The following is a 54,883-nucleotide window of genomic DNA, read 5'->3' as shown; positions in this document are numbered from 1 at the left end:
GTCTCTTGGCGGAAACACATGATCAAGCAGAGGCCGTCCAGCTGTCAGGCGAACAACAAACCCCACCAAGAAATGATCTTGGTGGGGTTTAAAGCCAAGCTTAGACCGACCGGCAAATGGGGGGCGGGAGAAGGAGCGGGACCGGGTGCGTGCAGCTGCAAGGCGGAGGAGGGAGGCAACGCGAAGGGGGTCCCCCATGCCTTCAGGGCCATGGGGGAGTTGTTGACTGACGACAACGCCGGAGGGGGTCCCCCTGGCCCTCAAGGCCTTGGGGGAGTGCGTGCCCGGTCCCGCGACGCCGCCCTCCATTTGCCGGTCGGTCTCAGCCGGCCGTAGGGCGGTACGTACTCACTGGGCGGTCGGCAGAGCGACGATGAGGTCGAAGTACATGCCGATGGAGATCACCAAGCCGAGAACACCGAGCGCGATGCCGGCGGTCGCGACGGCACGCACCCAGCCGGGCTGCGGGTGCGGGGAGGGTGCGCCGAAGGCAGGGCGGACCAGGGCGAAGACGCCGACCAGCAGGGCGAGCAGTGCGAAGAGGCCGTTGACCAGCGCGGTGGAGTGCCAGGCGTCGCCGTAGATCTCCGAGATCTGCTGGGCCGCGGTGCCACCGCTCGAGGTCTTGATCTGCCCGATCAGGGTCTCGCGCTCGGCGGCGATCTTGCCGGTCCAGGACCCGCTCAGTGCGACGACACCGAGACCGGCGGCGGCCACGGCCGCAGCGGCCGATGCGAGGCCGGACGACTCCTTGCCGGAGGCTTCGAAGTCGGGATCCGTGAAGTCGGAGTCGTCATCGGATCCCTTGAGGGCGGCATCCGGATCGAGGTCCTGGGCGGGGCCCGGGGCGGAGCCCGCCTCGGCGTCGTCGGCCACCGCGTGCTCTCCCTCGGCTTCGGCCGCCCCCTTGTCGAGGCTGTACGCCGCGTCCTCGGCCGCGGTCTCCTCGGCGTCGAGAACAGCGGGAGCGGCGGGGCCAGTGGGAGTGGTGGGGTTCTTGGGAGTTCCGGGGTTCATGTCCCGCACGCTAGGCGGCCCGTATGAGAACCCTCTTAACGCGCACCGCCGGCCGGCCCCCCCGCCCCGGCCTCAGACCTTCTGTGCGCGCCACTCCCGGGCCAGTACGGACCAGATCTCCGAGTCGTGCCGCTCACCGCGGTACAGGTAGTTCTCGCGCAGCACCCCGTCGCGTGTCATACCGAGCCGCTTGGCCACGGCGATGCTTCGGGTGTTCGCGGCGGACGCGTCCCACTCCACGCGGTGCATGCCGCGCTCGTACACCGCCCAGTCGATCAGCTTCCGTGCCGCCCGGGTGACCAGGCCACGCCCCTCCCCTGCCGACTCCAGCCAGCAGCCGACCTCGCAGTTCCCGGATTCCGTGTCGAAGATCCGGAACAGGACACCGCCGACGAGCGTGCCGTCCAGCCAGATGCCGTAGAGGCGCCCCGTGTCGGCCGCCTGCTTCTCCGCGTACCGCCGGAGCAGGGCGCGCGCCGAGTCCAGGTCGGTGACGAACGAGGCGAAGGGGATCCAGGGGTCGACGGTCTCGCGGGCCCGGTCGATATGGGCGAGGAACTCCGCCGCCTGCCAGATCTCCAGCGGACGCAGTTCCGCTCCGTCGTCACCCAGGGATATCGCGAACATCATGCTCCTTCTCGAACCGCTTCCACCGCTTGCGCTGCCTGCGCAGTTTCCACCGGTTCCACCGGTTGCGCTGCCTTCGGGATTTTCCCATGCGGCGCGCGGCACTCGGGAGGCTCGATGCTGATCCGCGGCAGCCGCCGGTCCAGCCAGCGCGGCAGCCACCAGTTCGCTCCGCCCAGCAGATGCATCAGGGCGGGGACCAGCAGCGTACGGAGAACGAAGGCATCGAGGGCGACCGCCGCGGCGAGCGCGATTCCGAACATGGCGATGACCCGGTCCCCGCTGAGAACGAAGGCGAGGAAGACCGCAATCATGATCACGGCCGCGGAGTTGATCACGCGGCTGGTCTCGGCGAGGCCGACCCGCACCGCCCGCCGGTTGTCACCGGTCTTCAGCCACTCCTCGTGCATCCGCCCGACCAGGAACACCTGGTAGTCCATGGAGAGCCCGAAAAGTACGGACACCATGATGACCGGCAGGAACGGTTCGATGGGCCCCGAGCTGCCCAGCCCCAGCAGCTCGCTCCCCCACCCCCACTGGAAGATCGCGACGACGACGCCGAACGAGGAGGCGACGGCCGCCACATTCATCGCGGCGGCCTTCAGCGGAATGCCGATCGACCGGAAGGCCAGCAGCAGGAGCAGACAGCCGAGCCCTATGACGACGCCGATGAAGAGCGGGAGCTTGCCGATGATGATCCGGGCGAAGTCGTCGTAGCCGGCCGTCACCCCGCCCACATGGGCCCGGAGCGAGGTGTTCGCCTCGGCCTGCGGGAGGACGTCCGTACGCAGCCGGCCGACGAGCGCGCTGGTCTCCTGCGACTGCGGTGACGACTTCGGCACAACGGTGATGAAGGCCGCACTGCCGCTGTTGTTGTACGTGACCGGGCCGACCGAGGCCACGCCGTCGGTGGCTCGCAGGGCGTCCGGCAGGCCGTCCATCGCCAGCCGGTCGTCCGCGCCGTCGAGCTGTGCGGCGATCGTCAGCGGGCCGTTGACGCCCGGTCCGAATCCGTCGGCCAGCAGGTCGTACGCCTGCCGAGTGGTCGACGAGGAGGGGTTGTTGCCCTGGTCGGAGGTGCCCAGATGCAGGGAGAACGTGGGCAGCGCGAGGACCAGCATCACCACGGCGGCGCACGCCCCGAGCAACTTGGGGTGGCGTTCGACGAACGCGGACCAGCGGGCGGCGAAGCCGGTGGGCAGTTCGGGCTGCGGCCCGCGCTCGGCGAGCCTTCTGCGCTCGCGCCGGCTCAGCGCCCGCATGCCGATGAAGGACAGCAGGGCGGGCAGCAGGGTAACGGAGGCGGCTACGGTCAGGACGACGGTGAGCGAGGCGGCGATCGCCACACCGTTGAGGAACCCGAGCCGCAGGATCAGCATGCCGAGCAACGCTGTACAGACGGTGGCTCCGGCGAAGACGACGGCCCGCCCGGTCGTCGCGACGGCGTTCTGCGCCGCCTCGGCGACGGTCATGCCGCTGCGCAGTCCTGTGCGGTGCCGGGTGACGATGAACAGCGCGTAGTCGATGCCGACGCCGAGCCCTATCAGCATGCCCAGCATGGGGGCGAAGTCGGCGACGGTCATCACATGGCCCAGCAGCACGATGCCCGCGTACGCCGTGCCGACGGAGACGAGAGCAGTGGCGATGGGCAGCAGGCTGGCGGCGAGCGAGCCGAAGGCGAGGAACAGGACGACCGCTGCGACGACGACCCCGATGGCCTCGCTGAAGTGGACGGACGGGGCCTCGGTGAGGGCGACGGCCGAGCCGCCCAGTTCCACCTGGAGGTGGTCGCCGGCGGCGGCCTTCGCTGTGTCGACGACCGCCCGGGCCTGCTGCACCGGGATGTCGTCGGACTGCCGGTCGAAGGTGATCGTGGCGTAGGCGGTGTGTCCGTCCTCGCTGATCCGACCGGCGCCGGACGCCCCGTACGGTCCGGTGACGGCTCCGACACCGGGCAGTTCCTCGACCGCGTGCAGGGTCCGGGTCATCGTCTGCCGGACATCGGCGGCCCGCACGGTGGAGTCGGTGGTGTGCCAGACGATGGTGTCCGTGTCACCGCCGAGGTCCGTGAAACCGCTCTTGAGGAGCTCGGCGGCCCGGCCGGACTCCGTACCGGGCACCTCGTAGTCGTTGGAGTAGGCAGAACCCGCGAAGCCCGCCGCGGTGGCTGCGCCGCCGAGGGCGAAGAGCCAGATGAGGACGGCGATGAGGCGGTGCCTGATGCACCAGCGGGCAATGGCGGCCAACTGACGTGCTCCCTGAGGGTTCGTGGATCTTTACCGGGAAAAAACATGAATTACCCGCAAAGAACACATGACCTGAGAACCGCCACTCTGGCAGCCACTGGTGATCCTTTGTCCCTTTCGTGGCCTTACTCACAATGGCCACAGGAATTACTGTGGCGCCCGAGTCACGACGACCGCCGGCCACCTCACTCGGCCAGTTGTTCTTCAGCCTCCAGTTCTTCCTCGAACTGCTCCTCGATCTCCGCGATGCCCCTCGCCACGGCCTCCGCCAGATGGACGGGGCAGATCAGCACCTCGCTCCCGAAGCCCTGGCCGGAGTCCGCGCCGGGGGTGGGGCATGCGTCGGGGGCGTAGAGGTGCGCGATGCGGGCCACGCGATCGGAGGTGCGCTCGTGGCCGGGCGCATGGCCGTCCGCGTGGGCGCATGCACCACCGGGCGAAGTGGCGGCAGCGGTACGGAGGATGCCGAGGATCTCGCGGGCGATTCCGTACGACAGCTCCAGGCGCGTCCACCACGGCCCGCTCGACGGGGGCGCCGCGTCGCCCGAGGACGTACCGCGCCATGTTCACCGGACCGAAGGTCAGCAGGACCGCCTGCTCGCCGTCCGGTTCGGCGGCGAGCAGGCGGGCGCACTCCAGGACGACGGGGTCCGCCTCCTCGGGGTCGGCGCCCGCCGTGACTCCGGCCCATTTCTCGATCAGTCCATTCGTGATCAAGGAAACGCCGGCCGCGCCGCGGCGGTTCCGGTGGGCGCCGAACTCCCGTACGCGATGCCGGGCCTGCCGGGCGGTCCGTCAGCCGGAGACGCTCGCCCGGCCGTTCTCGATGTGCCCCATCAGCCGTCGCCGGAAGACATCGTCCCCGTCGACGGTGACGGACAGGTCGTACCAGCCGTGCGCGTCGGCCGCCGAGTGCACGACCGTACGGCTGCGTCCCGGCTTGACCTTGACGGTCCTGGTCCAGTCCCGCAGGTCCGCCTCGTCGACGTAGCCCAGCGGCCGTACGGTGAAGGTGAGCGCCGTCCGTCCCGTGTTGCGCAGGGTGAGATGCAGATCCCGCTCATGCGCATCGACCCGCGAGGCGACCTCGGCCCCGGCCGAAACGCCGTCCTTCGCGGGCCCGGCGAACTCGCGCCGGAAGCCGTTCGGCCCCGTCACCGTGAACCGGTACGCCGCACCGGTAAGGGGCACCGTCCATTGCGCCGTGCCCCTTACATCCCTGTGCTGCGGTACGGGGAACTCCCCCGCGTACGGATACAGCGCGAAGTGCGCCGACGAGCGCCCCGTGTTGCTGAGGGCCACCTGCACCGCCCCGTCCACCACCTTCGCCTGGGCGTCCGGCTGGTACGGCAGCGCGCGGGCCGGGCGGGCCCCGGGCTCCTGCACGGGCATGTGCTGCACGAGCGGCGGCTTCGGCGCCCAGCGTCCGCTGAACGGCGGGATGGTGCCGGGCTGCTCCACCTCGGGCCGGCGCCGCGCATGCTTGAAGTCGAAGGCCGAGGTCAGATCGCCGGTGACGGTGCGCCGCCAGTCGCTGATGTTCGGTTCCTTCACGCCGGTCCAGCGCTCGAGGAAGCGGATCACGGAGGTGTGGTCGAAGACCTCGGAGCAGACGTAGCCGCCCACGGTCCACGGCGACACGACGAGCAGCGGCACCCGGATCCCGAGGCCGGTGGGCTTGCCCTCCCACTGCTCCTCGGCCACCTCGGGCGGCGCGACCGGCGGCGGCACGTGGTCGAAGAAGCCGTCGTTCTCGTCGTAGTTGATGAGAACGGCGGTGTGCCGCCACACATCGGGGTGCTTGCCCAGCGCGTCCAGGACCTTGTAGACGATCGTCGCGCTGTGGATCGGCGAGGAGACGCTCGGGTGCTCGGAGTCGACGGCCGACGGCACCAGATAGGAGACCTCGGGCAGCGTGCCCGCCGCCACGTCCTTGGCGAACTCATCGGCCAGCGTTCCGGTCTCCACCCGGCGCAGCGCACGCTCGAAGAGGCTGCGTTCGGCCTTGTCCAGGGTGGCGACACCCTCTTCGAGCAGACCGAACAGCCGCTCCCGCTCCGTGGCGTCCGCGTCCCGTACCGCCGAGTAGAACGACTCCATGTACGTATGGCCGCCGGTCTTCGCCAGCGCCTTGCGGGCGATCGCCTTGAAGGTGGCGAAGAACTCGATCTGGTTGTCGGTGAAGTTCTCCCACTCGGTGTACGTACGCCAGCTGCGCCCGGCCTTCTCCAGCCGCTCCGCGTACGTGCCCCAGTCGTACCCGGGATGCGTGCCCTCGTTGTACGCGTCGTTCCCGACGGCCCGCTTGCCGTTCGCCTCGTTGCCCGTCTTCCCGCTCCACAGGTGGTTGCGGTTGGGGCTGGTCGAGGTGTGGATGGAGGAGTGGTAGGCGTCGCAGACCGTGAAGGTGTCGGCCAGTTCGTAGTGCAGCGGGATGTCACGGCGGTCGTAGTACGCCATGGTGGCGGCCGTCTTCGCGGTCACCCAGCCGTTCATCCACCCCCCGGCCCATGCCTTGCCGCCACCGTTCCAGGAGTGGTCGAGCGCGCCGATGTACTGGAGGTCCTTCTTCTGCGTCTCGGCGGCGTCCCGCACCGGGAACGGCAGCACAGAGGTGCCCAGCGGAGCGGGCTGCTCGAAGACCGGCTTGCCGGAGGGCAGTTCGACGGCGTTGCGGTCGCCGAAGCCGCGCACTCCCCGGAGCGTCCCGAAGTAATGGTCGAAGGAACGGTTCTCCTGCATCAGGATCACCACATGCTTGATGGCTCCGAGCCCGCCACCGGACCCCGCCGAATGTGCCGGCTGCGCGGCAATCGCGGCCTGCAGCGACGGCGGAAGCAGCGACCCCGCAGCCGCGACGCCGAGTGCACCGCCGCCGAGCGCGAAGAGCCGGCGCCGTGAAATGTCCGTGGTCAAGTGAGCCTCCCGAGTCCTGTCGTTCAGCCCGGAAACTAATCAAGCCAGGTGGCGCCGGGAAGGATTTCGTACGGCTCGGTGGTGAACGTCCAACAGGTCGGCCGGGAAAGTCCAACCGCGCCCCGCGTCCGGTCACACCCCGATCAGCTGCAACGCACCCCACAGCGCGACCGTCGACACGGCCAGCGTCGCCGGTACGGTCAGCAGCCCGAGCCGGGTGAAGTGGCCGAGGTCGGGCGCGGCGCCGTGGGTGTGCAGGATGCGGCGCCAGAGCAGGGTGGCGAGCGAGCCGACGTACGTGAGGTTCGGGCCGAGGTTCACGCCGATCAGGGCGGCGAGCAGCGGGCCGGGACCCGCCGCCGCGACGACCGGGAGCAGAGCGAGGATCGCGGGCAGGTTGTTGATCAGGTTGGCGAGCACGGCCGCCACCGCGGCCACTGCCAGCAGCGCGGGAAGTGACGAGCCGTCCGGCAGGAACGCGTCGATCCCCGCACCGAGGCCGTTGTCGACCACGGCCTTGACCACGACGCCCAGCGCCAGCACGAACAGGCAGAACAGCGGGTTGGCGGAGCGGACGAGGCCCCTGACGGTGGTCTCGCGCTTCGCCAGCGCACGGACGGCCAGCACCCCGGCACCCGCCAGCGCCGCCCACAGCGGTTCCGCACCCGCGAACGAGGTGACGACGAATCCGCCCAGAGTCAGGGCAAGGACGACGAGCGTGAAAGCGGGGATGCCCGGAGGGTCCTCCCGCGACCTCGGCGGATACGCGCCCGCTGCCAGATCGGCGGCGAAGACCCGGCGGAATACGGCGTACTCGACGGCGATGGCGGCCAGCCACGGCAGGGTCATCAGCGCGGCGAAGCGGGTGAAGGAGAGGCCGCTCGCGGTGAACGCCAGGAGGTTGGTGAGGTTGGAGACGGGCAGGAGCAGGGACGCCGAGTTGGCCAGGTGCGCACAGGCGTAGACGTACGGGCGGGGGCGGGCGCCGACGCGGGCGGCCGTGGCGAGGACGACGGGGGTCAGCAGGACCACGGTCGCGTCCAGGCTGAGCACAGCGGTGATCACGGAGGCGACGACGAAGACCCCGCCGAGCAGGGGACCGGTCCGCCCGCCGCAGGCCCGGGCGACCAGATCACCGGCGGCCGTGAACAGCCCCTCGTCCGCACAGAGCTGGGCCAGGACCAGAATCGCCGCGAGGAATCCGACGACCGGCAGCAGGCTGCCCACCTGAGCACGGGCTTCCGGCCACGGGACCGCACCGGTCACGGTCACCAGCACGGCAACGGGCACGGCAAGGGTCGCCTCCGGCAGCCCCCGGGGGCGTACGACTGCGAAGGCCAGCACGCCGAGCAGGAGGACGACGGAGACGATCTCGGCAGTGACGGTGTTCAACGGACTTGAGACTCTCCGGATGGGTGAAGGGGCGGTGCACCCGGCTCACGGGTGCACCGCCCCTTCAGGGACGTACCGAAACCGCCCGCGCAGGGGGACGGGATCAGCCCTCGACGCCGAGCTTCTCCAGGATCAGCTCGCGCACGCGGGCCGCGTCCGCCTGGCCGCGGGTGGCCTTCATGACCGCGCCGACGAGCGCGCCCGCCGCCGCGACCTTGCCGCCGCGGATCTTGTCCGCGATGGCCGCGTTGGCGGCGATCGCCTCGTCCACGGCCGTGCCCAGCGCGCCCTCGTCGGAGACGACCTTCAGGCCGCGCTTCTCGACGACGGTGTCCGGGTCGCCCTCGCCCGCGAGGACGCCCTCGATGACCTGGCGAGCCAGCTTGTCGTTGAGGTCGCCCGCGGTGACGAGCTCGGCCACCCTGGCGACCTGCACCGGGGTGATCGGCAGCTCGTCGAGGCCGCGGCCGGTCTCGTTGGCGTTACGGGCCAGCTCGCCCATCCACCACTTGCGGGCCTGGTCCGAGGGGGCGCCCGCGTCGGTCGTCGCGACGATCAGGTCGACCGCACCGGCGTTGAGGATGGACTGCATGTCGTGCTCGGAGACACCCCACTCCTCCTTCAGCCGGTTGCGGCGCAGCCTCGGCAGCTCGGGGAGGCCGCCCCGGAGCTCCTCGACCCACTCGCGGGCCGGGGCGACCGGCACCAGGTCGGGCTCGGGGAAGTAGCGGTAGTCCTCGGCGTTGTCCTTGATGCGGCCGGCCGTGGTCGAGCCGTCCTCCTCGTGGAAGTGCCGGGTCTCCTGCACGATCGTGCCGCCCGAGCTCAGCACCGCGGCGTGGCGCTGGATCTCGAAGCGGGCCGCGCGCTCGACGGAACGCAGCGAGTTCACGTTCTTCGTCTCGGAGCGCGTACCGAACGTCTCGGTGCCGTTGGGGCGCAGCGACAGGTTGACGTCGCAGCGCATCTGGCCCATCTCCATCCGGGCCTCCGACACACCGAGCGCCTTGATGAGCTCGCGGAGCTCGGCGACGTACGCCTTGGCGACCTCGGGTGCGCGTGCGCCCGCGCCCTCGATCGGCTTGGTGACGATCTCGATGAGCGGGATGCCCGCACGGTTGTAGTCGAGCAGGGAGTGGGACGCGCCCTGGATACGGCCGGTGGCACCGCCGACGTGGGTCGACTTGCCGGTGTCCTCCTCCATGTGGGCACGCTCGATCTGCACCCGGAAGATCTCCCCGTCCTCCAGCTGGACGTCCAGATAGCCGTTGTAGGCGATCGGCTCGTCGTACTGGGAAGTCTGGAAGTTCTTCGGCATGTCCGGATAGAAGTAGTTCTTCCGGGCGAAACGGCACCACTCGGCGATCTCGCAGTTCAGCGCGAGGCCGATCTTGATGGCAGACTCGACGCCGATCTCGTTGACGACCGGCAGTGCGCCGGGCAGGCCGAGGCAGACCGGGCACGTCTGGGAGTTGGCGTCCTGCTTGAGCTCGGTCGAGCATCCGCAGAACATCTTGGTCTTGGTGCCGAGCTCGACATGGACCTCCAGGCCCATGACGGGGTCGTAGGACGCGAGCGCGTCCTCGTACGACACCAGGTCAGTGACAGTCACGGTGAAACTTCCCTCTCAGCCCAGCAGTACGTCGTCATCGCCGATGCGCTTGAGTTCGCGCAGCAGCAGGGCGACACCAGTGGCGATGGCGGCGGCGGAGACAACGGCGTCGATCAGTCGGAGCGTGTCGTGTTCGAAGCGGGCCTTCCTGGCCTGCTTGATGACGCCGAACGCCCCGAAAGCGGTGCTGCCGATGGACAGGTACGTGCCGGTCTTGGACTTCTTGAAGCCCTTGGCCTTGGTCAGTGCGCTCACAGCGACGGAGCCTCCTCCAGCAGCGGGTGGCCCCACTTTTCCACGAAGGCGGCCTCGACAGCGGCTCCGACCTTGTACAGCCGGTCGTCCTTCATGGCGGGGGCGATGATCTGCAGTCCGACCGGCAGGCCGTCCTCCGGGGCCAGGCCGCAGGGCAGCGACATGGCGGAGTTGCCGGCGAGGTTGGTCGGAATGGTGCACAGGTCCGCGAGGTACATCGCCATCGGGTCGTCGGCGCGCTCGCCGATCGGGAAGGCGGTGGTGGGCGTCGTCGGGGAGACGATGACGTCCACCTGCTCGAAGGCCTTCTCGAAGTCCTGGGTGATGAGGGTGCGGACCTTCTGCGCCGAGCCGTAGTACGCGTCGTAGTAGCCGGAGCTGAGGGCGTACGTACCGAGGATGACGCGGCGCTTGACCTCGTCGCCGAAGCCGGCCTCGCGAGTGAGCGCGGTGACGTCCTCGGCGGACCGCGTGCCGTCGTCGCCGACCCGCAGGCCGTAACGCATGGCGTCGAAGCGGGCCAGGTTGGAGGAGCACTCGGACGGCGCGATCAGGTAGTACGCCGACAGCGCCAGGTCGAACGACGGGCAGTCCAGCTCGACGATCGTGGCACCGAGCGACTTCAGCAGTTCGACCGACTCGTTGAAGCGCTGGACGACACCGGCCTGGTAGCCCTCACCGGCGAACTGCTTGACGACACCGATGCGCATGCCGTCGACGCTGCCGTTGCGCGCGGCCTCGACGACCGGCGGGACCGGGGCGTCGATGGACGTCGAGTCCATCGGGTCGTGCCCGGCGATCACCTCGTGCAGCAGGGCCGCGTCCAGGACGGTACGGGCGCAGGGCCCGCCCTGGTCCAGGGAGCTGGAGAACGCCACCATGCCGTAGCGGGAGACGCCGCCGTAGGTGGGCTTGACGCCGACGGTGCCGGTGACGGCTGCGGGCTGGCGGATGGAACCGCCGGTGTCCGTGCCGATGGCGAGCGCGGCCTCGTACGACGCGAGCGCGGCCGAGGAGCCACCGCCGGAGCCGCCCGGGATACGGGTGAGGTCCCACGGGTTGCCGGTCGGGCCGTAGGCGCTGTTCTCGGTGGAGGACCCCATGGCGAACTCGTCCATGTTGGTCTTGCCGAGGATGACGACGTCGGCGGCCTTCAGCTTCTTGGTGAGGGTCGCGTCGTACGGCGGGATCCAGCCTTCGAGGATCTTGGAGCCGACGGTGGTCGGCATGCCCTCGGTGGTGAAGATGTCCTTCAGCGCGAGCGGGACACCGGCCAGCGGACCGAGCTTCTCACCGGCCGCCTTCTTCGCGTCGACGGCACGGGCCTGCGCGAGCGCGCCCTCGCGGTCGATGTGCAGGAAGGCGTGGACCTTCTCGTCGACCGCGTCGATCCGGGCCAGGTGGGCCTCGGTGACCTCGACGGCGGTGAGCTCGCCGGACGCGATCTTCGCGGCGATCTCGGCGGCGGTGAGCTTGATGATGGTGCTGTTGTCCGTCATGGCTTTTAGTCCTCCCCCAGGATCTGCGGCACCTTGAAACGCTGCTGCTCCTGGGCCGGGGCGCCGGAGAGCGCCTGCTCGGGGGTGAGCGACGGACGGACCTCGTCCGCGCGCATGACGTTGGTCAGCGGCAGCGGGTGGGAGGTCGGCGGTACGTCTTGGTCGGCGACCTCGGAGACGCGGGCGACCGCGCCGATGATGTCGTCGAGCTGACCGGCGAAGTGATCGAGCTCTTCGCCCTTCAGCTCCAGACGCGCCAGCCGGGCGAGGTGGGCGACCTCCTCGCGCGTGATGCCAGGCATGCAGCGATCCTCAGGGGTTGGTGTGTGGTTTTGGCCCAATCCTATGGTGTCGCCCGCAGCCACTCCCGCCACCCGGGCGAACACCCTGGTCGGGCGACAGATTCGAGTCCGTCCGGCGAGCCCGGTTCAGGCCCGTCCGGCAATGGGGGACGGAGCGGCCACCGGACTGCGCCGGTGCCCACACACCGCTCCCCCGAACTCATGTCGTCGCGGGCCTCGACTCGACCGCCCGCCCGCCCGGCCGCTGCTCCAGCTCGGGCGTCGCACCGGCGGCGGCTGCGGCGGCCGCCGCGGCCGCCAGCTCCGCCGGCCGCCGCCAGCCGTGCTCGCCCCGCGCCCGCAGCCAGGCCGTCGTCTCCAGCGGCGGCATCGCAGCGGCGACCAGCCACCCCTGCACCGCATCGCAGCGCAGATCCCGCAGCCGCTCCCAGGTTTCGTCGTCCTCGACCCCTTCCGCGACCACCAGCAGACCGAGCGAGTGGGCCAGGTCGATGGTGCAGCGGACGATCTCCGCGTCCTCGTTGTCGACGGCCAGACGGGCCACGAAGGACCGGTCGATCTTCAGCTCGCTGACCGGCAGCCGGCGCAGATGGACCAGCGAGGAGTACCCCGTACCGAAGTCGTCGAGCGACATCTTCACGCCGTGCCCGGTGAGTCCGGCGAGGGTGTCGGCGGCGCGCTGCGGGTCCTCCAGCAGCACGTGTTCCGTTATTTCCAGCTGCAGCGCCCCGGCCGGGACGCCGTGCCGGGCGAGCCGTGCCGCGACGCTGCCCGCGAATCCGGGGGTGTGGACGTCGCGCGGGGAGACGTTGACCGCGACCGGGACGAAGAGCCCTTGCGCCCGCCACCGGGCGACCTGGGCCAGCGCCGTCTCCAGGACGTACTCCGTGAGGTGCGGCATCAGGCCGGACGACTCGGCGATGGCGATGAACTCGTCCGGAGGGACCCGGCCGCGCTCCGGATGCACCCAGCGCACCAGAGCTTCGAGGCCGGCCACCTGGCCGTCGAAGCGGACCTTCGGCTGGTAGTGGAGCTCCACCTCTCCGGCGTCCAGCGCACGCCGGAGATCGCCGAGGAGCCCGAGCCGGTCCGGGGTGTTGCTGTCCCGCTTCGACTCGTACACCTCGACGCCCGTACGGTCGCGCTTGGCCTGGTACATCGCCACGTCCGCACGCCGGAGCAGCCCTTCGGCGTCCAGCGCGTGGTCCGGGTAGACGGCGACTCCGGCACTCGCCTCCAGCACCAGGGTCAGACCGTCCAGGTCCAGCGGGGAGGACAGCTCAGCGACCAGATGGCGGGCGACCCGCTGGGCGCTGGTGGTGGAGTCCGCGGTCGGCAGGAGCACGGCGAATTCGTCACCGCCCAGCCGCGCGGCCTCCGCTCCTCGCGGGAGCGCCAGTCTGAGACGTTCCGCTATCTGCAGCAGCAGCCGGTCCCCCGCCAGATGACCGAGGGTGTCGTTGACCGCACGGAAACGGTCGAGGTCGATCAGGACGAGAGCGGATCTGGCGCCGGTGGACTCGGCGTCCTCCAGGGCCGCCCAGGTGCGTTCCAGCAGCCACTGCCGGTTGGGCAGCCCGGTCAGCGGGTCGCGCAGCTGCTCCTCGGCCCGGGCGCGGGCGATCCAGAGGGTGGAGTCCAGGGCGATCAGCGGGACCGCGAAGAGCGGCAGGAGTACGGGCATGGCCATCGAGACGACGCAGATCAGCGGTGCGATGCCGAGCAGGGCCACCGCGACGAGGCCCTGGCGCAACAGGGCGGTACGGGCGATGGTCGGCAGCCCGCCGCCCTGGGGTGCCTGCACATACCACAGCAGGACCCGGGTCACCAGAAGGTAGGTGGAGGCGGCCAGGAGGACTTCCGGGACGGCGGCGATGCCCCAGTCGAGTGGCTGCCAGGGCGATTCGACGGTCTGCACCTCACCGAACGCGGCGAGCACCAGGGCTGCCGCGCCTATCCCCAGAATGTCCACCGCGCCGTGCAGCAGCCCTTGCCACCAACGGTGTCTGCGGGCCACGCAGACGAGGACGACGACGACCAGGCTGACCAGACCGGCGGGCACCCAGCCGTAGAGGAGCAGCACGGCAAGGGTGAGGGCGGCTCCGGAACCGGTGCCGCCCCACCATCGGTCTCGTCCGAGCGCGACCAGATGTCCGACGACGATTCCGGTGAGGACGGCGAGGGACCAGCCGGCCCTGCCGTCGGGGAAGAGTGCGTGTCCTTCACTCACGGTCCGGTAGAAACCGGTCGCGAGCTGAACAACGGCGATCGCCACGACGACGGCACCCACTTTGGGCGTGAGGCCGACGAAACCTTGCAGCCGCGACACCGGTGCGGCGCTCTCGGTCGGTTTCATTCCGTCCCTCTCACAGCCGGCGGTGCCGATGTCGCCCGATGGTTCGGCTCCATGCCACCACGACCCGATTTCCCACACCGTGGCCGGGCACGGCAGGTGCGCATCTCAACAGTAGGCCGCAGAAGGCTTCTACGGGCAGCGCTCTACAGCTCTTGCCCGAATGCGAACCGACCGTCCGTCAGCATCTGCTATGCGCCGATCGGGTGAACCCGGCCCCCCGACGACAACCCTTGTCCCTGCCCGTCCGTCTACACCCCTTCTGCCCACCCGTTCACCACTCATCCACCGGTCGACCCCATTTCGGGGCCGACCAACGGAGTTCTGTCCCATTGCGCCGGTTATGCGAAGGAAATCTGCCCTACTCCGCCGGTTCCTCGACGGGTACGGCCGCCTCGCGCGCGGCATCCGGCCCCTGTTCGAGCAGTACGGCGAAGCCGTCCTCGTCCAGCACGGGCACCTTCAGCTGCATCGCCTTGTCGTACTTCGAACCGGGGTTGTCACCCACGACCACGAAGGAGGTCTTCTTCGAGACGGAACCCGTGACCTTCGCCCCCCGGCTCTGGAGCGCCTCTTTCGCGCCATCCCTGGTGTGTCCGGCCAGCGTGCCGGTGACGACGACGGTGAGTCCTTCGAGCGGGCGCGGCCCGACCTCCTCCCCCGCTCCCTCGTCCTCCATCCGGACCCCGGCCTCCCGCCACTTGCGCAGGATCTCCCGGTGCCAGTCCTCGGCGAACCACTGCTTCACCGATGCGGCGATGATGGAGCCGACCCCGTCGGCGTCGGCCAGCTCCTTCTCGGTCGCCTCGTCGATCCGGTCGATGGAACGGAACTGACGGGCCAGCTCCGCGGCGGCGACCGGGCCCACATGACGGATCGAGAGCCCGGTGAGGATCCGGGCGAGCGGTGCCTCCTTGGCGGCGGCGATGGCGTCGAGCATGGCGAGGGCGTTCTTCTTCGGCTCGCCCTGCTGGTTGGCGAAGACCCAGGCGGTCTTCTCCTCGCCGGTCTTCGGGTCGCGCTTGGGCAGCCCGCTGTCCTGGTCCCGGACATAGGCCCGGATCGGCAGGAGCTGCTCGACGGTCAGCCCGAAGAGATCGCCCTCGTCGTGCAGCGGCGGCTCGGCCGGCTCCAGAGGCCTGGTCAGGGCCGCGGCCGCGACATAGCCGAAGTGGTCGATGTCGAGGCACTTGCGGCCCGCCAGATAGGCGAGGCGCTCCCGCAACTGCGCGGGACAGGACCGCGCGTTGGGGCAGCGGACGTCGATGTCGGCCTCCTTCATGGGCCGCAGCTCCGTACCGCACTCGGGGCAGTGCGTCGGCATCACGAACGCCTGCTCGGTGCCGTCACGCAGATCGACGACCGGGCCGAGGATCTCCGGGATCACATCGCCCGCCTTGCGGAGCACCACCGTGTCCCCGATGAGGACGCCCTTCTCCTTCACCACGTTCTGGTTGTGGAGGGTGGCGAACTCGACCTCGGAGCCCGCCACCTCGACCGGTTCGACCTGTGCGTACGGGGTGACCCGGCCGGTGCGTCCGACACCGACCCGGATGTTCACCAGCTTGGTGTTGACCTCCTCCGGCGGGTACTTCCAGGCGATCGCCCAACGCGGGGCGCGCGAGGTGGAACCCAGCCGGCCCTGGAGCGGGATCTCGTCGAGCTTGACGACGACGCCGTCGATCTCGTGCTCCACGGAGTGCCGGTTCTCGCCGAAGTACGCGATGAACTCCCGTACCTCGTCGAGGGAGTCCACCACCTTGTTGTGCCTGGCGGTGGGCAGACCCCATTCGTGCAGCAGCTCATAGGCGTGCGAGAGGCAGTCGATGTCGAAGCCCTCGCGGGCGCCGATGCCGTGCACCACCATGTGCAGCGGGCGGGTGGCGGTGACCTTCGGGTCCTTCTGGCGCAGTGAACCCGCCGCCGCGTTGCGCGGGTTGGAGAAGGGTTTGTCGTCGGCCTCGACGAGCCGGGCGTTGAGCTCCTCGAAGGCCTCCATCGGGAAGAAGACCTCGCCGCGGATCTCGACCAGCGCCGGAATCCGGTCGCCCTTCAGCCGGTGCGGGATCTCGGCGATCGTACGGACATTGGGGGTGATGTCCTCGCCGGTGCGGCCGTCGCCGCGGGTCGCGGCCCGGGTCAGCCGCCCGTGCTCATAGGTGAGGTTGACCGCGAGTCCGTCGACCTTCAGCTCGCACAGGAAGTGGTAGCCGGTGGTGCCGACGTCCTTGGCGATCCGCTCACCCCAGGCCGCCAACTCCAGATCGTCGAAGGCGTTGTCCAGCGAGAGCATCCGCTCGCGGTGCTCGACGGAGGTGAATTCCGTCCGGTACGGCCCCGCGACCTTCTGTGTCGGCGAATCCGGCGTGCGCAGCTGCGGATACGTCTCCTCCAGGGCCTCCAGCGCGCGCATCAGCCGGTCGAACTCGGCATCGCTCACGACCGGCTGGTCGTTCACGTAATACCGGAAGCGGTGCTCCTCGATCTGTTCGGCAAGCAGTGCGTGCTGCTCCTGATCCTGTGCGGGCACTGACATCTGCTGTTCGCCGGCCATCGTCTCGTCCTCCCGTTACCCGTTGCCCCGTTACTCAGGGTTGTCTGCGAGCGATCTCGCGGCCCGGGCGCAGTGGGCGAGCGCGGCGCGCGCATACGCGGGCGAGGCACCCGCGAGCCCGCACGACGGGGTGATCACCACGGACTCCGTCAGAGTCCCCGGATTCAGCCCCAGCCTGCGCCACAGCGTCCTGACACCCATGACGCTACCGCCCGGGTCTGACAAATCACCCGAGGCCGGGTCGGTGCCCGGCACCACCCCGAGGAAGAGCTGGGTGCCGCCCTCGACCGCTTCCCCGATCGCATCCTCCTCACGCTCCGTGAGCAGCGAGAAATCGAACGAGATGCCGTCGGCCCCGGCCCTGCGCAGCAGCGCGAACGGCACATCGGGTGCACAGGTGTGAACGACCGTCGCCCCGTCCCCGGCCGCCGCCAGGACATCGCGCAGGGTGCCCTCCACGACCTGACGGTCCACGGCCCGGTAGGTGCGGTAGCCGCTCGCCGTCCTGATCCGCCCGCTCAGCACGCCGGTCAGCGACGGTTCGTCGAGCTGGAGGATCACTTCGGCGCCCGGCACCCTGCGCCGTACCTCCGCCAGGTGGGCGCGCAGTCCCTCCGCCAGTGAGCCCGCCAGGTCGCGACAGGCCCCCGGGTCGCCGAGCGCGGCCTCGCCGCCCCGCCGTTCCAGTGCGGCGGCCAGCGTCCAAGGGCCGACCGCCTGGACCTTGAGCGGGCCCTCGTACCCCTGGGTGAACTCCTCCAGCGCGTCGAGGTCCTCGCCGAGCCAGGACCTGGCCCGGCGGGTGTCCCGTCCGGGCCGGTCGCTGATCCGCCAGCCACTGGGCTCGACATGCCCGTACAGGTCGACGAGCAGCCCGATGGTCCGCCCGATCATGTCCGCACCGGGCCCGCGGGCCGGCAGTTCGGCCAGATACGGCAGGCCCTCGCCGTCCCCGAAGGACCCGGTGACGGTCTTCGCCGCCTCCCGTGCGTCTTCCCCGGGCATGGAACCGATTCCGGTGGCCGGGCAACCCCTGAACTTGCTCTTCTCGCTCACACGGGAAGCCTAAGGCCGTGCCCGGCCCGTGCGGTCGGCGGTCACCGGACGGGCGGCGGGCCCCGGCCGATGACGGCCGACCGGCGGCGGTCAGCGCCCGGGGCGCACCGTGAGGTCGTTGACCTCGGCGTCGCGCGGCAGGTCGACGGCCATCAGGATCGTGGTGGCCACCGACTCCGGGTCGATCCAGCGGGAGGGGTCGTACTCCTTGCCTTCCTGCTGGTGGACCTTGGCCTGCATGGGGCTGGCGGTGCGCCCCGGATAGACGGAAGTCACCCGGACGCCGTTCGCGTGCTCCTCCTGGCGCAGCGAGTCGGCGAGCGCCTTCAGGCCGTGCTTGCTCGCGGCGTACGCGCTCCACTCGGCGTGCGCCGCGAGACCGGCGCCCGAGTTCACGAAGAGCACATGGCCCTGGGCAACCCGCAGTTGCGGCAGGAAGAGCCGGGTCAGCTCGGCGGGCGCGACCAGGTTGGCGTTGAGCTGGAAGTGCCATGCCTTGGGCGTGAGGTCACCGACCTTGCCGAGCTCGACGACGCCCGCGACGTGCAGCAGCGAGTCGACCTGCTCCGGCATCGCCTGCTGGGCGAACGCCCAGGAGAGCCGGTCCGGGTTGGAGAGGTCACCGACGAGCGTACGGGCGCCGGGGTGGAGCTCGGCCAGCTCCTTCGCGCGGCCCGCGTCACGGGCCAGCAGCACGGTCTCGTCACCACGCTCCAGAAGACGACGGGTGACAGCTGCGCCGATGCCGGAGCCTGCGCCGGTGATGACATGAGTGGACATGCCCCCCATGATCGCACCCCGCCGCCGTGTCACCGGAGGCCGGACCACTCCTCCAGGTAGGCCAGGGCCCCCACGCCGTCCTTCGCGAAGAACACCAGGTCGGTCAGCGGGAGAGGCAGGAAGCCCTCGTCCTCCATGCGCTGGAACTGCTGGCGCAGCCCGTCGTAGAAACCCGCCGTGTTGAGCAGGACCACCGGCTTGTCGTGCTTGCCGTGCTTCTTCAGCTCCAGGATCTCGGTCGCCTCGTCGAGCGTCCCGGTACCCCCCACCATGATCACGACCGCGTCGGCCTTCTCCAGGAGCAGCGCCTTGCGCTCGGCGAGATCGCGCGCGATCACCATCTCGTCCGCATTGGTACGCGCCTTCGCGGCCAGGAAGTCGACCGACACCCCGACCAGCCGTCCGCCCGATTCCTGCACCCCGTCGGCGACGACCTTCATCAGCCCGCTCTCCGACCCGCCCCAGACGAGTGTGTGTCCGCCCCGGCCGAGCCTTTCGGCGAATTCCCGGGCTGGCCGGGTGTAGCGGTCGTCGAGGTCGGCGGCGGAGAGGAAAACACAGATGTTCATGCAGCAACCGTAAAGGCCACCACTGACACGCCCGGCCGGCCGGGTGGAGATCCGGCCGGCACCGGAGAAGAGAAGGGAGGAAAGGGGAAGAAATCGGCCCGCGAGACGGCTGAACCAGACATGACTTCCACACAAGGCCATGTCATCACCGTCGAACCGGGCACCGAGCATGTGCGTGTGGTGCGCGACGGGCAGGTGCTCGCCGAGAGCCGGCGCCCGCTCGTGCTGCGCGAGACGGGCTGTCCGGTCCGCTACTACCTGCCACCCGAGGACGTCCGTACGGAACTCCTGACGGCTTCGGACACTCACACCCACTGCCCGTTCAAGGGCGACGCCTCCTACTGGTCGCTGCCGGACGCGGCAGATCTCGTCTGGGCGTATCCGGAACCCAAGCCCGAAGTCGCAGCGATCAAGGACCACTTCTGCTTCTACGACACCGAGACGGTTCCCGACTGATCGCCAAGCGCGGCCCTGACCGGGGGAATTGAGGAATATCAAAAAATTCTCGGCCGAAGCGATGACTTTTCCGCGCCATCGCGGTCAACCGTCACATGGACAAGGCTCTCTCCCGCGACGGCACTTCGGTCGCGTATCGGCGCCGGGGTGAAGGGCCGCCGGTGATCCTGGTGGGCGGGGCACTGAGCACGGCGGCGACCGAGGCTCCCCTCGCGCGCCTCCTCGCGCCGCACTTCGAGGTGGTCACGTGCGACAGGCGCGGCCGCGGCTCCAGCGGCGACAGCGGGCCGTACTCGGTGGAACGCGAGACCGGGGACCTGGCCGCGCTCGTCGCCGTGGTGGGCGGCCGGACCTCGGTGTTCGGCGTCGGGGCCGGCGGGGCACTGGCCCTGGAGGCCCGGGCCGCGGGGCTCCCCGTCAACCTGCTGGTGGTCTACCAACCGCCCTACGCCCCCGGGGCCTCGGGGGTGCGGTTCAAGGCCTGCTGCACGGCCCGGCTGCACCGGCTGCTGTCCGCCGGGGACCGCGGCGGGGCCGTGGAGCTGTTCCTGTCCGTGACGGGCGTCCCGGCCGACATGATCGCCCGGATGCGACGTGCGCCGCTGTGGCCCGGCCTGGTGTCGTTGGCGCACACACTCGCATACGACGATGCGCTGCTCGGCGACGGCGCGATCCCGGTGGAGCGGTTCGCGTCCGTCACGTCACGCACGCTGGTGGTCTGCGGAGGCTTCAGCCCCACCCCGGCCCGGCTCGCGACCCGCGCCCTCGCGGACGCACTCCCGCGCGCCCGCCACCGCACCCTGACGGGCCAGACTCGCGATCTGGCTCCCCAGGCGGTGGCCCCGGTCCTGGCGGAGTTCTTCGGCAGGGACGTGTATGCGCGCCAGGCGTCCTGAGCCCACAATCCACCCCGCTCGGCCACGCCCGTACAGGGGTCGGACGTGGCCGGGCGGGGCCTCGCCTCGCCGAGCTCAGGCTCCGAGCCCGAGCTCGAACCAGACGGTCTTGCCGCCCGGCCCGTACGCCCCCTCCCCTATGGCACACCCGCCCCAGCGGTCGGCGACGAGTTCAAGGATGGCCATGCCTCGCCCGGCTTCGGCGTGGGGGTCGACGGGCGGGGCATACGGCTTGGGCAGGTCCGGGCTCATGTCCCAGACGCTGATCCGGAGCACCGGGTGCCGCCACTGGAGCCGCAGGGCAGCAGGCCCCTTGGTGTGCCGTACGGAGTTGGTGGTCAGCTCGGAAGTCAACAGCTCGGCCCGGTAGCTGAGTTCGGTCAGTTCGTGGGCGCCGAGGATGGCACGGAGGGTGGTGCGGGCGATCCGGGGGCTGCGCGGGTCACAGGGGAAGGCTAGTTCGTAGCTCCACGGTTCGGTGAACGCGATGGGAACCGGGTGGGGGCGGATGCCGGGGATGGGTTCAGTCCTCACGGGCACCTCCTGGGTGCGTGCGATCAGTGGCAAGTGCGAGTGCGCCACGAGCGGTTGCTGTCGAGCGGTGGCAATGCCGGCCCGGGGACCGCCTTCCCGGGTTGTGCGGAGCGGACCGGTGCGCTTCCGTTGCGACGGCAGCGTGAGCAGCACAGGACATAGAGTAACCACATGCTTCCAACCCGTGATACCACTTTCACTTCAACGAGTTGAAATTCCGAGATGGATGGACGAGCACATCCGACGTCGACACAATGAGCGCGATCGAGGAGAGAACACATGGCACCACGGCAGGCACCAACAGTTCGTCAACGCCGTTTCGGTACAGAGCTTCGGCGGCTACGCGAAGCAACAGGCATGTCGGCCCCGAAGGCTGCAGAGCTGTTGGGTACCGATCGCACGACCATTTCGAACATGGAGGCCGGTCGCTTCGGCATCAGCGAGGAGCGTCTTCGCCGACTGGCCAGCATCTACGAATGCGTAGATCCCACACTGGTCGACGCTCTTGCCACGATGACGGGTGGCCGGAAGGCAGGATGGTGGGACGAGTACCGGGGCAAGATCCCGCCGGACTTCCTCGAAGTGTCCGAACTCGAACACCACGCATCGAGTCTCCGGACACTCCAGACCGCGCATCTTCCTGGCATGTTCCAAACCGAAGACCACGCGCGGGCTCTCTTCGATCTCTTCATCCCGGCGCTTCCCCGCTTGGAGATCGAGCTGCGTATCGCCCAGCGTCTGGCCCGCCACCAGGTACTCACGAACACGCCCGTCATTCCGTACAAGGGACTCATCCACGAATCAGCGCTACGGATGCAAGTGGGTGGCCGCCACGTGGCCAAGGCGCAGCTCAAACACTTGCTGAAAGAGAGTGAGCGCGACAACGTGACACTTCTCGTGATCCCGTTCTCGATCGGCGGATTCCCCATGGCGGGAGACTCGGTGTTGTACGCAGCAGCCCACAGCCACCACCTGGACACAGTGCAGGTGGACTCCCCCATCGGCGCTGTCTACTTCGACTCACCGACACAACTGACCAACTTCCGTAGGCGGCTGGACGCGGTCGAACAGGTGGCGTTGAATCCGACGCAGTCGCAGGACGTCATCCTGACCATCGCAAATGACCTGTAAGAGGTGTCGGCCTTGCCCGAACTCAACTGGCTCAAGTCCTCGTTCTCCGAGGCCTCCGGCAACAACTGCGTTGAGATTGCCGCCGGTAACGCGGACCGCATCGCCCTCCGCGAGAGCGAGAGCCCGGCCGCTGTCATATCGACGAACCGGGCAGCGCTACGCGCCCTTGTGCTCGGAGTGAAGGCTGGCAAGTCCGCGCTTGCCTGAGGTAGGGCACCGTCTCCTGTCAGTCCCGTCGCTGGGGCGGGTACCGCCCGTCGCCCAGGGCATTCCGTCCCCCTACAACTCGGGTACTACCTAAGGCTGTTGTTTCATCCCCAGGGTGGAGGGGAGGTGCGGCCCCGCGGGGGATCCGCATCCGTGACGGGTTCCTGAAAGATCTCTCCTGTCCGAACATGCGACCGGAAGGATCGATATCGTGCGCAGAGGACGCCTCGCGCCCCTGTTGGCCGTGAGTGTCACGGCCATGCTGGCTCCCACGCTCGCCACCTCGACGGCCACCGCCGCCCCGGCCACCACCCCGTCGAACGTCTCGTCCGCCGCCAAGGGCGCGCTGGACCCATATGTGAAGCAGAAGCCGCAGTGGAAGCGGTGCGAAGCCGACTCTCCGGCGGAGTTTGAGTGCGCCACGATCAAGGTCCCGCTGGACTACCGGGTTCCCGGGGGCAAGCGGATCGACTTAGCCATATCCCGGATCAAGAGCACCGCGCCCAAAAAGCGGCACGGTGTCCTGTTCTCCAACCCCGGCGGCCCGGGGGGACAGGGGCTCTACATGCCGCTGGGGATGCAGGAGACGCTCCCCAAGGCCGCACAGCAGAAGTACGACCTCATCGGCTTCGACCCGCGCGGTGTGGGACAGAGCAGCCCGGTTTCCTGCGATCTGGAGCCGGAGGAGGAGAACTGGCTGCGGCCGTACAAGGAGGCGACGTTCGACAAGGACGTCACCTGGGCACGCGAAGTCGCGAACAAGTGCAAGGAGAAAGCGGGCGACACGCTCCCGCACATCACCACGCGCAACACCGCGCGCGACATGGATCTGCTCCGGGCGATCCTCGGTGAGAAGAAGATCTCGTACGTGGGTTACTCGTACGGCACCTACCTGGGCGCCGTCTACACCCAGCTCTTCCCGGGCCGGGCCGACCGGTTCGTGCTGGACAGCGCGGTCGATCCGGCGCGCGCCTGGCGAGGGATGATCCAGTGGTGGGCGGAGGGCGCCGAGCCCGCGTTCGACCGGTGGACCGAGTGGGCCTCCGAGCGTTCGGAGAAGTACGGCCTAGGTGACACCCCGAAGCAGGTCGACCGGACCTTCTGGGACCTGGTCGCGCAGGCCGACGAGAAGCCCATCGAGCTGGACGGGCAGCTGATCAACGGTGATGACATCCGAAGCGGTATGCGCGGGGCCGTCTTCAGCCCGGAGTACGCCACCGAGGGGTTCGTGGAACTGAAGAAGGCCGCGGTCGGCGAGCCCGCCTCCGCGAAGAAGCTCGCGGCGTTCACCGGATCCCACGGGACCAGGACTTCAGGCGCCGCCAATACCTCCGAGGCGCCGTCCGACAACATGACGGCGAGCTTCTGGGCCGTGGTGTGCGGCGACAACTCGGGCGCGTGGTCCCGCGATCCTGAGAGCTACCGGCACGACGCCATCAAGGACATGGGCCGCTACCCGCTCTACGGTGACTTCGCGTCCAGCATCAAGCCCTGTGCCTTCTGGGACAAGTCCGTGGAACCGGCGACCAAGGTGAACAACAGGGCCGGCTCCCTGGTCGTCCAGAACGAGTGGGACTCGCAGACCCCGCTGCCCAGCGGTCAGGCCCTGCACGCCGACCTGAAGGGCTCGAAAATGCTCACCGTCCTCGGCGGCGAGGGCCATGGCGTCTACCCGAACGGCAACGCGTGCACGGACGGTACGGTCGCCGGCTACCTGCTCACCGGCAAGCTCCCGGCGAAGGACGTGACCTGCAAGGCGACGGCCGACTCGAACGCGGAGGCACGGAAGAACCAGAAGCGGGACGTGCTCCCCGGGTCTCCGTTTCCGGAGCGCGCCCCGGACCGTTTCTGAGCCCGGCCGCATCGCCCACTGACGCATGACCCATTGACGAGGGGGGCGGGACCTCCTGGCGGGGTCCCGCCCCCTCGTGCGTCGGCTCGACGGCCGCGAGGCCGGTGCCGGCCCGGTCAGCCGGCCGCTGCCCCGGCCTCGGAGCGCCGTACCGTCGTCGCGATCGTCGCCGAGCCGACCACCCGGGTGCCGTCGTACAGCACGACCGCCTGGCCGGGGGCCACGCCCCGTACCGGCTCGGTGAACGAGACGTTCAGCGTCCCGTCGACCAGTTCCGCCGTCACCTCGGTCTCGCCGCCGTGGGCGCGGAGCTGGGCGGTGTACGTGCCGGGGCCGGCCGGGGCGTTGCCGCACCAGCGGGGCCTGATGGCGGTGAGGGCGGTGACGTCGAGGGACTCGACCGGGCCGACCGTCACCGTGTTGTTGACCGGGGAGATGTCCAGGACGTAGCGCGGCTTGCCGTCGGGGGCGGGGTGGCCGATGCGCAGGCCCTTGCGCTGGCCGATGGTGAAGCCGAAGGCGCCCTCGTGGGTGCCGACCTTCGTACCCGACTCGTCGACGATGTCGCCCTCGGCCGTGCCGAGCCGGCTCGCCAGGAAGCCCTGGGTGTCGCCGTCGGCGATGAAGCAGATGTCGTGGCTGTCGGGCTTCTTGGCGACGGCGAGGCCCCGGCGCTCGGCCTCGGCACGGATCTCGTCCTTGGTGGTGAGGGTGTCACCGAGCGGGAACATCGCGTGGGCGAGCTGCTTCTCGTCCAGGACGCCGAGGACGTACGACTGGTCCTTGGCCATGTCGGAGGCGCGGTGCAGCTCGCGGCTGCCGTCCTCGTTCAGTACGACGGTGGCGTAGTGGCCGGTGCACACGGCGTCGAAGCCGAGGGCGAGGGCCTTGTCGAGCAGCGCGGCGAACTTGATCTTCTCGTTGCAGCGCAGACACGGGTTGGGGGTGCGCCCGGCCTCGTACTCGGCGATGAAGTCGTCCACGACGTCCTCACGGAAGCGTTCCGCCAGGTCCCAGACGTAGAACGGGATGCCGATGACATCCGCGGCGCGGCGCGCGTCGCGGGAGTCCTCGATCGTGCAACAGCCGCGCGCTCCGGTACGGAAGGACTGCGGGTTCGCGGAGAGGGCGAGGTGCACACCGGTCACGTCGTGGCCCGCCTCGGCGGCACGGGCCGCGGCGACGGCGGAGTCGACACCGCCGGACATGGCGGCGAGCACACGGAGGGGGCGCTGGGAAGTCTCAGTCATAGCTCCACCAGAGTACGGGGCGCCGGGAACCGAACGCTCACGGATATGCGTTGTGGATCACATGGGGACCAAGGGGACGCCGGGCGCCAAGAGCTCCGGGGGCGCGAAGTCCGGGCACCGCATCAGCCGGCGCGGGCTGCTGATCGGCGCTGCCGTCACGGCCGCGGGTACGGCCGCGCTGGCGCGGGAGCAGCTGGAGCATGCCTGGTGGCGGCTGCCCGGGGTGGACAAGCCCCGCAAGCCCGGCGCGGTGGATTACGCGCGGGCCCAGTGGATATCGGCCTCGTCGGCGAACTGGCGGAAGGCCGACCGCCCCGACGACTACACCATCGACCGGGTCGTCATCCATGTCACCCAGGGCAGCTACCAAAGCGCGGTGAAGGTCTTCCAGGACCCGGGACACGGGGCGGCGGCGCACTACGTGGTGCGCAAGGACGGCCATGTGACGCAGATGATCCGCGAGCTGGATGTGGCGTTCCACGCGGGGAACAGGTCGTACAACGAGCGCAGTGTCGGCATAGAGCACGAGGGGTTCGTGGACCGTCCGCAGGACTTCACGGCGGCGATGTACGGGGCGTCGGCGCGGCTGACGGCGGCGATCTGCGGGCGGTACGGGATGCCGGTGGACCGCGAGCACATCATCGGGCATGTGGAGGTGCCGGGCACCGACCACACCGATCCGGGGAAGCACTGGGACTGGGACCGGTATCTGAAGCTGGTCAGGGCGGCGGGGACGCGGTGACCACGAGGCCCGCCCGATCGCCGGACGGGCCCGATTTCAGCTGAGGCCCGCCGTCCGTGCCCGTTCCACCGCCGGGCCGATGGCGCGGGCCACCTCGTCGATGTCCTGCTTGGTGGACGTGTGGCCGAGCGAGAAGCGCAGGGTGCCGCGGGCCAGGTCCGGGTCGGTGCCGGTGGCCAGCAGGACGTGGCTCGGCTGGGCGATCCCCGCGGTGCACGCGGAGCCGGTGGAGCATTCGATGCCCTGGGCGTCCAGCAGCAGGAGCAGGGAGTCGCCCTCGCAGCCGGGGAAGGTGAAGTGGGCGTTGGCGGGGAGCCGGCCGCCCGGCGCCGGGTCGCCGCCGAGGACGGCGTCGGGGACGGCTGCCAGCACGGCCGCGACCAGGTCGTCGCGGAGTCCGCCGATCTCGTGGGCGAACTCCTCGCGCCCGTCGGCGGCCAGCCGCCCCGCGACGGCGAAGGCGGCGATGGCGGGCACATCGAGGGTGCCCGAGCGGACGTGCCGCTCCTGGCCGCCGCCGTGGAGCACGGGTACGGGGGTGTACTCGCGGCCGAGCAGCAGCGCGCCGATGCCGAACGGGCCGCCGATCTTGTGCGCGCTGACCGTCATCGCGGCAAGACCGGACCGGGCGAAGTCGACTCCCAGCTGCCCGAACGCCTGCACCGCGTCGGCGTGCATCGGCACGTCGAACTCACGGGCCACGTCGGCCAGTTCACGTACCGGCATGATCGTGCCGATCTCGTTGTTGGCCCACATCACGGTGACCAGCGCGACATCGTCGGGGTTACGGAGGATCGCCTCGCGCAGTGCATCCGGGTGGACGCGTCCGTACGGATCGACGGGTAGGTATTCGACGTTCGCGCCCTCGTGCTCGGCGAGCCAGTCGACGGCGTCCAGCACCGCGTGGTGCTCGACGGGGCTGGCCAGCACCCGGGTGCGGCGGGGATCGGCGGCGCGGCGGGCCCAGTACAGACCCTTCACCGCGAGGTTGTCGGCCTCGGTACCTCCGGAGGTGAAGACCACCTCGCTGGGGCGTGCGCCGAGGGCATCGGCGAGGGTCTCCCTCGACTCCTCGACGGTACGGCGGGCCAGCCGCCCGGCGGCGTGCAGTGAGGACGCGTTACCGGTGACGGCGAGCTGGGCGGTCATCGCCGCGATCGCCTCCGGAAGCATCGGGGTGGTCGCGGCGTGGTCGAGGTAAGCCATGGTGGGCTCGATTGTACGAGCGTGCGGCGGGGCGTATGCCGGGCGCATCGCAGCCAGGTCCCCGCGCACCCGCTGCGGCACTCGGTCGCGCGCCCGATCCGGAGCCCGATCCGGTCAGGGACGGCGTCGGCGGAGACCGCCGGTGCGGGCCGTTCGTGCGGGACGCTCGTGCGAGCCGCTCCTTCCACTCCCGCACGGCGAAGATCGGCAGCCAGCAGCCGATCACGGCCGCGAGCGCGAAGGGCAGCGGAAGCGGACCTTGGGCCGCGCGGAACGGCTCGCGGGATCGCACCGGGCTGCCGCCGCCGTGGTGATCACGGATGCGCGCAGCGACGCGATCACAGGGCTTTGAAGGCTTCTTCCACGGCCTGACAGGTGGCCGTGAGATCGTCGTCCGTCACGGTGGCGGGCACGAACCAGCACGCCATTGCGTACGCGTTGGTGTGTACACCGCGTTTGAGCAGCTCGTGCCGGAAGGTGTCGTACCGGGCGCGATCGGTCCGCAGCAGGTCCCGGTACTGCCGGGTGCGCGTACCGTCCGGGGAGAACACGACTTGAAACATTGCTCCGACGCCTTGGACCGCGCAGGGCACGCCACTGTCATGGGCCGCGCGTCGCACTGCTTCCATCACGCGGCGACCGGTCTCGTCGATGCGTTTGGTGACGGCGGGGTCGTGGAGCGCACGGAGTGTCACGAGGGCCGCAGTGGCACACAATGGTGAGGCGTTGTAGGTGCCCCCGTGTTTGACCTCTCCCCGTGCCAGCGGTTCCATCACCTCGTGTCGGCCGGCGAACGCGGCGATCGGCAGACCGCCCCCCAGCGCTTTGGAGAACACCGCGAGGTCCGGTACCACCCCGAAAAGTGCCTGAGCGCCGCCGGGGCCCGTTCGGAACCCGGTGCACACCTCGTCGAAGATCAGTACGATGCCCCGCGCGGTGCACTCCTCGCGCAGCAGGTCCAGGAAGCCCGCGTCGGGCATGGTGCAGGCGTTGTTGGCCACGATGGGTTCACATATGACGGCCGCCACGTCGCGGTGGGCGTCGAGGACGGCTCGCAGGGCGGCGGGATCGTTCCACGGGCAGACCACCACGTCCTGCACGACACCCTGCGGGATGCCGGGCGAGTGAGGTACGGACTGCGGTGTGTCGTACGGTCCGGCTTCGGCGGCGGTCGGCCGGTTGGAAATGGCCAGGGTGTCGGACCAGCCGTGGTAATGCCCCTCGAACTTCAGAATCTTTGACCGCCCGGTGTACCCGCGCGCCGCGCGCACCGCTCCCTGCACTGCTTCGCTGCCCGAATTGGCGAACCGGACGAGATCGGCACACGGCACCATCCGGCAGATCAGCTCGGCCAGCTCGACCTCCGGCACGTTGCAGGTGCCGAACATCGTGCCGGTGCGCAGGACCTCGGTCAGGGCGTTGGTGAGCAGAGGGGAGGCGTGCCCCAGGACGGCACTGCCGTAGGAGATGAGGTAGTCGATGTACTCATTGCCGTCGACGTCGCGGATACGGGCGCCCGACCCGCTGCTCATGTAGAGCGGGTACGGGTCCGGTCCGGTCGAGGTCAGCCGGGAGGAAGAGCTGATGCCGCCGGCGAGGGATCGCTGCGCACGCTCGAACCAGGATCGGCTGCTGTCCGTACCGCCCAGCGCCGGGAAAACGCCATTCATTGCTGCTCCTGTTTGGATGAGGACACCGTGGGACACGCTCCGAGAATCATTCGCCGGGAAGCGGGCTCACAGGGAGAGGGTGTGTACAACGTGGCTGTGAAGACGGCTGTCGTCACGGGGGCGGGGAGCGGTATCGGACGGGCCTGCGCACTGGGGTTGCTGGCCGACGGCTGGACGGTCGTACTCACCGGCCGGCGCAAGGACCCGCTGGAGGAGACGGCCCGGCTCGCGCCCGATGTGGACCGAGGCCACGCCGTGGCGGTCTCCGCCGACATCACCGACCCGGCAGCCGTCGATGACTTGTTCGCCGGCGTGGCGGACCGGTTCGGCCGGCTCGACCTGTTGTTCAACAACGCCGCCGACACCATGCCCTACACCCCCACCGAGGACGTGAGCACCGAGGACTGGCATCGGGTCATGGACTCCATCGCCACCGGCACCTTTCTGTGCTCTCGGGCCGCGTTTCGGTTGATGAAGCAGCAGTCGCCGCGAGGTGGCCGGATCATCAACAACGGTGCTCCCTCCGCCCAGGCGCCACGGCCTGACTCGATCGCCTTCACCGCGGCCAAACACGCCGTGGCCGGCCTGACCCGTTCCCTCTCCCTCGACGGCCGCCGCTACGACATCTCCTGCGGCCAGATCGACATCGGCAATGTGACCCCGCAGGATCGACCGCAGCCCTCGGTGCGCCAGGCCGACGACTCACTGCGGGTGGAGCCGACCATGGACATGCAGCACGTCGTCGACATGGTCCGCACCATGGCGGCGCTGCCGGTCGGGGTGAACATCCAGTCCGTCCTGATCATGCCGAGCTCCATGCCCTACATCGGCCGGGGGTAGCCCCGCGACGTACGCCTCGATCCAGCGGCCGGGTACCAGCCGCCCGGCCAGCTCCCAGGCCAGCATCCGGTGCAGCCCGTCGAGGTGGATCAGCCCCGCGCGGACCGTCAGCGCCTCGTAGTCCCGCCCGGGCACCGCCCGGGTGCTGAGGAACAGAGGTCTGGGCCGGGCATGGGTCTGGCGTGCCAGCTTGAGCGCGCACAGGGGGTTGGTCCTGGCGTACGACGCCCCGGCTGCGGCCAACCGCGATGCGGCCGCGGCCACGGTGAGACCCGTCTTCGGAATCAGCTCCACCTCGCCGTCCTCCCCCAAATGCCAGGGCAGCACCACATCGAGCACCTCGGTGCCCTCCAGAAGCACCCGGTGCCAGAGGCCCCGCAGAGTCAGCTGCGCGTTACGGATGTGGGTCTCGGCTTCGTCGTTCGAGTTGGACTCATCCTCTTCGTCATACAGATGCTCCCGGCCGAAATGGCTCATGACGGCTTCGAACGTGACGGCTTCAAGCACTCTCATGACGGCATCCCCGTGCTCGTGCGCCCGTACTCGTCGAAGTGCCGGTCGGCAAAAAGCTCCGGCCAATGCCCCTTGCCCAGCCGACGCTCGCGGCCCACGGCCAGCACCATGCGCCAGTACGGCTTGACCGGCGGCCACAGTGTGCCCGTCCGGCAGTAGGACGCATCGATCATGTACCGAGGACCCCCGCCCCGCAGTGGAGCGGGCGCAGCGCGCCGGGTATGGAAGAGCGCGGAGTGCAGGACCACGGTGGAGCCCTGCGGAAGCTCGTCTATAAGCACCTCACCCGGCAGCTCGGTCGTCCCGAGGTGGTTCCACGCGTCCTTCTCGGCAACGTGCTGGTGCGACCCGGGCAGCACGGCCAGAGCGCCCATCGCGGGTTGGAGCCCGTGGATGTAGTGCAGGGCATGAATCATGGGGTACTCACGGTCCCGCTGTGGGTGCTGCTCGTAGTCGTGGTGCCAGCTCTTGCCGCCGCCTCCGGGTGGACGGCGGTCACTGTGCAGGTGGTGGAAGACGAAGGACGACCCGAGCAGACTGGCATCACTGAGCAGTTCCAGCAGCGGGGCATAGGCAGCGAGTTCCCCGTGCGCGTCCATCTGTAACTCCACCCTGGCCGGCGGATCGTACTCCTGCGGACATAAGCAGGCGTCGATGGACAACTGCCGCAGACCGGTGGAGACCCATTCATCGACTTCGGGCGCCAGGCGCCCGACAAGACCGGCGGGAAGGAAACCGGGCAGCACCAGGTAACCGTACTCGTGGAAGTTCTTCACCTGTACTTCGAGATCCGCGAAGCCACTCACGCGATGAAACCCCCTGTATTCACCGAGACGCCAGCAAAAGTTCCGTCAGGTGCCGGGGCCTTTCTATCCCGCGCCTCCATGACGCATGCCTGGTCGGCCGACAATGGCCAGGGACGAATGTTTTGGCCGAAACCCCCAAGAATTGCTGACGGGTTGCGCCGGCTCTGACCGCACCGCGGCGGCGCGGCCTTGCACGGTCGTCCCCGAGGTAGTTGCGGCTGAGCGCGCTACGTGGCGCGGGGCCCGCGCGATGCGCCGTACGGCAGCCGGCACCGTCCCGGCCCGCCTCGGCTGTCCTTCCCCTCCACTCCCTGCTCCGCACCCGCCTCCCCGTACAGCGCCACGACCGCCGCCGCGTGACGGGCGAGAACGGTCCGCGCCTGCGGCGGCGAGAGCACTTCGAGGTTCGGGCCGAAGGAGAGCAGGGAGCGGGCCCACTCCACCGAGTCCACGGCCAGCTCGGCCCGCACCCAATCCCCTTGCCCCTCGGCCGACGCCCGCTCCTCTTGCCCCTCGGGCCACGGTTCCCCGGTCAGCGCCCCGGCGTGGAGGCGTACGAACAGATCGAGCCGGGAACGGTGCACGCGCACTCGTAGCCGTACATCTCCGGGCCGTTCCTCGACCTGCCTGCGCAGTGCGTCCCACAGATCGGCCAGTTCCACTCCCGGCCGGCGCACAACGGGATCGTCGGTGAGAGCGGCTCTCCGCACCCGGTCCGCCCGGAACAGCCGGGGCACACCGTCACGGTCCGCGACCAGGTACCAGACGCCCGCCTTCACGACGAGGCCGTACGGATCGACGATGTAGGTGCGTGGGGTCTGCGTGCCGCTGTGCCGGTAGCTCAGCCGCAACCGCCGGTCGGCGAACACGGCGTCGTGCAGTTCGGCGACATCGACGACCGGTTGCGGGCCGCTCATCCAGCGCGCCGGGTCGACCAGGATCCTTCTGCTGGTCAGCTCGGCGGCGGGCCGGTGCGGTGCGGGCAGGGCCGCCATCACCTTGCGCAGTGCGGACCCGAGCGCCGCGTCGAGGCCGAGCGCGGCATGGGCGCCCTGAGCGGCGAGGACGAAGAGGGCGCGCGCCTCGTCGGCGGTGAGCCCGGTGACATCCGTACGGAATCCCGGCAGCAGCGCGATACCGCCGCGCCGTCCCCGCTCGGCGTAGACGGGGACGCCGGAGGCGGAGAGCGCCTCGACGTCGCGGTAGATGGTGCGTACGGAGACTTCGAGGCGTTCGGCGAGCTCGGTGGCGGGCACGAGGCCGCGGGTCTGGAGCAGCAGGAGGATCGAGAGCAGCCGGTCGGATTTCACTCCACCAGCTTCCCCCCTGACTCTCCGCGCCCCGCCCGCCGCTCCCGTGCGGCTATGCGCGCGGTGCCCGCGCCAGTTGGCGGGACTGGGCCACCAGCCGGTCCGCACTGTCCCAGACGTCCGCGTCCTCCTCCAGGAAGCCGCCCGCGAGGTTGCGGGTGGTGATGGAGACGCGCAGCGGGCCGGGGGCGGGGCGGCAACGGCCGCCGGCACGGCCGCGACCAGGTCGTCGCGGAGTCCGCCGATCTCGTGGGCGAACTCCTCGCGCCCGTCGGCGGCCAGCCGCCCCGCGACGGCGTTCATGCACGCTCCCGCCCCCTCCACCTGCATCGCTGTCAGGGCGCAGGACTTTAGGCCCGCCCGGTTCGGGACCCTTGACTCGATCATGAAGCAGGAAGCCCCCATATCTTTACAAGTTCTTGACTTCTTTTTTACGGGAGGGGATTCTTCTTGTTCAGCACAGCCATGTCCGGATCCAGGTGGTTCGCGACCACCGGTCTGGTGCTCGCCGGCCTTCTGGCCGTCGATGTGGCGGCTCCAGCCGTCGCGCTCGCAGCGGCCACCGCCCCACGTCCGACAGGCACACCGCGGCCTCAGGACGATGTCACCTCGGCGCTGCTTCGCGCACGCCTGGAGGGCAAGCGCGTCGAGGTCGTAGGGGAACGCACCGAGACCCGAACCCTGTGGGCCGACCCGAGCGGCACCCTGACCGAGGACCAGGCCGCCGGCCCAGTCCGCTTCCGGAACGCCGACGGCTCGTGGACCACGGTCGACATCAATCTTGCCAAGGCAGCCGACGGCACGGTCGAGGCGAAGGCGCACCCGCTGGGCCTCACTCTCGGTGGGGCCACCCCCGCACGGGCCGACGAACCGGCCACCCGTCGACTGCGGGCCGCGGAGCCGGTCGCCGCCTCGACGCCGCTGGTGACGCTGACCTCGCCAGAGGGCAGTCGCGTCGAGCTGGGCTGGCGAGGTGCGCTGACCGCGCCCCGCATCGCCGGCACCCGGGCCACCTACCCCGATGCGCTGCCGTACGCCGACCTCGTGGTCTCGGCCACCCGTACCGGCTTCGAGCAGTTCCTCGTCCTCAAGTCCCGCCAGGCCGTTGACGGCGCGGACGCTCTGCGGATGACGCTCACGGCCAAGGGCCTGACTGCCAAGGCCGACAGCGACGGCGGGGTGGCTTTCACCGACAGCAAGACCGGCAAGCCCGCGGGTATCCTGCCCGCTCCCGTGATGTGGGACGCGCGCGCCGACGTACGCTCCGGGGAACATCCGCACCGCGCGCCCGTCGCCATGGAGGTGACGCAGGAGGGCGACCGGGTCGACCTCACGCTCACCCCCGACGCCGCGTTCCTCGCTGATCCGGCCACGCAGTTCCCCGTCACCGTCGACCCGGCGGTCAACCTGCTCACCACGTTCACCACCTTCGTCCAGGAGGGCTACGGAACCGACCAGTCCACCGCCACCGAACTCAAGCTCGGCAATAACGGCTCGGGACAGGTCGCGCGGTCCTTTCTCCGCTTCGACACCAAGCCGGTGAAGGGCAAGGACGTCACGTCGGCGACGCTGAAGCTGTGGAACCACCACTCGTGGTCCTGCCAGGCCCGCGACTGGGAGGTCTGGGACACCAGCGCGCCCACCACCGCCACCCGCTGGACCAACCAGCCCAACTGGAACCGCAAGTGGGCCACGTCCAGCCAGACCAAGGGCTTCGGCGCGGGCTGTGACGACGGCTGGGTCGCCGCCGATGTGACCACCCTGGCCCGGGCCTGGGCGTCCAACGCGAACGCCGAGAACACGCTCGGCATCCGGGCGACGGACGAGAAGGACTCCTTCGCCTGGAAGCGCTTCAACTCCCGCAACGCGGCCAAGAACGTGCCCGTCCTGTCGGTGACGTACAACAACCCGCCGGGAGCGCCGACCGCCGTCGCGCTCTCCCCGTCCTCGTACAACACCTTCAACAAGCGCACGTACGCCACCTCGTTGACGCCGACCTTCGCCGCGAAGGTCGCCGACCCCGACGGCGGCACGGTGCGGGCCCAGTTCGAGGTCACCGCGGATCCGGCGTTCAACGACGCCGGCGCCTACAGCTGGACCGGTACCAGCGGCGCCGTCGCCTCCGGCGGCACCGCCAAGCTGGCCCTGCCCGCCGACAAGAAGCTCGGCGCGTTCGGCTACCGCGTGCGCACCCGCGCGTACGACGGCTCCGCGTACGGCCCCTGGAGCGCCTACCTCCCGTTCCGGGTGAACACCGCCAATCCCGCCGCGCCACAGATCAGCTGCGAGGGCTTCCCGCGCGACCAGTGGACCGACAGGACCGGCGAGATCAGCTGCACCCTCACCACCACGTCGACCGACGGCCGCGGCTACCTGTGGGGCCTCGACGACCCCAACACCCCGCAGCAGGTCAACGACCCCGCCGGCACCGGCGGCAAGCCGCAGACCGTCAAGATCAAGCCCGCCAAAGGCTGGCACACCCTGAACGCCCGCACCGTGGACTCCGCCGGCCTGCTGTCCGGCGTGACCGCCCACCAGTTCGGCGTCGGTCCCAAGCCGACCGTCCTGCCCGTCCCGGACGTGCCGACCGCGCTCCAGGAAGGCGCTGAGCACACGACCACACCCCTGCTGTCCGGTGTGCTGACAGCCGGCAACCGCGCATACGTGCGCGGCGAATTCACGCTGTTCGACGCCGCCGGCTCGGCCCTGGGCAACGTACAACTGCCGCCGTCTTTCGAGAACAGCGGCAACCGCGTCGCCACGATGATCCCCGAGGGCACGCTGGTGCCCGGACGCGCCTACCAGTGGGCGATGCGGGCCTGCGGTGACGCGGCCTGCTCTCCGTGGACGGCCAAGCGCACCTTTACTGCCAAGACACCCGCCGCCATACCGGCCCCACAGGTCCGCACCGTCGACATATCCGGCGCCGCCCTGCGCGACGCCACCGCGCCCGTCGGCGACGCCGACTGCGGCGGCACCCCGTGCGCAGCCGTCGAAGACGGCACCCTGCGCGTCGGGACCCCCGGCGGCACAGCCTGGCGCAGCTGGCTCCACGCCGATCTGTCGGCCCTTCCCGCCGGCGCCCGGATCACCGACGCCCGACTGAAACTGCACCGAGCCGACTGCACGGACGACAGCAGCACCTGCGCCGAACCCGCAGCCACCGTCCTCGACCTCGCCGAGGCATGGGACGCCTCCCTCAGCGGTCAGGAGCTCGCCACCGCCGCCAACGAAGAGCCGCTCCTCAACGACGACGAACTCCCCGCCACGCTCAGTGACCTCAATCTCGGCTCGCTCGTCGCGGACTGGCTGGCCGGCACAGACAACCACGGCCTGAGCCTCCAGCTCGGCGACGAGAAAACCGCCGCCCCCGGAATCGTCTACCACTCCTCGCGCGCCGCCGATCTGGCACTGCGCCCGGTCCTGACGGTGTCCTACATCCCCTCCGGCGCCCCTGGCAGCCCCGAGAACGTCAAGGCCGTCCCGGCCGACCACGGTCTGCTGGCCACCTGGAACCCGCCGAACGACCCCGGCGCCGCGACAGACACTCTCACCTACACCGTGGCCGTCCACCAAGGCGCCTCCGAGGTCGCCCGCACCACCACGCAGGACACCCGCGCTGTCTTCGACACCCTCACCAACGGCGCCGACCACACCGTGACAGTCACCGCAACCTCGGCCTTCGGCACCTCCGGGCCAACCCGGTCCTCGACCGCGAAGCCCGTCGCCGTGACCGATCAGGAGCGCTACGTCAAGGCCGTCCGCGACTACCTCGCCGCGCGCGCCGGTGTCCTCAAGGGCGCCCACACGACCATCGAGCAGGCCACCACGAGCAGCCCGAACGGCGCCATGTTCCGTGACCTGCTCGCCGAGCAGTTGCCTGATCTGACCGACCGCCGCGAGGCATACGCCCGCCACAACCGTCGCTTCACCGAGGTCACCAGCACGTTCGACAACGTCCTGACCGGCCCCGGCCCCGACAACTCCGTGGTGGTACGCGGCACCCTCGCCGAGCACAGCGTGCTCACCCACACCGACGGCACCCAGGAACCGGAAGAAGGCGAACTGCCCGGCCGTTTCGTCTTCAACGGCGGCGTCCTGCGCCAAGAGGCCGACGACGCAGCCGTCGAAGTCACCCTGCCGTCGACGGGCGACGCCGTGCGGGACGCCACCGTCGCCCCTCCCGCCGAGGACAGCATCGACGACATCCCGACGGGCGAGGAAGAGACCCTCCCGATCGAGCTGGACGCCGACGGCATGCCCGTCGACGAGCCCGTGCCCGCCGCCGGAGCGCCCGGCGCGCTGCGCGCCGCTCCCAACCACTCGGGCACCGTGACCTGGGCCAAGCGCAACGTCAAAATCAAGTGGGACTATGGCACCGACTGCGCGAACTTCGTCTCCAAGGCGCTGCACTGGGGCGGAAAGATGCAGCAGCGCAAGGGCGGTCGCAAGAATGCCTCACGCTGGTTCCGCAACAACATCGGCCCAATCCGCCTCGACAGTTACACCTGGGCCGCCGCAGCCAACCTGCGCCAGCACCTGAAGAACCACCGGGGCGGCCGGGAGATCTCGCGATACGACGCCCGTCCGGGCGACATCATCTTTGGCTACTACCGATCGTCCAAGAAGTGGAACCACACCGGAGTGGTCACGTCCGCCAAGGGGGGCAACATCAACATCACCCAGCACGGCACAGCTGCCCACACGACACTGAACCAGTGGTTCAAGCGCAACAAGAATCTCAGTGCCATCAGCATCATCCGCCCGGGGAAGCGCAGTTGAGGCGGGCATACGGGGCGGTCGGCCTGATGGGAGCAGCGGTGCTGGTCCTCGGCGGGTGTGACGCCCTGAACACGGACAAGACGCCCGACCGCGTCAGGAACGGCACCTCCGAGCTCGACCTGACGGTCACCGGCCGCCCCACCCCCGGCAGCCTCTCCATCACGGAACAGGTCCTGGCGCGGCTCAAGGCCCGGGACGTCGACGGCCTGGCCGATCTCGCGGCGGAGGACAAAGGCTCGAAGGGCGACGCGAAACGCTGGGTGACCCGCTGGGGCAAGGCCGCCCAGCACCCGGTCACGGCCCACTTCCTCCTGGGCGAGAAGGAGAGCACCGTCGACGTCCGCTTCACCGGCGAGCGCGCCGCATTGTCACTCCTGCTGAAGGACAACGGCTACGACGACGAGTACGGAGTCGTCCTGAGCGAAAACGACTGAGAACACGCGATGAGGGCTGCGGGCCCCGCCGGGGCAGCCGGCGGGGCCCGCAGCCGTGATCGGACCTGCTCAGCCTTTCGCTGCCTCCCGGCTGTTCGGGCTCCTGGCACAGGGCTTCACCCGTCCTCCTCCTGCCGCTCCACACCGCTATGCGCGCGGTGCCCGCGCCAGTTGGCGGGACTGGGCCACCAGCCGGTCCGCACTGTCCCAGACGTCCGCGTCCTCCTCCAGGAAGCCGCCCGCGAGGTTGCGGGTGGTGATGGAGACGCGCAGCGGGCCGGGGGCGGGGCGGCAGCGGATGTGGGTGGTGAGTTCGATGGTCGGCGTCCAGCCCTTGAGGCCCAGCTCGAACGAGGTGGGCGGCAGTGCGTCGACGGTGAGCAGGAGCGAGAGCGGGTCGGCGTCGCGGCCGTCCGCGAGACCGAACCAGCCGCGCATCTCACCCTTGCCGGAGGGAGCGCCGACGGCCCAGCCGATCGTCGCCGGGTCGAGCTTGATGTCGAGCCGCTCGGTGATGGCGGAGCTGCCGGGGATCGGGGCCGGGCCGTCGCCCGGGCCGAGGCAGTGTGCCGGCGGCGGGATGGCCGGCGGCTTCGCCGATGTGCGTACCTCGTCGGACAGCGCGTCCAGATCGCCGTAGGTGGCGATGACACGGATGCGCTCGACCTCGGTGCCGTCCTGCGCGTACTGGAAGAGGGAGGCCTGGCCGGTGGAGAGGGTGCGGCCGGTTCGGACCGTCTGGGTGCGGATCACCGCGGGGCCCGGGACGGATGCGGTGAGGTAGTGCGCGGAGACCGAGAAGGGGTCCGGGTGCGGCAGGGCCTCACCGAGCGCACGGCCGAGCATGGCCAGCAGATAGCCGCCGTTGACGGCGTGGATGATCGTCCATCCGGCGGAGAGCTCGGCGTCGTAGACGCCTTCCTCGCGAAGGGTGACGGCGGTGTCGCGGTCGAACTCGCTGTTCCCGATGGTTGCCTGCGCGGCCTGAGCCGTCTGCGCTGCTGCCTGTGCCATGCGATGCACCGTACACCGATTGCATTACTAAGCGGTAGCTTTTAGGTGCCCTGAAGATGTCGGCGCATGGCGTCGGCCCGGCGCCGCGAAGTCGCGTCAGGTGGCCGCGGGGCCCTCCTCGGCCGTCGCCGACCGCCGGTTGTAGGCGCGCGGGGCCCGCCAGTGGTAGCGCATCGCCAGCAGCCGCAGCACGAAGGCGAGGATGACCGCGGTGCCGCTGGTGAACGCGTTGAGCGTGTCGAAGCGGATGCACAGCACGATCATGGTGGCGCCGACCATCGCGGGTACCGCGTACAGGTCCCGGTCCCAGCGCAGCAGCGAAGGCACCTCGTTGGCCAGTACGTCGCGCAGCACGCCGCCGCCGACCGCGGTGGCCAGCCCCAGGGCCGCCGACGCGGTGAGGCCGAGGCCGTAGGCGTACGCCTTGACCGTGCCCGTGACGCAGAACAGTCCGAGGCCGGCCGCGTCGAAGACATTGACGCCCACCTGGATCCGTTCGACGTGCGGATGCAGGAAGAACACCAGGCCGGCGGCGAGGAGCGGGGTGGTGAAGTAGCCGAGATCCGTGAACGCCGCGGGCGGGACCGCCCCGATGACGATGTCACGGAACAGCCCCCCGCCCAGCGCGGTCACCTCGGCGAGTACCGCGATGCCGAAGACATCGAAGTTCTTGCGTACGGCGAGCAGAGCGCCGGAGATCGCGAAAACGAAGATTCCGACGATGTCGAGCGCATGCTGGACGGAGGGCGTGAACAGTTCGTTGAGCACCGGGCAATTGTGCCGGTACTACTCCTTCGGGCTGTCCTCCGGCGTATCGGACGACGTGGCGCCGTCATCCGCGGCGGTCTCTTCGGCCTCCGGCTTACGCACCTCGTCGGCCTCCGGCTTCTGCACCTTGACGATCTCGATCGCCTCGCGCGCCGCCGCCGTCACCGTCTCGCCGGGCGCCTGGTCCGGCGCGTTCTCCGGGTGGTGGCAGGCCACCTGGTGCCCGGTCTTCAGCGCGACCAGCGGCGGTTCCTGCGTCTTGCAGATCTCCGTCGCCTTCCAGCACCGGGTGTGGAAGCGGCAGCCGCTGGGCGGCGAGATCGGCGACGGCACGTCGCCCTTCAGCAGGATGCGCTCGCTCTTGGCCGAACGGCGCTTCGGGTCCGGGATCGGGACCGCCGACAGCAACGCCTTGGTGTACGGGTGCATCGGCGCCTTGTAGAGCGACTCGCGGTCCGCCAGCTCCACGATCTTGCCGAGGTACATCACCGCGATCCGGTCCGACACGTGCCGTACGACCGAGAGGTCATGGGCGATGATCACGTACGTCAGGCCGAGCTCGGTCTGGAGGTCGTCGAGCAGGTTCACGACCTGCGCCTGGATCGAGACGTCCAGCGCCGACACCGGCTCGTCCGCCACGACCAGCCTGGGGTTGAGCGCGAGCGCGCGGGCGATCCCGATGCGCTGACGCTGACCGCCGGAGAACTCGTGCGGGTAGCGGTTGTAGTGCTCGGGGTTGAGGCCCACGACCTCCAGCAGCCGCTGCACCTCCTTCTTGACGCCGCCCTCGGGCGTGACGCCCTGCAGCTTGAAGGGGGCACCCACGATCGTGCCGATCGTGTGCCGGGGGTTCAGCGAGGAGTACGGGTCCTGGAAGATCATCTGCATGTCGCGGCGCATCGGGCGCATTGCGCCGACGCCGAGGTGCGTGATGTCCCTCCCCTCGAACTCGATCTTCCCCGCGGTGGGTTCCAGCAGCCGGGTGATCAGCCGGCCCATCGTCGACTTTCCGCAGCCGGACTCCCCGACGACGCCCAGGGTCTCGCCCGAGTGCACCTCGAAGTCGATCCCGTCGACGGCCTTCACGGCACCGGCACTGCGCTGCAGCATCCCCTTCTTGAGGGGGAAGTGCTTCTGCAGCCCGGTCACCTTGAGCAGCACCTCGCGGGAGGCTGCGTCCTTGACCTCCGCGCCGCTCCCGGCGGACCTCTGCGCCGGAACGTCCACGCCCTTGTCCTCGCTCGTCACGGCCTTGTCCTCGCTCACAGCTTGGGCGCAATCTCTTCGGTCCAGATACGCTCCCGCTGCTCCTGCGACATGTGGCAGGCCGCCCAGTGCCGGCTGCCGACCACCTGCAGCTCGGGCCGTACGGTGCGGGTCACGTCGTCCTTGGGCACATCCGCGTACGGGCAGCGCGGGTTGAAGGCGCAGCCCGACGGGATGTTGATGAGCGACGGCGGGGAACCCTTGACCGGGATGAGCCGGTCGGTCTGGTCGCGGTCGAGGCGCGGCATCGAGCCCAGCAGACCCCAGGTGTAGGGGTGCCGGGGCTCGTAGAACACCTTCTCGGCCGGTCCGCGCTCGACGCAGCGCCCGCCGTACATCACCAGGATGTCGTCGGCGAGCTCGGCCACGACGCCGAGGTCGTGGGTGATGACGATGACCGCGGAGCCGAACTCCTTCTGCAGGTCCCGGATCAGGTCCAGGATCTGCGCCTGGACGGTCACGTCCAGCGCGGTCGTCGGCTCGTCGGCGATCAGCAGCTCGGGGTTGTTGACCAGAGACATGGCGATCATCGCGCGCTGGCGCATCCCGCCGGAGAACTCGTGCGGGTAGCTGTCGACGCGCTTGTCGGGCTGCGGGATGCCGACCCGGTCGAGCATCTCGATCGCACGCCTGCGGGCGGTCTTCTTGTCCACGTCGTGATGGACCCGGTACGCCTCCACGATCTGCTTGCCGATCGTGTAGTACGGGTGCAGCGCGGAGAGCGGGTCCTGGAAGATCATGGCCATGTCGCGGCCGCGGAGCTTGCGCACCTCGTCCGGGTCCGCGGACAGCAGTTCCTTGCCGTCCAGCCAGATCTCTCCGGAGACCTGTGCCTTGCGCTTTCCGTACTGGCCCGCGGTGTGCAGGCCCATGATGCCCAGTGACGTGACGGACTTGCCGGAGCCGGACTCGCCGACGATGCCGAGGGTCTTGCCCTTCTCCAGCTGGAAGTTGAGCCCGTCGACGGACTTGACCAGGCCGTCATCGGTCGGGAAGTGCACCTTGAGGTCGCGCACTTCGAGGAAGGCGGTAGGAGCGGGCGAGCCGGCCGGGGAGGGTTCGCCCAGCGCGGCACCGCTCTTGTGCAGTTCGGTCATCCCAGCCTCACTCGCGGGTCGATGACGGCGTACATGATGTCGACGACGAGGTTGGCGACGGCGATCGCGAGAGCCGCGAACAGTGTGACGCCGAGAATCACCGGCAGGTCCTTGTTGCTGATCGCCTGGACCGCCGCGAGCCCGAGCCCCGGCAGGTTGAACGTGGACTCGGTGAGGACTGCGCCACCGAGGAGCACGCCGATGTCGAGGCCGAAGACGGTGAGGATCGGCGTCATCGCGGACCGCAGGGCGTGCCGGGTGATGACGGTGCCCTCGCCCAGGCCCTTGGCGCGGGCGGTGCGGATGTAGTCCTCGCCGAGCACTTCGAGCATGGTGGCTCTGGTGAGGCGGGCGTACATCGCGGCGTTCAGGAAGGCGAGCACGATCCACGGCAGGATCAGCGTCTGGAACCAGGTGCCGATGCCGTCGTCCGTGGAGAGGTTGTCGGCGATCTTCACCCAGCCGAGGTTGTGCACGAACAGGCCCATCGCGACCATGCCGGTGAAGAAGATCGGCAGGGAGACGCCGCCGAGGGCGGTGGTCATCGCGGCACGGTCCCAGATGCTGCCGCGCCGGAGCGCGGAGACGACACCGGTGGCGACGCCGCCGAGGAGCCACAGGACGCAGGCACCGGCGGCGAGCGCACCGGTGACGGGCAGGGCGTCCTTGAGCGTGGTCCAGACCGGCACCTCCGTGCGGAAGGAGTAGCCGAAGCAGGGTGCGGCGCAGTGGGTGACGTCGTCACCGTTCGCGTAGTCGCGCCCCATCGGGATGCCCTTGACGAAGTCCCAGAACTGGACGAGGAGGGGGTCGTCGAGACCCAGTTTGATCCGGATGCCCGCGAGCTGCTCGGCACCGGAAGCCTTGCCGGCGAAGAGGACTGCGACGTCCTGACCCGCCCACTTGGGCAGCATGAAGAAGATGGTGAAGGTCGCGAGCAGTACGACGAGCACCATGATGACTACGGCGAACAGACGCCGGATGAGATAAGCAAGCACTGTGCGCGGCCCGCCGGTGGCCGGGAACCCCTTGTGGGGGCTCCCGGCCACCGCCCCGGGCCATCACCTGCCCTTCGGACTGGCGGGTTTCGGCGGCGGTGGAGCAGTCAACCGGGTTGACTGCACATGCTGTTGACTACAGCGATTACTTGACGACGCCGAGCGAGACGTAGTCGTAACGGCCGTTGTAGGCGTCGGACATGTAGGCGTTCGTCAGTCGCTTACCGCGCCAGGTGATGTTCTTCTCGTAGATGAAGGGCATCCAGTCGGCCTGGTCGAGGATCCGCTTGTCGAGAGCCTTGTAGATCTCGCCGGCCTTGTCCGCGTCGGTCTCCGCGATCGCGTCGTCGAAGAGCTTGTCGATCTGCGGGTCCTTGAGCTGCGACTCGTTGTAGTTACCGGTCTCCGAGAGGAACCGGCTGTCCCACAGCGGCTGGCCGAAGCCCTGGCCGGACGGGAAGTCCGGGCCCCAGCCGCTCATCGTCATGCCGTAGCCGCGCTTCTTCACGACGGACGGCGAACCGGTGATGCTGGAGGCCTCGGCGCCGTCGATCGGGTCGACCTCGATCTTGATGCCGACCTTGCCGAGCTGCTCCTGGAGCGCCTCGGCGGTGTCGACCTCGCCCGGGTTGTTGTTACGGGCGCTGAGCTTGGTGGTGAAGCCGCCGGGCTGACCGCACGCCTTCAGCTCTTCCTTGGCCTTGGCGGCATCCGGCTTGCCCTTGCGGGCGAGGACACCGTACGGGTCGTAGTCGCTGTGGCCCTTGATGGAGGCCGGCAGGGCGCTGTTGGCGATAGCGCCACCGGCGATCTCGCCACCGCGGGTCTGCTGCAGGGCCGCGAAGTCCGTGGCGTAGAAGACGGCCTTGCGGCAGTGGACGTCGTCCAGCGGCTTCGCCGTGTGAACGAGCGCGACGTAGCGGACGAAGGACGTCTGCATGTTGTCGACGCTGTCCTTGTGGTCCTGGACGGCGGTCACACGGCCGGACTGGGTCATGCCGGTGCCGTTGAGGTCGACGTCGTAGTCGCCCTCCATCAGCTTCTTGTCGTTCTCCTCCAGGTTGGCGGAGATCGTCACCGTGACCTTGTCCGGGAGCGCGGCACGGACCGGGTCCGAGGACTTGTCCCACTTGTCGTTGCGGACGAGCACGATGCTCTTGCCCGGCTTGTACGACTCGAACTTGTACGGGCCCGAGGAGAACGGCCGCTGGGTGTACTTCGCCTTGGTGTCCTCCGACGCCTTCACGGGCGTGCCGGACGGCATGGCGAGGAACTGCTCGAAGTCACCGTTGGGCTTGGGCAGCTTGAAGATGATGGTGCTGTCGTCGGGCGTCTCGATCGCCTTCAGACCGAGCTTGTCCGCGGACGTGTCCTTGTACGGGCCCTTGTACTCGTGCTTGGGGTCCAGCGTCTGCATCAGGTACTGCGGGCCACCGGTGATGGTGTCCGTCGCCCAGATGCGCTCGATGCCGTACTTGACGTCCTTGGAGGTCAGCTTGGAGCCGTCCTCCCAGGTGACGCCGGGACGCAGCTTGTACGTGTACGTCTTGCCGCCGTCCGAGATCACACCGGGGCCGGTGGCGAGGTCGCCGACCAGCTTGGTGGAGGCGGCGCCGGGCTTGGTGTCGTACGTGACCAGCTGGCGGGTGTAGAAGCGCATGAAGTCCCAGGCCATGCCGTAGTAGGCACGCTGGGGGTCGGCGGAGTCGAGGTCCTGCTTGCCGACCATCTTCAGCGTTCCACCCTTTTTGGTGGACGGGTTGGCGACCTTGTTGAACGCCGCGTTGAAGCCGGCGCCCTTCGCCTTGCCGCCGCCGCTGTCGCCGTCGTCGCCGCCGCCGCACGCCGTGGTGGTCATCAGCGCCGCGACCACGAGGGCCGCACCAGCGGTGAGCCGTCGTTTCGAGGTAACTGTGGACATTTTCTCGTAACCTCCGAGATCGCGGTCCCAGGCCGTTGCTTGCCGGAGAACCATGGGAAGAGCCACCTGACGATGCGGCAGGGGCAAGTCGTGGGCTATCGGGTCCCCTTGGGGTCCAGGGCGTCGCGCAGCCCGTCCCCGAAGAGGTTGAAGGCCAGCACGGTGATGAAGATCGTCACGCCGGGGAAGACCATGAACATCGGGTCGTGCTCGTACGTCTCCAGGGCGTCCCGCAGCATTCCGCCCCAGGAGGCCGTCGGCGGCCGGACACCGGCGCCGAGGAAGCTGAGGGCCGCCTCGGTGAGGATGTTGGTGGGGATCATCAGCGTCGCGTAGACGGTGATCGGCGCCACCAGGTTCGGCAGCAGCTCACGGAAGAGGATGTGCGCCCGCCCGCCGCCGAGACTGCGCGCCGCTTCCACGTACTCGCGTTCACGCAGCGAAAGCGTCTGGCCACGAACGATACGTCCCACGTACGGCCAGCCGAAGAAGCCGATGACGGCGACGAGTACGGCGATGCGCACCCCGCTGCCGGTGAGGCCGAGCAGGTCGTCGGGGAGGACCGAGACGAGGGAGATGATGAACAGGAGCTGCGGGAAGGACAGCAGCACGTCCATCACCCGGCTGATCACCGCGTCCACCCAGCCGCCGAAGTAGCCGGCGATGATCCCGAAGAGGGTGCCGAGCGCCACGGCGACCACGGCCGCCAGGAACGCCACGAGCAGCGAGATCCTGGCGCCGTAGACAATCCGGCTGAAGATGTCGCGCCCCTTGTTGGGCTCGACGCCGAAGAGGAAGTCGCCGCTCACGCCGCCCAGGGGTCCCGTGGGGAGATTGGTCAGCGGATCGAGCTGGTCCTGGTGGAATTCGTTCGGCGGGTGACCCAGCAGGCCCACGATCAGGGGCGCGAAGACGGCCACCACGATCAGGACGAGGACAACGATGCCACCCGTCAGAGCGACCTTGTCCTGCTTGAGGCGCTTCCAAGCAATCTGCTTGAGGGAGCGCCCCTCGACCTTCTTCACCCCGGAGTCGGCTGCGGGACCGCCGGTCGCGATCGGGTCCGCTTCCGTGGTCGGCTCATGCAGTGGTGCCGTCATCGTGGCAAGGACCCCTCTCAACCGGCGGTGGCCGGGCCGAACTGGCCGCTGTGGCGGCTCGATCAGTCAGTCGTACGCAGAGGCGGCAGACGCCCTTGCTGCGGGAGTCTTCATTGCCGTCGCGCGAGGTAGCCATACCGTCAGGCGAATGGATGCGTAACCGTGATGCGGTCAGGGGTGTTCCGTTATCCGGACGCATGTGAACGCCCCTCGAACACAGGTCAGTTGATGCGGAAGGGGGGCATGCGCATAGATTCGCGTCGCTTTCACCATCAGACACCCCCAGCAGGGAAATCTCGGACATGAGGGAGTTCCGGCCCGCGGGCAGAGGTCCGGGCGACGCGCCGTTCACCCAGGCACGGACGGGAGCGGGTGGCCGCATTCCGGAAGCCGGGTGCGTACAGCGACATTTCGGGTGCCGGGGAGATGCAACACCGCTGTCGGCAGGGTCAGTATGCGCCCTGCGGCGGCGGATAGCCGTAGCCCGTCACCGGCGCCGCCGGTGCGTGGGCCTCGCGGTCGTAGAACGGACGGGAGTTGGCGCGCAGCCACATCGCGACCGGGTCGTACTCGTCGGACATGGCGACGGTGGAGACGGGCAGCCCCTCCGGGACCGCGCCGATCGACTGCTGCATCATCGCTCGCACCGCGTCGACCGAGGTCTGGCTCGTGTCGTAGAGGTCGAGACCGATGGCGAGATACGGGACGCCGAGCGCGGGTTGCACCCACGCGCGGCGCAGCGAGCGGATCGCGGGGGTGTGATGGGCGTTCTGCGAGAGCAGGGCGTAGAACTGCGGGATCTCGATGGCCGGTTCGGTGAGCCGGAGCGGGCCCGCGGGCATCCGGTCGAGACCGGTGGCGATCCTGCGCAGATCCAGCCAGGGGATGCCTACGCCGCCGCCCGGGGCGTGCGGGTTGAGCCAGATGCCCCAGCGGTCGGGGAAGAGGGCACGGGCGATGTCGAGGCCGCCGACCAGTTCATGGGCCCGGTTCCAGCCGCTGGCCGAGAGCTCCTGGGCGGAGGTCACACAGGGCGCGTAGCCGAGGCCGTCGATCTCCATGTTCCCGTACTGGGCGTCGGGCGAGCCCGCCTGGCCGTGCCAGAGGAGCATCCAGATCCGGCCGTTCGCGAGGGCCTGCAGCAGTGCCTCGTACGCGTCGTAGCGCCCGGGCGTCACTTGGCGCAGCATGTGCTCGACCTGCCCGGCCGCCGCGGTGCCTGACGCACTCACCTGGTCCCGCCCCTCTTCGATCCACTGTGTCGGCCCGCCGCTCCCGGGGCACACGGGTGCGGCATGATGCCGTGGCACCAGCCATCAAACCAGCTTATGCGCCGGTCCTGACACCGACTTGACGCCTTGGGCCGACGCGTTGATCCGCTCCGAAGGCGTCCGCGGCCGCCGCGCCGGGCGCTACTGGCCCGCCCGCTGGTAGAACGGCCGGATCTTCTCCCGCATCCAGTCGGCGACCGGGTCCTGCGCCACATCGAGCAGGACCAGATTGACCGGCCAGGGCACCTCGACCCGGCCGAGCGCACGGCCGAGGGCGTCCATCGGGGCGTTGCGCCCGGCACCCTCCCAGGTGGAGAACTCGACGCCGATGAAGAGGACGGGCTCGCCGCCCTCGATGCTGGCCAGCGCCCGGCGGGCGGTGAGCACGACACCGCTCTCCTCGAATTCGCCGGCCGTCGCGGAGAGGAAGTCGACGGGCTCCTCCTGCCAGGCCGGCTCGTACAGCCGGACCCGGCCTCCACTGGCCGGCCCGTCCAGCGGGGTGCGTCCGCCGCGGCAGAGCTCGGCCACGGCGGGCGGCGGCAGCGGCATCCCGACGGCGCCGCCCGGGTTCACGGCGATGCCGAGCTGTGGGGGCAGGCCGCGGGCGAACTCGCGGGCGGGCGCGACAGTGAAAGACATCTGGTTACCGACGCAGCTGAGGAACTGCTGTTCGGAGCTGAACACGGGAACGTACGGAGCGCCCTCGATCTCCAGCGTGGGCAGGTCCAGGTCGGAGGAGTCGGGTCCGCCGCCGTTGGGCAGGGGCACCCAGATGTGGCTGCGCCCGAGCACCTCGACGAGCCGCCCGCCCGCCTCCGGGCTGCCCACCGAGGCCATCAGAACCTCTTCGAGCTCATTGGCCGGCCATCCGCTCTGCGGATGGGACTGGACCTGTGCCGGAATGTCCACTGCTTCCCCTTCTTGCCCGAGCCTTCCGGCAGAAGATTAACGTCCGGCCGCCAGGCCCTTCGGCCCCTCACCCCCAGGCCCTATGCGTCCGCGAACAGGATCCGGCCCAGCTTCCCCGCCGCTTCCCGGTCCAGCAGTACCGCCGAAACGCACCCGGGCGGCAGCAGGCCGGTCTCGGTGTTCCGCAGCAGCCTCCCCACCGCCCTGCGGTGCCGGGCGAACGCATATCCGGAAACGCCGCGTCCGCGCTCCCGCTGGCCCTCCCTCGCCGTCTGCGGTGTGACGTCGAGCAGGACGAGGTGGAGGACGCGGCCCCGGCGCCGCGCGTCACGGGCCAGCCAGCCGCGTACCCACGCCTGGGTTCCGCAGTCGTGGACGACGACGGACTCGCCGGAGCGCAGCGCCCGCCACAGTCCCCAGTAGTGGGCGACACGGACGAGGGGGCGGTAGAGGGCGTACGGGAGTAAACGGGGCATCAGTCCCGCCCAGCGGTCCCGGGTGTCCTGGGAGTCGATGGCACGGGCCGTTGTGACCGCCCGCCGGATGAGCGTCGATTTGCCGCTGCCGGGCAGCCCGGAGACCACCACCACGTCGCCCGCCGCGAAGTGCAGGCTGTGCGGGCTGCGCCCGGCCCGCTCCCGCAGATCCCGTACGACGGGCGCGTGCGTGCCGAGCGCCTCCGTGGCCGGAGCCCCTGGCTGTGCGGGCATCGCGCCGTGCGCGACCCCCGCGGTTGTCGCGTACCGCTGCAACGTCATCGCCCTCCCCCTGTCGGGTCACCCCACGTATGCCCATGAAGTGTAAAGAAAAGGTAATGCGGCACAACCGTCCACGCCGCTGATTTCCCATAAGGGACCGGGGCCCCACTCCAGTGCGATGCATGCGATGATGACCCGGCCAACTGCATAAAGGCCGCTTGAATCCGCGCGGGAGAGTTCCGGTCACTGCATGTGCCGGGCGCCGAAGGAGCAAGTTCCTCCCTTGAATCTCTCAGGCCCCGTACCGCGTGGATGAGGCAGATCTGAAAAGCGGGCCGCTCTGCGGCTCCACCCAAGGTGCAAGCCGAACCCTTCAGGGGGCTCCCGGCGAACCTCTCAGGTTCCGATGACAGATGGGGAGGGATCGTCCTCGTCGTCATGCCCTGGGAGCCATATCCATGAGCACCGCCCCCCGTCTCACCGCCCTCGACGCCCTGCACCGTTCGCTGGGCGCGACCATGACCGACTTCGCGGGCTGGGACATGCCCCTGCGGTACGCCAGCGAGCGCGACGAGCACAACGCGGTGCGCACCAGGGCCGGTCTCTTCGACCTGTCGCACATGGGCGAGATCACCGTCACCGGCCCCGCGGCCGCGGCCTTCCTGAACTTCGCGCTGGTCGGCAACATCGGCACCGTCGCCGTGGGCCGCGCCCGCTACACGATGATCTGCGCCGAGGACGGCGGGATCCTGGACGACCTCATCGTCTACCGCCTGGGTGACACCGAATACATGGTCGTCGCCAACGCCGGGAACGCCCAGATCGTGCTGGACGCGCTGACCGCGCGGGCCGACGGCTTCGACGCCGAGGTGCGCGACGACCGCGACGCATACGCGCTGCTCGCCGTCCAGGGCCCCGAGTCCCCCGCCATCCTGGCCTCCGTCACCGATGCCGACCTGGACGGTCTGAAGTACTACGCCGGTCTGCCCGGCACGGTCGCCGGTGTCCCCGCCCTCATCGCCCGTACCGGCTACACCGGCGAGGACGGCTTCGAGCTGTTCGTCGCCCCCGAGCACGCCGAGCAGCTCTGGCAGGCCCTCACGGCGGCAGGCGCCTCGCGTGGCCTGATCCCGTGCGGTCTGTCCTGCCGCGACACGCTGCGCCTGGAGGCCGGCATGCCGCTCTACGGGCACGAGCTGACCACCGAGCTGACCCCCTTCGACGCCGGCCTGGGCCGGGTCGTGAAGTTCGAGAAGGAGGGCGACTTCGTCGGCCGCAAGGCCCTGGAGGCCGCCGCCGAGCGCGCCGAGACCGCCCCGCCGCGCAAGCTCGTCGGTCTGATCGCCGAGGGCCGACGGGTGCCGCGCGCCGGCTACCCCGTTGTCGCCGAGGGCCAGGTCATCGGCGAGGTCACCTCCGGCGCCCCGTCGCCGACGCTCGGCAAGCCGATCGCCATCGCGTACGTGGACGCCTCGCACGCCGCGCCCGGGACCACGGGCGTCGGAGTGGACATCCGGGGCAGCCACGAGCCGTACGAGGTCGTGGCTCTGCCGTTCTACAAGCGCCAGAAGTGACGTCCGCGTACCTCAGAAGTGACGCAGTCGCGTCTCACACCGTAAGACCACCGTTCATCAGCACTCCCCCGCGTACAGGAGAATTCAGGTCATGAGCAACCCCCAGCAGCTGCGTTACAGCAAGGAGCACGAGTGGCTGTCGGCCGTCGAGGACGGTGTGGCCACGGTCGGTATCACCGAGTTCGCCGCCAACGCGCTCGGCGATGTCGTCTACGCCCAGCTCCCCGAGGTCGGTGACACGGTGACCGCGGGCGAGACCTGCGGTGAGCTGGAGTCGACCAAGTCGGTGAGCGACCTGTACTCGCCGGTGACCGGTGAGGTCACCGCCGCGAACCAGGACGTCGTGGACGACCCGTCGCTGGTGAACTCCGCGCCCTTCGAGGGCGGCTGGCTGTTCAAGGTACGCCTGGCGGAGGAGCCGAAGGACCTGCTCTCCGCCGACGAGTACACCGAGTTCTCCGGCAACTAAAGACCCCAAGGGACCACCTGATGTCGCTTCTCAACTCCTCCCTCCACGAGCTGGACCCGGACGTCGCCGCCGCTGTCGACGCCGAGCTCCACCGTCAGCAGTCCACCCTCGAAATGATCGCCTCGGAGAACTTCGCTCCGGTCGCGGTCATGGAGGCCCAGGGCTCCGTCCTCACCAACAAGTACGCCGAGGGCTACCCCGGCCGCCGCTACTACGGCGGCTGTGAGCACGTCGACGTCGTCGAACAGATCGCCATCGACCGCATCAAGGCGCTGTTCGGCGCCGAGGCCGCGAACGTCCAGCCGCACTCCGGTGCGCAGGCCAACGCCGCCGCGATGTTCGCGCTGCTGAAGCCGGGCGACACGATCATGGGCCTGAACCTGGCCCACGGCGGCCACCTGACCCACGGCATGAAGATCAACTTCTCCGGCAAGCTCTACAACGTGGTCCCGTACCACGTCGACGAGACCGGCGTCGTGGACATGGCCGAGGTCGAGCGTCTGGCCAAGGAGTCCAAGCCGAAGCTGATCGTCGCCGGCTGGTCCGCCTACCCCCGTCAGCTGGACTTCGCCGCCTTCCGCCGCATCGCGGACGAGGTCGGCGCGTACCTGATGGTCGACATGGCGCACTTCGCCGGCCTGGTTGCCGCGGGTCTGCACCCCAACCCGGTGCCGCACGCCCATGTCGTCACGACCACCACGCACAAGACCCTCGGCGGTCCGCGCGGTGGTGTCATCCTGTCGACGCAGGAGCTCGCCAAGAAGATCAACTCCGCGGTCTTCCCTGGCCAGCAGGGTGGTCCGCTGGAGCACGTGATCGCGGCCAAGGCGGTCTCGTTCAAGGTCGCGGCGACCGAGGAGTTCAAGGAGCGCCAGCAGCGCACCCTGGACGGCGCCCGCATCCTCGCCGAGCGTCTGGTCCAGCCGGACGTCACCGAGGTCGGCGTCTCCGTCCTCTCCGGCGGTACGGACGTGCACCTGGTCCTCGTCGACCTGCGCAACTCGGAGCTGGACGGCCAGCAGGCCGAGGACCGGCTGCACGAGCTGGGCATCACGGTCAATCGGAACGCCATCCCGAACGACCCGCGGCCGCCGATGGTCACCTCGGGTCTGCGGATCGGTACGCCGGCCCTGGCCACCCGCGGTTTCCAGACCGAGGACTTCACCGAGGTCGCGGAGATCATCGCGTCGGCGCTCAAGCCGTCCTTCGACGCGGACGCCCTCAAGGCCCGCGTCGTCGCGCTGGCCGAGAAGTTCCCGCTGTATCCCGGCCTGAAGTAGTCCGGGCCACAGGTTGTCCTGAAGTAATCCGGGACACAGTTCGTCACGTTTCGGGCGGGGCACCGCGCACACTGGACAGTGGGCGCGGTGCCCCATCCCTTGTCCCCGCTGCTCTTCGGGCCGACCGGCCCGTACCGCATCACCCGGCAGACAACGGCGTCTACCAACCCTTAGGAGTCTCCCCGTGGCCATCTCGGTCTTCGACCTGTTCTCGATCGGCATCGGCCCGTCCAGCTCCCATACGGTCGGCCCGATGCGCGCCGCCCGTATGTTCGCGCGCCGGCTGAAGAACGAGGGCCTCATCGCCCACACCGTCTCCATACGCGCCGAGCTGTACGGCTCGCTCGGGGCGACCGGTCACGGCCACGGCACCCCCAAGGCCGTCCTGCTCGGTCTGGAGGGCGAGTCGCCGCGTACCGTCGACGTGGAGTCCGCCGACGACCGGGTGGAGCAGATCCGTACCACCGGCCGGATCAACCTCCTCGGCATGCACGAGATCGACTTCGACGCCGACGAGCAGCTGGTCCTGCACCGCCGCAAGGCGCTTCCGTACCACGCCAACGGCATGACGATCTTCGCCTTCGACCACGAGGGCGCCCTTCTCCTGGAGAAGACCTACTACTCCGTCGGCGGCGGCTTCGTCGTGGACGAGGACGCGGTCGGCGAGGACCGGATCGTCCTCGACGACACCGTGCTGAAGCACCCCTTCCGCACCGGAGACGAACTGCTGCGGCTCTCGAAGGACACCGGCCTGTCCATCTCCTCGCTGATGCTGGAGAACGAAAAGGCCTGGCGCACCGAGGACGAGATCCGCTCGGGTCTGCTGGACATCTGGCGCGTCATGCAGGCCTGCGTCGCGCGCGGCATGTCCCGCGAGGGCATCCTGCCCGGCGGCCTCAAGGTCCGCCGCCGCGCCGCGAACACCGCCCGCCAGCTGCGCGCCGAGGGCGACCCGCAGACCCTCGCCATGGAGTGGATCACCCTCTACGCGATGGCGGTCAACGAGGAGAACGCGGCGGGCGGGCGCGTCGTCACCGCACCCACCAACGGCGCCGCGGGCATCATCCCGGCCGTGCTGCACTACTACATGAACTTCGCGGCCGGTGGCGCCACCGAGGCGGAGAAGGAGGACAGCGTCGTCCGCTTCCTCCTCGCCGCCGGAGCCATCGGCATGCTCTTCAAGGAGAACGCCTCCATCTCCGGCGCCGAGGTCGGCTGCCAGGGCGAGGTCGGCTCCGCCTGCTCCATGGCCGCGGGCGCCCTCGCAGAGGTCCTCGGCGGCACCCCCGAGCAGGTCGAGAACGCCGCCGAGATCGGCATGGAACACAACCTCGGCCTGACCTGCGACCCGGTCGGCGGTCTCGTCCAGATCCCGTGCATCGAGCGCAACGGCATGGCCGCGGTGAAGGCCGTCACGGCGGCGAAGATGGCGCTGCGTGGCGACGGCAGCCACAAGGTCTCCCTCGACAAGGTCATCAAGACCATGAAGGAGACGGGCGCGGACATGAGCGTGAAGTACAAGGAGACGGCGCGCGGCGGGCTTGCGGTGAACATCATCGAGTGCTGAGGACGCAGCCTCTGATCAGGGGGTTCTCGTCCAGAAACCCGGTGCCGGGGCGGCCGAGTCGATCGGGGGCGCAAGTCTCGGATGCACCCCAACCGCGTCGCGTTCAATGTTCACGAAACCGCCCGACCGTGAGTCCAAGCTCCTCTCAGACCCGTGAACAAGTGACGTCATGACTTCGTTCTCGCGGACAAAGCCAGGGCCATCCGCCGCCCACCTCCGGCACCGGCACCGGTGCCGGCACCGGTGCCGGTGCCGGTGCCGGTCAGCAGATGCCCGCATCGGTGGATTCCGGCAGTCGGAAGAAGCCGGCCACCACATCCCCGTCCCGTCGGGCCACTACAAGCGCCATTGCGACGCCAGGCGCACCTGCTAGCCTCGGGAAGGGCGCGAGCCGTTTCACCCCTTTTTTTCATCTCTACTCCCCCCTTCCCTCCGCCGATCCGGGACGTGAGCGATGTCTGAGAGCCCGAGCATCTGGGAAGTGCGGCTGGGCATTCACGCCACGCGGCAGCAGGCCGAAGAGATCGAGGAGCGCATCGTCGGGCTGCTGTGCCCGGACCCCGATCACACCCCGCCGTGCCCGATTCCGTGGTCGGTATCCCTCCTCCACGGGTCGGGACTCGAGGAGGACGACCCGTATCCGGAGCTGGTCGAGCAGGCCGAGGCGGAGAAGCACATCCGCCCATGACCATCCGGACCAGCCGGACCATCCGGCGGCGATCGAACGGTCGCCGCTTTTGGTGATCGTGTGCACGGAGTGAAGATCGGCTGAAGATCCTCGGCAACCCGGTCGCGCCGAGAAGACCCCTTGCCTTCCACGGCCGGATCAAGTGCTCAGTCTTTGCACCTCATTGCCTGCACCGGATCGCCGACGGCTCTGCCACAGCCTCTCCACAGCTCTGAGGCGCTCGATTGCTTCCGGCCACGTGGAGTTGATAGGCATGGCAGCACATTTGTTTGCACAGCTCGGCAGGGGGACTGGATGAAGTTCGACATGGGGGCGCAGGTTCTTTCGACGCTGTCGTCGAAGTCGCGTGGGTCGAGTACTGATCTGGGGACGTTGATTCGTCAGCTGGTGCAGGCCGCGCAGCCGTTGGAGGGGAAGTTCAACGGTGCGGGGCGTGCGGCGTTTGATTCGTTC

At 69.5% G+C, this 54,883-nt stretch carries 45 protein-coding genes, 2 pseudogenes and 1 riboswitch; of the genes and pseudogenes, 14 read left to right on the top strand and 33 right to left on the bottom strand.

The window, feature by feature from the left end:
- Positions 1 to 348: 348 nt before the first annotated feature.
- The 15 genes from IEZ15_RS36475 to IEZ15_RS36405 form a co-directional block, all read right to left on the bottom strand.
- Positions 349 to 1,026, bottom strand: coding sequence for a hypothetical protein (locus tag IEZ15_RS36475; RefSeq protein ID WP_189281158.1), 678 nt, complete (start codon positions 1,024 to 1,026; stop codon positions 349 to 351).
- Positions 1,027 to 1,089: 63 nt separating this feature from the next.
- Positions 1,090 to 1,644 carry a GNAT family N-acetyltransferase gene (locus IEZ15_RS36470; RefSeq protein ID WP_189281157.1) on the bottom strand — a complete coding sequence of 185 codons (555 nt, stop codon included), beginning with the start codon at positions 1,642 to 1,644 and terminating at the stop codon, positions 1,090 to 1,092.
- Positions 1,644 to 3,890: an MMPL family transporter gene (locus IEZ15_RS36465; protein ID WP_189281156.1), complete on the bottom strand. Its 2,247-nt coding sequence runs from the start codon at positions 3,888 to 3,890 to the stop codon at positions 1,644 to 1,646. Before IEZ15_RS36465 ends, IEZ15_RS36470 begins: the two co-directional genes overlap by 1 nt.
- 185 nt (positions 3,891 to 4,075) lie before the next feature.
- Positions 4,076 to 4,264, bottom strand: coding sequence for a hypothetical protein (locus tag IEZ15_RS36460; protein WP_189281155.1), 189 nt, complete (start codon positions 4,262 to 4,264; stop codon positions 4,076 to 4,078).
- Between the two features lie 421 nt (positions 4,265 to 4,685).
- A complete protein-coding gene (locus IEZ15_RS36455) occupies positions 4,686 to 6,806 on the bottom strand; it encodes a phosphocholine-specific phospholipase C (protein ID WP_189281154.1) in 2,121 nt (706 codons plus the stop codon).
- A 132-nt stretch (positions 6,807 to 6,938) separates the two neighbouring features.
- Positions 6,939 to 8,198 (bottom strand): SLC13 family permease, encoded by a 1,260-nt coding sequence (locus tag IEZ15_RS36450; protein ID WP_189281153.1) that lies wholly within the window; start codon positions 8,196 to 8,198, stop codon positions 6,939 to 6,941.
- Positions 8,199 to 8,301: 103 nt separating this feature from the next.
- Positions 8,302 to 9,810, bottom strand: a complete 1,509-nt coding sequence (gene gatB / locus IEZ15_RS36445) for an Asp-tRNA(Asn)/Glu-tRNA(Gln) amidotransferase subunit GatB (RefSeq protein WP_114246808.1) — start codon at positions 9,808 to 9,810, stop codon at positions 8,302 to 8,304.
- Between the two features lie 15 nt (positions 9,811 to 9,825).
- Positions 9,826 to 10,065, bottom strand: a complete 240-nt coding sequence (locus tag IEZ15_RS36440) for a hypothetical protein (protein ID WP_189281152.1) — start codon at positions 10,063 to 10,065, stop codon at positions 9,826 to 9,828.
- Positions 10,062 to 11,564, bottom strand: coding sequence for an Asp-tRNA(Asn)/Glu-tRNA(Gln) amidotransferase subunit GatA (gene gatA, locus IEZ15_RS36435; RefSeq protein ID WP_189281151.1), 1,503 nt, complete (start codon positions 11,562 to 11,564; stop codon positions 10,062 to 10,064). Before gatA ends, IEZ15_RS36440 begins: the two co-directional genes overlap by 4 nt.
- Positions 11,565 to 11,569: 5 nt before the next feature.
- Positions 11,570 to 11,866, bottom strand: coding sequence for an Asp-tRNA(Asn)/Glu-tRNA(Gln) amidotransferase subunit GatC (gene gatC, locus IEZ15_RS36430; RefSeq protein WP_015036350.1), 297 nt, complete (start codon positions 11,864 to 11,866; stop codon positions 11,570 to 11,572).
- 199 nt (positions 11,867 to 12,065) lie between these two features.
- Positions 12,066 to 14,222: a putative bifunctional diguanylate cyclase/phosphodiesterase gene (locus IEZ15_RS36425; protein WP_189281150.1), complete on the bottom strand. Its 2,157-nt coding sequence runs from the start codon at positions 14,220 to 14,222 to the stop codon at positions 12,066 to 12,068.
- Positions 14,223 to 14,580: 358 nt separating this feature from the next.
- Positions 14,581 to 16,773, bottom strand: coding sequence for an NAD-dependent DNA ligase LigA (ligA, locus tag IEZ15_RS36420; protein ID WP_189281149.1), 2,193 nt, complete (start codon positions 16,771 to 16,773; stop codon positions 14,581 to 14,583).
- 30 nt (positions 16,774 to 16,803) lie between these two features.
- The gene (locus IEZ15_RS36415; RefSeq protein ID WP_189281148.1) at positions 16,804 to 17,829 is read right to left on the bottom strand and encodes a methionine synthase; all 1,026 of its coding nucleotides are present in this window, start codon (positions 17,827 to 17,829) and stop codon (positions 16,804 to 16,806) included.
- Positions 17,830 to 17,919: 90 nt separating this feature from the next.
- Positions 17,920 to 18,609 (bottom strand): SDR family oxidoreductase, encoded by a 690-nt coding sequence (locus tag IEZ15_RS36410; protein WP_189281147.1) that lies wholly within the window; start codon positions 18,607 to 18,609, stop codon positions 17,920 to 17,922.
- Positions 18,610 to 18,638: 29 nt separating this feature from the next.
- Positions 18,639 to 19,178 carry an LOG family protein gene (locus tag IEZ15_RS36405; RefSeq protein ID WP_114246802.1) on the bottom strand — a complete coding sequence of 180 codons (540 nt, stop codon included), beginning with the start codon at positions 19,176 to 19,178 and terminating at the stop codon, positions 18,639 to 18,641.
- 120 nt (positions 19,179 to 19,298) lie between these two features.
- On the opposite strand from IEZ15_RS36405, the gene IEZ15_RS36400 reads away from it, so the two are divergent.
- The gene (locus IEZ15_RS36400) at positions 19,299 to 19,634 is read left to right on the top strand and encodes a DUF427 domain-containing protein (RefSeq protein WP_189281146.1); all 336 of its coding nucleotides are present in this window, start codon (positions 19,299 to 19,301) and stop codon (positions 19,632 to 19,634) included.
- 95 nt (positions 19,635 to 19,729) lie between these two features.
- Positions 19,730 to 20,530 carry an alpha/beta fold hydrolase gene (locus tag IEZ15_RS36395; protein ID WP_189281145.1) on the top strand — a complete coding sequence of 267 codons (801 nt, stop codon included), beginning with the start codon at positions 19,730 to 19,732 and terminating at the stop codon, positions 20,528 to 20,530.
- 75 nt (positions 20,531 to 20,605) lie between these two features.
- Here the strand turns inward: IEZ15_RS36395 and IEZ15_RS36390 are convergent, their stop codons facing one another.
- Positions 20,606 to 21,064, bottom strand: a complete 459-nt coding sequence (locus IEZ15_RS36390) for an ATP-binding protein (RefSeq protein WP_229846350.1) — start codon at positions 21,062 to 21,064, stop codon at positions 20,606 to 20,608.
- Positions 21,065 to 21,343: 279 nt separating this feature from the next.
- On the opposite strand from IEZ15_RS36390, the gene IEZ15_RS36385 reads away from it, so the two are divergent.
- The 3 genes from IEZ15_RS36385 (at position 21,344) to IEZ15_RS36375 (ending at position 24,254) form a co-directional block, all read left to right on the top strand.
- Positions 21,344 to 22,195 (top strand): helix-turn-helix domain-containing protein, encoded by an 852-nt coding sequence (locus IEZ15_RS36385; protein WP_189281144.1) that lies wholly within the window; start codon positions 21,344 to 21,346, stop codon positions 22,193 to 22,195.
- A 12-nt stretch (positions 22,196 to 22,207) separates the two neighbouring features.
- The gene (locus IEZ15_RS36380) at positions 22,208 to 22,402 is read left to right on the top strand and encodes a DUF397 domain-containing protein (RefSeq protein WP_114249318.1); all 195 of its coding nucleotides are present in this window, start codon (positions 22,208 to 22,210) and stop codon (positions 22,400 to 22,402) included.
- 211 nt (positions 22,403 to 22,613) lie between these two features.
- Positions 22,614 to 24,254 carry an alpha/beta hydrolase gene (locus IEZ15_RS36375; protein WP_189281143.1) on the top strand — a complete coding sequence of 547 codons (1,641 nt, stop codon included), beginning with the start codon at positions 22,614 to 22,616 and terminating at the stop codon, positions 24,252 to 24,254.
- A 116-nt stretch (positions 24,255 to 24,370) separates the two neighbouring features.
- Here the strand turns inward: IEZ15_RS36375 and mnmA are convergent, their stop codons facing one another.
- Complete coding sequence (gene mnmA / locus IEZ15_RS36370) at positions 24,371 to 25,504, bottom strand: tRNA 2-thiouridine(34) synthase MnmA (protein ID WP_189281142.1); 1,134 nt, start codon at positions 25,502 to 25,504, stop codon at positions 24,371 to 24,373.
- A 61-nt stretch (positions 25,505 to 25,565) separates the two neighbouring features.
- Between mnmA and IEZ15_RS36365 the strand changes: the two genes are divergently transcribed.
- The gene (locus tag IEZ15_RS36365) at positions 25,566 to 26,246 is read left to right on the top strand and encodes an N-acetylmuramoyl-L-alanine amidase (protein WP_189281160.1); all 681 of its coding nucleotides are present in this window, start codon (positions 25,566 to 25,568) and stop codon (positions 26,244 to 26,246) included.
- Between the two features lie 36 nt (positions 26,247 to 26,282).
- On the opposite strand, the gene IEZ15_RS36360 is transcribed toward IEZ15_RS36365, so the two are convergent.
- Together IEZ15_RS36360 and IEZ15_RS36355 are read right to left on the bottom strand one after the other, a co-directional pair.
- Positions 26,283 to 27,452 (bottom strand): cysteine desulfurase family protein, encoded by a 1,170-nt coding sequence (locus IEZ15_RS36360; RefSeq protein ID WP_189281141.1) that lies wholly within the window; start codon positions 27,450 to 27,452, stop codon positions 26,283 to 26,285.
- Positions 27,453 to 27,790: 338 nt separating this feature from the next.
- Positions 27,791 to 29,122, bottom strand: coding sequence for an aspartate aminotransferase family protein (locus IEZ15_RS36355; RefSeq protein ID WP_189281140.1), 1,332 nt, complete (start codon positions 29,120 to 29,122; stop codon positions 27,791 to 27,793).
- A 90-nt stretch (positions 29,123 to 29,212) separates the two neighbouring features.
- Between IEZ15_RS36355 and IEZ15_RS36350 the strand changes: the two genes are divergently transcribed.
- Positions 29,213 to 29,962 carry an SDR family oxidoreductase gene (locus tag IEZ15_RS36350; RefSeq protein WP_189281139.1) on the top strand — a complete coding sequence of 250 codons (750 nt, stop codon included), beginning with the start codon at positions 29,213 to 29,215 and terminating at the stop codon, positions 29,960 to 29,962.
- A 36-nt stretch (positions 29,963 to 29,998) separates the two neighbouring features.
- Here IEZ15_RS36350 and IEZ15_RS36345 read toward each other — a convergent pair.
- From IEZ15_RS36345 to IEZ15_RS45600, 4 genes and pseudogenes are all read right to left on the bottom strand, one after another.
- A pseudogene (locus IEZ15_RS36345) lies at positions 29,999 to 30,439 on the bottom strand (DUF6309 family protein); the annotation flags it as partial.
- A 32-nt stretch (positions 30,440 to 30,471) separates the two neighbouring features.
- Positions 30,472 to 31,281, bottom strand: coding sequence for a phytanoyl-CoA dioxygenase family protein (locus IEZ15_RS36340; protein WP_189281138.1), 810 nt, complete (start codon positions 31,279 to 31,281; stop codon positions 30,472 to 30,474).
- A 227-nt stretch (positions 31,282 to 31,508) separates the two neighbouring features.
- Positions 31,509 to 32,591, bottom strand: a complete 1,083-nt coding sequence (locus IEZ15_RS36335) for a helix-turn-helix transcriptional regulator (protein WP_189281137.1) — start codon at positions 32,589 to 32,591, stop codon at positions 31,509 to 31,511.
- A 52-nt stretch (positions 32,592 to 32,643) separates the two neighbouring features.
- Positions 32,644 to 32,793 (bottom strand): annotated as a pseudogene (locus IEZ15_RS45600) (thioesterase family protein); the annotation flags it as partial.
- A 263-nt stretch (positions 32,794 to 33,056) separates the two neighbouring features.
- Here IEZ15_RS45600 and IEZ15_RS36330 point away from each other — a divergent pair.
- Both IEZ15_RS36330 and IEZ15_RS36325 read left to right on the top strand, forming a co-directional pair.
- Entirely contained in the window at positions 33,057 to 37,373 is a 4,317-nt protein-coding gene (locus tag IEZ15_RS36330) for a DNRLRE domain-containing protein (RefSeq protein WP_189281136.1), read from the top strand.
- Positions 37,370 to 37,807: a hypothetical protein gene (locus IEZ15_RS36325; protein ID WP_189281135.1), complete on the top strand. Its 438-nt coding sequence runs from the start codon at positions 37,370 to 37,372 to the stop codon at positions 37,805 to 37,807. The genes IEZ15_RS36330 and IEZ15_RS36325 overlap by 4 nt, the downstream gene beginning before the upstream one ends.
- Positions 37,808 to 37,954: 147 nt before the next feature.
- On the opposite strand, the gene IEZ15_RS36320 is transcribed toward IEZ15_RS36325, so the two are convergent.
- The 10 genes from IEZ15_RS36320 to IEZ15_RS36275 form a co-directional block, all read right to left on the bottom strand.
- On the bottom strand, positions 37,955 to 38,821 hold the full coding sequence (locus IEZ15_RS36320; RefSeq protein WP_189281134.1) for a thioesterase family protein: 867 nt from the start codon (positions 38,819 to 38,821) through the stop codon (positions 37,955 to 37,957).
- Positions 38,822 to 38,917: 96 nt separating this feature from the next.
- Positions 38,918 to 39,589 (bottom strand): trimeric intracellular cation channel family protein, encoded by a 672-nt coding sequence (locus tag IEZ15_RS36315; protein ID WP_114246785.1) that lies wholly within the window; start codon positions 39,587 to 39,589, stop codon positions 38,918 to 38,920.
- 18 nt (positions 39,590 to 39,607) lie between these two features.
- Entirely contained in the window at positions 39,608 to 40,816 is a 1,209-nt protein-coding gene (locus IEZ15_RS36310; RefSeq protein ID WP_229846351.1) for an ABC transporter ATP-binding protein, read from the bottom strand.
- A 35-nt stretch (positions 40,817 to 40,851) separates the two neighbouring features.
- A complete protein-coding gene (locus IEZ15_RS36305) occupies positions 40,852 to 41,952 on the bottom strand; it encodes an ABC transporter ATP-binding protein (protein ID WP_189281133.1) in 1,101 nt (366 codons plus the stop codon).
- The gene (locus IEZ15_RS36300) at positions 41,949 to 42,950 is read right to left on the bottom strand and encodes an ABC transporter permease (RefSeq protein WP_189281159.1); all 1,002 of its coding nucleotides are present in this window, start codon (positions 42,948 to 42,950) and stop codon (positions 41,949 to 41,951) included. The genes IEZ15_RS36305 and IEZ15_RS36300 overlap by 4 nt, the downstream gene beginning before the upstream one ends.
- A 145-nt stretch (positions 42,951 to 43,095) precedes the next feature.
- The gene (locus IEZ15_RS36295; RefSeq protein ID WP_189281132.1) at positions 43,096 to 44,871 is read right to left on the bottom strand and encodes an ABC transporter substrate-binding protein; all 1,776 of its coding nucleotides are present in this window, start codon (positions 44,869 to 44,871) and stop codon (positions 43,096 to 43,098) included.
- A 95-nt stretch (positions 44,872 to 44,966) separates the two neighbouring features.
- A complete protein-coding gene (locus tag IEZ15_RS36290) occupies positions 44,967 to 45,971 on the bottom strand; it encodes an ABC transporter permease (RefSeq protein WP_189281131.1) in 1,005 nt (334 codons plus the stop codon).
- 449 nt (positions 45,972 to 46,420) lie between these two features.
- Positions 46,421 to 47,203 carry an enhanced serine sensitivity protein SseB C-terminal domain-containing protein gene (locus tag IEZ15_RS36285; protein ID WP_189281130.1) on the bottom strand — a complete coding sequence of 261 codons (783 nt, stop codon included), beginning with the start codon at positions 47,201 to 47,203 and terminating at the stop codon, positions 46,421 to 46,423.
- A gap of 180 nt (positions 47,204 to 47,383) precedes the next feature.
- Entirely contained in the window at positions 47,384 to 48,154 is a 771-nt protein-coding gene (locus IEZ15_RS36280) for an enhanced serine sensitivity protein SseB (RefSeq protein ID WP_189281129.1), read from the bottom strand.
- A gap of 80 nt (positions 48,155 to 48,234) precedes the next feature.
- Positions 48,235 to 48,912 (bottom strand): AAA family ATPase, encoded by a 678-nt coding sequence (locus IEZ15_RS36275; protein WP_189281128.1) that lies wholly within the window; start codon positions 48,910 to 48,912, stop codon positions 48,235 to 48,237.
- Positions 48,913 to 49,071: 159 nt separating this feature from the next.
- Positions 49,072 to 49,169, top strand: a riboswitch (glycine riboswitch).
- A gap of 141 nt (positions 49,170 to 49,310) precedes the next feature.
- Between IEZ15_RS36275 and gcvT the strand changes: the two genes are divergently transcribed.
- The 5 genes from gcvT to IEZ15_RS36250 all read left to right on the top strand — a co-directional run bounded on the left by gcvT (position 49,311) and on the right by IEZ15_RS36250 (position 54,430).
- Positions 49,311 to 50,426, top strand: a complete 1,116-nt coding sequence (gene gcvT / locus IEZ15_RS36270) for a glycine cleavage system aminomethyltransferase GcvT (protein ID WP_114246779.1) — start codon at positions 49,311 to 49,313, stop codon at positions 50,424 to 50,426.
- A 91-nt stretch (positions 50,427 to 50,517) separates the two neighbouring features.
- Positions 50,518 to 50,895: a glycine cleavage system protein GcvH gene (gene gcvH / locus IEZ15_RS36265; protein WP_189281127.1), complete on the top strand. Its 378-nt coding sequence runs from the start codon at positions 50,518 to 50,520 to the stop codon at positions 50,893 to 50,895.
- A 20-nt stretch (positions 50,896 to 50,915) separates the two neighbouring features.
- Positions 50,916 to 52,175 carry a serine hydroxymethyltransferase gene (glyA, locus tag IEZ15_RS36260; RefSeq protein ID WP_114246777.1) on the top strand — a complete coding sequence of 420 codons (1,260 nt, stop codon included), beginning with the start codon at positions 50,916 to 50,918 and terminating at the stop codon, positions 52,173 to 52,175.
- Between the two features lie 184 nt (positions 52,176 to 52,359).
- Entirely contained in the window at positions 52,360 to 53,742 is a 1,383-nt protein-coding gene (locus IEZ15_RS36255; RefSeq protein WP_114246776.1) for an L-serine ammonia-lyase, read from the top strand.
- 454 nt (positions 53,743 to 54,196) lie between these two features.
- A complete protein-coding gene (locus IEZ15_RS36250; protein ID WP_189281126.1) occupies positions 54,197 to 54,430 on the top strand; it encodes a hypothetical protein in 234 nt (77 codons plus the stop codon).
- Positions 54,431 to 54,883: the final 453 nt, after the last annotated feature.

It is taken from the genome of Streptomyces atratus (assembly GCF_014648655.1).
Classification (GTDB): Bacteria; Actinomycetota; Actinomycetes; order Streptomycetales; family Streptomycetaceae; genus Streptomyces; species Streptomyces atratus.
The sequence above is the reverse complement of the archived record's forward strand: the minus strand, read 5'-3'. Positions and strand labels throughout refer to the sequence as shown.

Coding starts and splice junctions, on each gene's coding strand:
- IEZ15_RS36250 (WP_189281126.1), top strand. CDS start 54,197: ATGTCTGAGAGCCCGAGCATCTGGGAAGTGCGGCTGGGCATTCACGCC.
- IEZ15_RS36305 (WP_189281133.1), bottom strand. CDS start 41,952: ATGACCGAACTGCACAAGAGCGGTGCCGCGCTGGGCGAACCCTCCCCG.
- IEZ15_RS36425 (WP_189281150.1), bottom strand. CDS start 14,222: ATGAAACCGACCGAGAGCGCCGCACCGGTGTCGCGGCTGCAAGGTTTC.
- IEZ15_RS36295 (WP_189281132.1), bottom strand. CDS start 44,871: ATGTCCACAGTTACCTCGAAACGACGGCTCACCGCTGGTGCGGCCCTC.
- IEZ15_RS36395 (WP_189281145.1), top strand. CDS start 19,730: ATGGACAAGGCTCTCTCCCGCGACGGCACTTCGGTCGCGTATCGGCGC.
- gcvT (WP_114246779.1), top strand. CDS start 49,311: ATGAGCACCGCCCCCCGTCTCACCGCCCTCGACGCCCTGCACCGTTCG.
- IEZ15_RS36400 (WP_189281146.1), top strand. CDS start 19,299: ATGACTTCCACACAAGGCCATGTCATCACCGTCGAACCGGGCACCGAG.
- IEZ15_RS36330 (WP_189281136.1), top strand. CDS start 33,057: ATGTCCGGATCCAGGTGGTTCGCGACCACCGGTCTGGTGCTCGCCGGC.
- IEZ15_RS36385 (WP_189281144.1), top strand. CDS start 21,344: ATGGCACCACGGCAGGCACCAACAGTTCGTCAACGCCGTTTCGGTACA.
- IEZ15_RS36275 (WP_189281128.1), bottom strand. CDS start 48,912: ATGACGTTGCAGCGGTACGCGACAACCGCGGGGGTCGCGCACGGCGCG.
- gatA (WP_189281151.1), bottom strand. CDS start 11,564: ATGACGGACAACAGCACCATCATCAAGCTCACCGCCGCCGAGATCGCC.
- ligA (WP_189281149.1), bottom strand. CDS start 16,773: ATGGCCGGCGAACAGCAGATGTCAGTGCCCGCACAGGATCAGGAGCAG.
- gcvH (WP_189281127.1), top strand. CDS start 50,518: ATGAGCAACCCCCAGCAGCTGCGTTACAGCAAGGAGCACGAGTGGCTG.
- IEZ15_RS36290 (WP_189281131.1), bottom strand. CDS start 45,971: ATGACGGCACCACTGCATGAGCCGACCACGGAAGCGGACCCGATCGCG.
- IEZ15_RS36360 (WP_189281141.1), bottom strand. CDS start 27,452: ATGGCTTACCTCGACCACGCCGCGACCACCCCGATGCTTCCGGAGGCG.
- IEZ15_RS36355 (WP_189281140.1), bottom strand. CDS start 29,122: ATGAATGGCGTTTTCCCGGCGCTGGGCGGTACGGACAGCAGCCGATCC.
- glyA (WP_114246777.1), top strand. CDS start 50,916: ATGTCGCTTCTCAACTCCTCCCTCCACGAGCTGGACCCGGACGTCGCC.
- gatC (WP_015036350.1), bottom strand. CDS start 11,866: ATGCCTGGCATCACGCGCGAGGAGGTCGCCCACCTCGCCCGGCTGGCG.
- IEZ15_RS36365 (WP_189281160.1), top strand. CDS start 25,566: ATGGGGACCAAGGGGACGCCGGGCGCCAAGAGCTCCGGGGGCGCGAAG.
- IEZ15_RS36320 (WP_189281134.1), bottom strand. CDS start 38,821: ATGGCACAGGCAGCAGCGCAGACGGCTCAGGCCGCGCAGGCAACCATC.
- mnmA (WP_189281142.1), bottom strand. CDS start 25,504: ATGACTGAGACTTCCCAGCGCCCCCTCCGTGTGCTCGCCGCCATGTCC.
- IEZ15_RS36470 (WP_189281157.1), bottom strand. CDS start 1,644: ATGTTCGCGATATCCCTGGGTGACGACGGAGCGGAACTGCGTCCGCTG.
- IEZ15_RS36405 (WP_114246802.1), bottom strand. CDS start 19,178: ATGAACATCTGTGTTTTCCTCTCCGCCGCCGACCTCGACGACCGCTAC.
- IEZ15_RS36410 (WP_189281147.1), bottom strand. CDS start 18,609: ATGTCCACTCATGTCATCACCGGCGCAGGCTCCGGCATCGGCGCAGCT.